We start from the raw sequence: 56681 nt of genomic DNA, 5'->3' as shown, positions 1-56681 counted from the left end.
TCAACCGCACTACTTCTGTCCGCCTCGCAGACGAGATCGACGAGCAAGAATTGCGCGATCAGCTGGATCACGTTCGCTCGCTCAGGCTGACCAAGAAGGAAATGATCTGGCTGGCCGGCAACACCTTCTATGGTCGCGCCCAGATCTTCGAGCCGGAATTCCTCGCATGGCTCGGCAATCTGCAACTGCCGGAATACGAGTTGCACAAACGCGATGGCCAGTACGAACTGACCTTTCACGGCTCCTGGATGGAGACGACGCTGTGGGAAATCCCGGCGCTTGCCATCATCAACGAATTGCGCAGTCGCGCCGCCATGCGCTCGCTCGGCTATTTTACCCTCGACGTGCTCTATGCGCGTGCCAAGGCCAAGATGTGGGCCAAGGTCGAGCGCCTTGGCGAACTTCCGGGTCTGCGTATTTCCGATTTCGGCACCCGCCGCCGCCACAGCTTCCTCTGGCAGCGCTGGTGTGTCGATGCCCTGAAGGAAGGCATCGGCCCGGCCTTTACCGGCACCAGCAACGTGCTGCTGGCGATGGATTCCGATCTCGAAGCCGTCGGTACCAATGCACATGAATTGCCGATGGTGGTGGCAGCCCTGGCCAACACCGATCAACAACTGGCCGCCGCCCCCTACCAGGTCCTGAAAGACTGGAACCGGCTCTATGGCGGCAATCTTCTGATTGTCCTGCCGGACGCCTTCGGTACGGCCTCCTTCCTGCACGACGCGCCGGAATGGGTGGCCGATTGGACCGGCTTCCGCCCGGACAGTGCGCCGCCGATTGAAGGCGGCGAAAAGATCATCGACTGGTGGAAGAAGATGGGCCGTGATCCGCGCAAGAAGTTGCTGATCTTCTCCGATGGCCTGGATGTCGATGCGATTATCGATACCTACCGTCATTTCGCCGGTCGCGTGCGCATGAGCTTCGGTTGGGGCACCAACCTCACCAATGACTTTGCCGGCTGCGCCCCGCACGAGATTGCCGGGTTGAAGCCGATTTCGATTGTCTGCAAGGTCGCGGAAGCCAATGGCCGCCCCGCCGTCAAGCTCTCCGACAATCCGCGCAAGGCAACAGGTGACCCCGACGAGGTCGAACGCTATCTGAAGTTTTTCGGTTCGCAGGATCGTGTCGAGCAGGCCGTCCTCGTCTAGAGCAATTCCAGCAAAAGTGGGTACCGGTTTTGCGTCCAAAATTGCGTGAAAACAAAGAGATATTGCATTGAAAGCGACTGCGTTTTCGCCGGAAATCCTCGAGCCGGGTCGGGCCGATCTCGATCAGAAGACTTGCATCCGCGCTGTCGCCCATGCAGTTTGAGCGGGCGGGAGGGAGCCCGCTCGAGTTTCATTGACCGGGGAGGATACCAGCCATGGACATGCAGAGCAGCGAACGCATCGAGGCGCCAGTGGAGGCTGTCTGGCGCGGGCTCAATGATCCGACCATCCTAGCGCAAGCCATCCCCGGCTGCGAGAGCCTGGAAAAGACATCCGATACAGCGATGAGCGCGCGGGTGGTTCTCAAGATCGGCCCGATCAAGGCGAAATTCGAGGGTTCGGTCGAATTGCAGAACCTCAACCCACCCCATTCCTATACCATCGCTGGCGAGGGCAAGGGCGGTCTCGCGGGTTTCGCCAAGGGCGCTGCCGATGTTTCGCTGGAATCCGATGGTCCGGATGCAACGATCCTGACCTATGTCGTCAAGGCAGAGGTGGGCGGCAAGATTGCCCAGCTTGGCAGTCGCCTGATCGATTCGACCGCTAAGAAGCTCGCGGGCGAATTTTTCTCCAGCTTTGGCGCAGCGGTGTCGGCGGCAAATGCGGCCACCGGATGATCTTTCTTCATTTATTAAAATTGTCGTGACTGAAAGCCCTGCGCAAGCCACCTTGTTGATGTTCATCATCAGCCGAGATGATTCGGTGATATGGGGACATGAACGATGATTGAGGGACCGGATCAATATTTCGAGCAGCAGGACATGGCGATCAAGCTGATGTTGCTGGAAAACAAGGCTGATGAGCTGACCAATATTCTGGTCGCTGCCCTGCAGGATGCTTTCAAGCTGCTCGAAGACGAGCAGGATACCGTTCACTGAGAGCAGTCTGACCGGCCCGCCGCGCGTGCGATGAAACGCGGCGAGCACGCTATACAGGTTTGTCAGCGAAATTTCGTAAAAACAAAGAGATAGCGCATTGAAGGCGATACTGTCTTCGCCGGATCTGCTTTAGAACCGGTCGGACACCTGAATGCCGGCCGGTCCGAGAATGACCGCGATCAGCACCGGCAGGAAGAACAGGATCATCGGCACGGTGAGTTTCGGCGGCAGCGCTGCGGCCTTTTTCTCCGCTTCGTTCATGCGTTCGTCGCGGCCTTCCTGGGCCAGCACGCGCAAGGCCTGGGCGATCGGCGTTCCGTAGCGTTCGGCCTGGATCAGCGCCTGCGTCACGTTCTTCACGCCATCGAGCTGCGTGCGGGTGCCCAGGTTTTCCAGCGCTTGCCGGCGATCCGGCAGGAAGGACAGTTCCGCGGTCGTCAGGACCATTTCCTCGGCCAGTTCCGGCGATTGTTCACCGATTTCGTCGGCTACGCGCCGCATCGCGGCCTCGATCGAAATGCCGGATTCGACGCAAATCAGCATCAGGTCGAGAGCGTCGGGCCAGGCGCGGCGGATCGAGTGCTGACGTTTGCCGATCCGATTTGAAACGTAGATATTCGGCAGATAGAAACCGATATAGCCGCCTACAATGGTGGCGAACAGCCGGATCGGCAAAGGCTTGTCGGCAAGATTGCCAAGCGCGAAGATCCAGATTGCCGTCACGACAAGTGTCGCGAACGGCAGCAGGAACCGGGCAAGCAGGAAGATGTTCAGCGCATTTTGCGAGCGAAGGCCGGCTGCCTTGAGCTTGTCCATGGTCGTGTCGTCGACCAGCGCCTTGCGCAGGTTGAACCGTTCGACAAGCTGGCGGACAGACTGGTTGTTGTTGGCGCGAAGGGTGGCCTTGCCCTGCGCGTCCGAATTGAGCCGCGCGCGTTCGCGGGCGCGGATCAGGTCGCGCTCGGTCGACACGGCCCGCATCCGCTTGTTCAGGTCGCCGCGCTCCAGCATCGGCATGACCAGTGTGTAGAACGTCGCAAAGACCGCAAGCGCCACCAGCACTGCGATGATCAGGGTAGGGTCGGTAACGCGGGCGGCCCAGTTTTCGGTCATGCCTTGCCGCTCCTAGATATCGAAGTTGATCATGTTGCGCATTACCAGCAGGCCGATGCTCATCCACACCGCGGATGCGCCGAGGATCAGGTGTCCGCGCGAGTCGGTGAAAAGGATCATGATATAGGCGGGTGACGTCATGTAGACGAGGAAGGCGACGATGAACGGCAGGGCGCCGATAATCGCTGCGGACGCCTTGGCTTCCATAGACAGCGCACTGACCTTCGCCCGCATTTTCTTGCGGTCGCGCAGCACGCGCGACAGGTTCGCGAGTGCTTCGGAAAGATTGCCGCCCGCTTGTCCCTGGATGGCGATGACAATGGCAAAGAAGCTGATCTCGGACAGTTGCATCGTCTGGTACATGCGCGCGCAGGCTTCCGGCACGCTGAGACCCATCTGCTGTGAATCGACGACCCGGCGAAACTCGGTCTTCACCGGTTCCTGGCCGTCAGCCGCGATCATCCGGATTGCATCGTTGAGCGGCAGGCCGGAGCGGATGGAGCGGGTCATCACGTCGAGCGAATTGGGGAACTCGTTGATGAACTGCTTCTGACGGCGCTTGATCAGGAAGCCGAGGATCCAGCGCGGCAGGCCGAGCATGGCGACGAAGCCCAATCCGCCGGTAACCAGCGGCGGCAGGCCGACCAGGAAGGTGCCGACAAACACCACCAGCCCGAACACCGCGCTCAGCATGTAGAAATGCGCCGGCGTAAGCGGCAGGTTGGCTTGGGTGAGCCGGCCCTTCAGGCTGGTTTGCTTGGCCTTCTTCGATTTTTCCTGCTTCTTTTCCAGTTCCTTCAGCGAATCCTGGACGGATTTTCGCCGCTTGGAGATTTCCTGCACCCGGTCGCGGGCCGCCTTGACCTGGTTGAGGTCTGTTTCGGCAGCCTTCACCCGGCTGATCCTGGTCGCCGTCTTCTTCTCGGTCTCGATGCGGGTATACAGCACGCCATAGGCCACCGCACCGGTCGAGATCGCGGCGAGCATGACGATGGCCAGTATGGTCGGATCGATACCGAACATTGCGATCAAATCCCCTTGGATTTCTGTTCCATGGCGTCGAGAGACGCAGCAAGTCTGCGATCTTCGTTGTAGTAGCGGGCGCGGTCCCAGAAATGCGGCTTGCCGATGCCGGTCGACATGTGCCGGCCGATGATCTTGCCGTGCGCGTCCTCGCCTTCGATTTCGTAGCGCATCAGGTCCTGGGTGATGATCACGTCCCCTTCCATGCCGATGACCTCGGTAATGTGGGTGATGCGGCGCGAACCGTCGCGCAGGCGGGCGGCCTGGATGATCACGTCGATCGAACCCGAGATGATTTCGCGAACCGTCTTGGCTGGCAGTGTGAAGCCGCCCATGGCGATCATCGATTCCATGCGGGAGAGGCATTCGCGCGGCGTATTGGCATGGATCGTGCCCATCGAACCGTCGTGACCGGTGTTCATCGCCTGCAGCAGGTCGAACACCTCGGGTCCGCGCACTTCGCCGACGATGATCCGTTCGGGGCGCATACGCAGGCAGTTCTTGACGAGATCGCGCATGGTGATCTCGCCTTCGCCTTCGATGTTCGGCGGCCGTGTTTCCAGGCGCACGACATGTGGCTGCTGCAACTGAAGTTCGGCCGTGTCTTCGCAGGTGATGATGCGCTCGTCTGTGTCGATAAAGCCGGTCAGGCAGTTCAGCAGCGTCGTCTTCCCCGAGCCGGTACCGCCGGAAATGACGACGTTACAGCGCACGCGCCCGATGATCTGCAGCACCTCGGCGCCTTCCGGCGTGATCGCGCCGAATTTCACCAGCTGGGAAAGATTGAGCTTGTCCTTCTTGAACTTACGAATGGTCAGCGCCGGGCCGTCGATGGCCAGCGGTGGTGCAATGACGTTGACACGCGAGCCGTCGGGCAAGCGCGCGTCGCAGATCGGGCTCGATTCATCGACGCGACGTCCGACCTGGCTGACGATGCGCTGGCAGATCGACAGGAGCTGGGAATTGTCGCGGAAGCGGATCTCCGACTCGATGGTCTTGCCGGCGACTTCGATGAAGGTCTGGCCGGCGCCGTTGACCATGATATCCGAGATGTCGTCACGCGCCAGAAGCGGTTCCAGCGGACCATAGCCCAGCACGTCGTTGCAGATGTCTTCCAGCAGCTCTTCCTGCTCGGAGATCGACATCGCGAAATTCTTGATCGTGATGATGTCGTTGACGATGTCGCGAATTTCCTCGCGCGCGCTTTCGCCGTCGAGCTTGGCCAGCTGTGACAGGTCGATCGTGTCGATCAGGGCCGAAAACACCTGGCTCTTGGTATCGTAGTAATCGTCCGCGCGAGGCGGGCGCTTGCGGCTGGGGGCCTGCAGTGGTGGCGGGGAAACCTGTTGGCGAGCGTCCGCGTTGCCAGGCTCCAGCAGGCTTGTTGCAGACCGTCCTGCCGAACTGGCAGCCGGGGGCTGCGCCGGTATCGTGCCAACGCCCGATCCGCCTTTGCCAAAACCCTCGCCGCCGCGTTTGCCAAACATGAGCTTTACCCGTTCCTGTCTTGCGGTTTACTTCTTGCGAAGTTTGCCGATCAGCGAGCCGAGGCCCGCCTTCTTCGGCTTCTTGATCGTTGCTCTGCCGGTCAACAGATGTGCTAGCTGCGAAAATGTCTCTGCAGTCGGCGACTTGGCGTCCATTTCCGAAATCATCCGGCCGCTATTGGTTGCCGTGCCGAACAGCATCGCATCGAAGGGGATGATCGCGACCGGCTCGATTTCGAGCGGTTCGAAGAAATCCTGCGGCGAGATTTCCGGACGTTTGGGCATCCCGACCTGGTTGAGCACCAGATGCGGAGCCTTGTCGTTCGGCCGCAGTTTCTTCAGCGCATCGACCATGTTCTTGGCATTGCGCAGATTGGCGAGATCCGGCGCGCAGGTAATGACGATCTCGTCGGCATCCGACAGCACGCTGCGGGTCCAGTCCAACCAGCTATGCGGCAGGTCGAGAACGGTGACAGGGGCGCTGCGCTGCAACAGTTCGAGGATCGGCTGGAAGGCGCCGCTCTCGTAGTCATAGCCGCGGTCCAGCATCGACGGCGCTGCCAGCAGTGACAGATTGCGCGAGCAATTGGCCAGCAGACGATCGAGGAAGACTTCGTCAAGGCGTTCGGGCGAAAACACGGCTTCCGCCATGCCCAGTGCCGGGTCCTGGTCGAAATCGATATTGGCGGTCCCGAAAGGCAGGTCGAGATCCGCAAGCACGGTCTCGGTTGAAAACAGCGTCGAGATGCCGAAGGCGCAGTTGTGGGCGATCGTCGAGGAGCCGACACCGCCCTTGGCGCCGATGAAGGCGATGCTTTTGCCAAGTGGTTCCGCTTCCGGATCGACGAAGATCCCGGCAATGGCGCTCATGATGTCGGCCATCGAGAAAGGCGCGACGATATATTCGGAAATGCCGCTGCGCATCAGTTCCCGGTAGAGCGAGATGTCGTTGTGCCGGCCGACAATGATGACGCGCGAGCTCGGGTCGCAGACCTCGGCCAGCGGCGCCAGCTCCGCCAGCAAATGCGCCGGCGCGGCCTCGGTTTCCAGAATGATCAGGTTCGGCGTCGGCGTCGAGGCGAACATGTTCGCCGCGGCCGTGATATTGCCATGCGTGATCCGCAGGCTGACGCGTGCTAGGCGCCGGTCATTGGCGCATTGTTCCATGACCCGCTGCACGCTGTCGCTGAGGCAGAAGGCGTGCACGGAAATGCGGGGCAGCGGCCGCAGGGCTTCGACATCGCCGGAAACGACCGGCTCCGCCGACCCGCGGCTGCCGCCGGGCCCTTCCTCGAATTCGTAATCGATCGCACTCATGCTATCTTCCTGTCATTGAGGGCATCAAGCCGCGTCATTCCGTGGAGGTGTCGCTGCCTTCGCGATAAAGGCCGATAACGGTCGAGCGCCGGGTCGCGTCGATCGGCGCCACGGCTCTTGGCGTGACAAGATCCATCGGGTTCGCGATCTGGGCAGCGATGTTGCTCTGCGAAGCACAACCAAAATTGTGATAGTTCGTGTTGCTGAACGTGTTGTTCTGTAGATCTTCCGGCCATTCGCCGCACTGGTTGGTCACGGCCGTGATCGCGACATAGCTCAGGCGCACCGGAGCGGCGTCGCCGGTGGCAGACGCCTGATACGAGGTCTCGATGATTCGGTTCGCTTGCACGCCCTTTGCGGTCAGCACCTTGCGGATCTGCGCCCGAACATTTGCCGCAGCGCCTGCATTGGCCGAGCCCTGCGGCAGCATGATCTGGATGCTGCCCGACGAGGTGGAGAGATAATCCGTAGCAAAGCCGCCGATCGAATCCTGCACTCCATTCGAAAGCCTGTGATCGCCGGATGCAATCGGAATGTCGAGCGTATGTTCGACCTCGTTCAGCGTGATCGGATGACGCGTGCGATAGTCATCGGGGATTGCCCCCGTCGACATGTTGTCCTTGTTCGTACCGCATCCGGCAAGCATGACGGAAGCGCCGATCATCATGGCGGTCATCACGATGCGGTGCAGGCGGCGGTTTCTACGATCTGGGGCCATGGCTGGCTGGCTTTCCTTGGCGTGCAGCGTGGTGTGTGTCATTGCGATCCTGAAACCTCCGCTCACTTGTAAATAAACCCGACGGCGCCGTGATACTGGCCGGCGGAACCTGCGGTTTCGCGGCGGCCATAGACCTTGTTCACCCGGTTGAGGAAGAAGGTCGCGCCATCGTTTTCAGGGTTGAAGTTGTCGTCGGGCCGCGACAGCGCACCGCGCGCAACCGGCCGCACCAGATAAGGCGTCGCGATGATCACCAGTTCGGTTTCACTGCGCTGGAAGTCCTTGCTGCGGAACAGCGTGCCGAGGATCGGAACCTTGGACAGGCCCGGCAGGCCCGACATGGCCTGGCGGATATTGTCCTGCACGAGCCCGGCAATCACGATCGAGCCACCGGAGGGAAGCTCGACGGTTGTCGACGCCTCGCGCTTGCGGATCGACAGATAGGTCGATCCCGGAATGGAATTTGAGGTATTGCCGGTGACAACCGAGCCTTCCCAGGTCGGCTCGGACACATTTGTCTCGATCTTCAGGCTGATCCGGCCGGGAGCCAGAACGACGGGGCGGAAATTGAGCTCGATACCGTAGTCGACGGTCTCGCTGGTCCGGCTCAACGTCGCCTGTCCCGTATCGCTGTCGACGTCGATTTCCTGCTCGGCCGCCATGCGATATTCGCCGCCGACATAAAATTTCGCCTGCTCGCCGGAGATCGCCGTCAGGCTCGGTTCGGCCAGCGTGCGCATCACCCCGGCCTGTTCCATGGCATTGATATAGGTGGTGATCCCCAGGCCGCCGATGCCGGCGGTGATCGTGGCCGTGCTGGTCGGGTCGATGGAATTGCCGAGATTGGACGGATTGGCATAGCTGATGCCGGTCGAACCGTCGGAAATGCTGCCGGAGAAGCCGAGCTGCTTCAGCACCTGCCGGCTGACTTCGGCAACCGTGACCTTCAGCGTCACCTGATCCTCGCCTTCGATCTGCAGCAGGTTGACGATCTGCGATTCCTGGCGATCTTCCGCATAGATCGCCACTGCGCCGTCACCGCTGCTTTCGCTTGTCGCGGTCGTGTTGCGGGTGGTCGCTTCACCGCCCTTGAGGAAGGCTTCGGCAAGGTTGGCTGCACGGGCCGCATCCTGCGGCGTGCGCACAGTGCCTGTCAGCACGATGTTATCCGATACGATCTCGACCTTGATGTCGGATTCGGGAATGAAACGGCGCAGATTGGTTTCAAGACCGGCAATATCGCGCTCGATTGCGATGTCGAGGCTGATGATCTCCTGGCCATTTTCGCCGAAGATGAAGATATTGGTCTGGCCCACCATCTTGCCGAACAGGTAGATGCGGCGCGAGGAGCGCGTCACGGCATCCGCCATCGTCGGATCTGCCACCAGGATGTCATGCGCATCGGCGGGCAGGTCGACGACAAGTGCCTTGTTCAGGCCAAGCTTGACCGTCTTGCGCCGGCCAGGACCCGCATCGGTGATCCGTAATACGCTTTCCTGGGCCGCTTCCGCAGCCGGAAGCGTGAAGGCATATTGGGCGAAATGGTTTGGAACGCTGGTAAAGGCCAGAGCGAATGCGACGCTGCCGGCCAGGGAAACACGAATTCTGTCGCGGATGTTTTTCATTGTGTGTCCCCCACTCACTTCATGGAATCGGCGGATGAGCTGGTGGCTTTCACCACCTCGCCCGACTTGATGACCTGGATTGTCGGCTGGCCGGAGCTTCCGCTCAGCAGATAATCGGCGGCGGTGGTATCTTCTTCCTGGGCGTCGGCAACCGAGCGCAGTGCCAGCGACAGGCGCTCGGCCATCTGCTGTGCAACCGCCATCACCTTCGTCTGGTCGGGCGTCAGTTCCAGTGTTGCCGTTGTGGCAAGAACGGATTTGGAGCCGTCCGGCTGTTCTTCGATCTGCTGGTCGACGGCGAGCACGCGCACATTCGACAGCACCGTTTCGGTGAGGAAATTGTCCGCATCGCCCTTGCGCACCATGATGACGTCGACCCGGTCATTCGGCAGGATGAAGCCGCCGGCGCCGGTGGCAACCGAGATTTCTGTCGAAACCGCGCGTTTGCCGGACGGCAGCAGCGACGACAGGATGCGAGAGGAGGAGTCGGCAATTTTTTCGCGCCGCAGCGGCTCACCTTCAAACAGCGGCAAGCGCACGACGACGCCGGTCAGTTCGGTAACCGCCTGTGGCCTGGCGCTTTCGGTAATGAATCCTTCGACGATGCTGCCTTCCGGCCAGGCCATCCAGCGCATCGCGCTTTCATCGAGCCTTGCGCCAACCGGAAGGTTCTTCGCCGACACGAGCACATTGACGGTCGGTTCCCGTTCGATCACCGCATCGGCCTGCTGGATGGTGACGGATGTCCGCCCGCTGAGACGCATGGCCAGCAGGCCGGCCATGCCGGCGGCCACGATGGCAACTGCGAGGATGATGATACGAGCGGGTTTCATGATCGATCCTTGGACGGCACGACAGATTCTGCCGACCAGATTGATCAGGAATTGGTGTACTTATAGTTAATAAGACGCTTACAATTGTGGTTAACGGGAAGTTTCTTCGCCGCGATCAGCCAAGGCCCTTGATGGCGGCAATCACCAGCGGCGACTGCGGATAGGTCATCAGGCCGGCTGCCCCGATGGCAATCGCGTAAGGCACCTTCTTCGCGGTCATCAAGGCCTGCGGCAGTTTCACGCCGATGATCGCCACCTTGTCCCAGTTGGCACGCAGCAGGATGATGATCACCGTCAATGCCCCGCCGAAATAGCCGGTGAAGGCGAGAAATTCGAACAGGGACGTATTGAAGCCGAACCAGATCGCAGCAGCCGTCAACAGCTTGGCGTCGCCGCCGCCCATGACGTTCAGCGCAAACAGTGAAAAACACACGGCAAACACCAGCGCGGCCGCGGCCAGATGCCAGCCGAATTCGACGAGAGAAAGGCCGCTGAAGGGAGCAATCAGCAGGAATGCGCCGAGAAGAATGGCCGGGATCCTGTTGGGGATTGTCATTTCAAGAAAATCGGTCAGCGCCGCCAAGATCAGGCAGATCGGGAAGATCAGGAAAATGATCGCATGATACATTTTAAGCGCTTCTCCGTGAGTAAGCTCGCATCATAGAACGAGCAAATTACGAAATCGGAAACAGGGAACGTGTCTCCCTTGGCAAAATCGCTGCATTCCAAACAGTAAAACCGCCTCATTGCTGAGGCGGCTTCTAAATGTTCAGCCGCAGTGCCTTCAGCAGGCCAGCAGCGCTCGCAGATTAGTTCGCGGCGTTGGCGGTGCCCATCTTCGTCGACAGGTCCTGGAATTGCGTGTTCAGGGCGTTGCCGAGGGTGGTGGCGCCAGTGATCAGGGCGACGGAAATCAGAGCGGCGATCAGGCCGTACTCGATTGCGGTTGCGCCAGACTCGTCCTTCATGAAACGTGCAAAAATCTTGGTCATGTTACTCTCCTGCTCCGCAAGGGTTGATCAGCACTGCCGGCAACTGTTTTCCGCTGCTCGGATGACTGCAAATTAGCGCCAGCCTCTTGCCATCGACTTAAGAAAGACGGTTACCGCTTCATGAAATCCCGGTTGCACGAACTGTAGTAAACAAATCAGAACGGCACTGCCTAAAATGCAAGCCAATTGTCTCGCGTCCGAAATAATGCATGTGATAACAGTTGCTTAGTTTTCTATCCTTTGCCGGGCAATGCGTCTGCCAGGCTCCATTTCCAGCGCGCGCGGCCACATCGGGGCCAGTCAGCCGGCCGATCTGTCTAGTTTTGGCACCAGCGCACCCGGAACCATATCGCTTTTGAGCCGCAAGATTTGAAAGTGTGCGAGCGAGGCGCTGCAAATACGAGGAAAGCCCGCAAATACGAGGATAATCCACTTAACCCTTCATTCACCAAAACCGGCCATGCTGGGCAAAGAGCTCCCATCACGCGTGCAACGCAAGGCAGGCCCATGTTCAATCGTTGTCTTTCTGTCGCCGCCGCTGGCCTGTTTGCTACAGGTTTCGCGCTTGCGCCGATCGGCTTGTCTGCCGAGGCCGCCGAGGAGTTCTTGCGTGTCTATATGAATAGCGCCCGGATCCTGAAGCTGGATCGCCCTGTGAGTAAGGTGATTGTCGGAAATTCGGAAGTCGCCGATGCGACGGTGGCCGACTCCCAGACCATCGTCCTGACCGGCCGCTCTTTCGGCACCACCAACCTGGTTTTGCTCGATGCTGACGGCAATGCCATTGTCGATGAACGCATTCTCGTGTCGATCGATGAATCGAGCACCGTTCGCGTCTTCCGCTCGACCGCGCGCACGGTCCTGTCGTGCACGCCCAATTGCGAAGAACATGCGAAAACCGGTGCGGCTGCTGCAAACTGAGCGGCACGGATTTCGCCGATCTGATCGCCATTGCGCCAAATGTAAAGATTTCGGAAACGGAAAATCAATACTTGACCCGTAGTTTTCGGGGAAATTCCGAATTCGGATGAGGGCGATGATCGCGCAAGACCAAGACCTGCGAGCCAATGGCAAGAACCACAGGACGCGCTGGCGTCTGTGGAAGAAGCTGGCACGCTCGCGCGATGGTGCCGCCGCCATCGAGTTCGCCATCCTGTCCATTCCCTATTTCCTGATCGTCTTTGCGATCATCGAGACGTTTGTGGCCTTCACCGCCGAACAGCTGGTCACCAATGCGGTCAACACTTTGGGTCGCCAATTGCGCACCGGCGAGATCACCTACAATCTTGATCGCGACAGCGACAAGGATCGCTCGGAATTCCGTGCTGCCTTCTGCGACGAGGTCAGCATCCTGATCAGTTGTTCGGCCGAGGAAATCGCCACGCCGAGCAAGCTCTATATCGACGCGCGCACCTTTGCGACATTCGCTGCCATCCCGAACTTCATCCCGCGCATCTCCTCGGATGCCCATGCCGACATCGATCCGACCACGTTTGCCTTCACGCCGGGCGGGCCGACAACGATCAACATGCTTCGCGCCTACTATCGCTGGCAGGTGATCACCGATCTCATCCGTCCCTACATCACCAACATCCGTCCTGCGGATGGCTCGATGCCGAGCGACTTTCTGATTGTCGCAACGACTGCCTTCCAGAACGAGAATTATCCGTGAGCCAGTTGCCAACCACCGCGATCAGATTGTTGTCCGCCGCAACGGTGTTGCGGCGCCGTCTTGGCGAGCTGTGCCATGACAGGGCCGGTGTCGGCGGCGTCGAATTTGCCCTGATCGCGCCGATGCTGCTGGTTCTCTATCTCGGCGCCTTCGAGCTGACGATGGGCCTCAGCGTCGCGAAGAAGACTTCCCTTGCCAGCAGCACCGTCGCCGATCTTGTCGCGCGCCAGGAAAAGGTCACCAAGGCCGACCTTACGGCCATGAGCCACGTCGCCGAGGCAATCTTTGTCCCCTATGCATCGGACAACTTGCTGATCAAGGTCTCCGCCATCCGGATCGACGACAGCATGGCGGCTAAGGTGGCCTGGTCCTGGTCGACTGCGGGTGACACGCCCTATCCGGCCAATTCGGTGGCAACCGTGCCCGCTGGCATGCTGGTTGCCAACACCTTCCTCATTCGCAGCGAACTCAGCGTGTCGCACAAGCTGCTGATGTATCTGCCGAACTTCTCCGGCACTGAAGTCAGGGACCTGACACTGGCGCGCGAGTTCTATTTCCGCCAGCGTGTCGGTGACGGGATCGTCTGCACAGATTGCTGATAGAAGGCGCCATTTGCCAAGCCTTGGCCCAGTCGCTAATGGTTGTCCGGAAATGCTGGCAGCCATGAGGACAACCCTGCCGGCGACGGATGAGGCATGGCACGCGCATTTCTTTTTGTTCTCGATTCCTTCGGCATCGGCGGCGCGCCGGATGCGCTCAGCTATGGCGATGACGGGTCCGATACCCTTGGCCATATCGCCGAATTTTGTGCCGCCGGCGCCGGCGATCGCAAGGGCCTGCGCCATGGTCCCTTGAACCTTCCCAACATGTCGGCGCTTGGTCTTGTCACCATCGCCAAGATGGCGTCCGGCACGGCCCCGGCCGGCATGCCGATGCCCGAGCGGGTCTTCGGCCTGCATGGTGCCGCAAGCGAGGTGTCCAAGGGCAAGGACACGCCGTCTGGTCATTGGGAAATTGCCGGCACGCCTGTCATGTTCGACTGGGGTTATTTCCCCCCGGGCGACGAGGCTTTCCCCGCCGATCTCGTCGAGGCGATCTGCCGTGAGGCAAGTCTCCCCGGCATTCTCGGCAATTGCCACGCCTCCGGCACCGATGTCCTTTTCCGCTTCGGCGAGGAGCATATCCGCACCGGCAAGCCGATCTGCTACACCTCGTCCGACTCGGTCTTCCAGATTGCGGCGCATGAGACACATTTCGGTCTCGAGCGCCTGCTTGAGCTTTGCCAGATCGTGCGCAAGCTGCTCGATCCGCTCAACATCGGTCGCGTCATAGCCCGTCCCTTCGTCGGCGAAACCGCCTCGACCTTCGAACGCACCGGCAATCGCCGGGACTATTCGGTGCCGCCGCCGGAAAAGACGCTGCTCGATCGTCTCGTTTCAGCCGACCGCAAGGTGCATGCCGTCGGCAAGATTGCCGATATCTTTGCCCATCAGGGCATCAGCAGGCTGATCAAGGCCAACGGCAATGCAGCGCTGATGGATGCCACGCTGAAAGCCATGGACGAAGCTGAAGACGGCGATCTGGTCTTCACCAATTTTGTCGATTTCGACATGCTCTACGGTCATCGCCGCGATGTGCCGGGTTATGCGGCAGCGCTTGAAGCCTTCGATCGCCGCCTGCCGGAGGTACATCGCAAGCTGAAGCCCGGCGACCTTGTCCTGCTGACCGCCGACCATGGTTGCGATCCGACCTGGCGCGGCACCGACCATACCCGCGAACGCGTACCGATCATGGCCTTTGGGCCGGGCATCAAGTCGCGCAATGTCGGCATCCGCAATACCTATGCCGATATCGGCGAAACCATTGCCGCGCATCTGGGCTTGGCCCCGGGGCGCCACGGACGGAGTTTTCTGTGACCACACATCTGATCAAGGCCGAAGTGCACTGCCATATCGAGGGTGCTGCACCGCCGGCGCTGGCATTGGCCCAGGCACGCAAATATGGCGTCGATCCGGCCACCTTCATGGACGGCGACACCTATGCCTGGACCGATTTCGCCGAATTCATTCAGGCCTATGACAAGGTCGCAGCGCTTTTCCGCACCGAAGACGACTATGCCGTTCTGACCGAAAGTTACCTGTTGGAACTCGCGGCGATCAACACGATCTACAGCGAGATCATCGTCTCTCCGGACCATGGTGACCGGATCGGCCTTGGCGCCGATGCCTATCTGGCGGGCATCACCAGAGGCATTCACGAGGCCAAGGCGAAGACCGGCATCGAGGCGCGCATCATCGTCACCGGCGAGCGCCATTTCGGGCCGGAAAGCGTGATTGCCGCTGCCGAATATGCAGCCCGCAGCCACAATCCGCTGGTCACCGGCTTCAATATGGCGGGCGAGGAGCGCATGGGCCGGGTTGCCGATTATGCGCGGGCCTTCGATATCGCCCGTGATGCTGGCCTTGGCCTGACCATCCATGCCGGTGAAGTCTGCGGCGCCTTCAGCGTCACCGACGCACTCGATCTGATAAAGCCGCAGCGCATCGGCCACGGCGTCCGGGCCGTCGAGGATCCGGCGCTGATGCAGCGTCTCGCAGACACCGGCGTGGTGCTCGAGGTCTGCCCCGGCTCGAACATCGCGCTGAATGTCTATCCCGATTTCGAAAGCCACCCGCTGCGTCGCCTGCGCGACGCCGGTGTACGCGTCTGCATCAATTCCGACGATCCGCCCTTCTTCCGCACCTCGCTGGCGCGTGAATACCAGATCGCCTCCGAGATCATGGGTTTCACCGACGACGAGATCAACACCATGACCCGCACCGCAATCGAGGCCGCCTTTGTCGATGAGCACACGCGCACGGCACTTCTCGCCCGTCTGTGAGGTCGCGGCTGGGGAAGACGGCGCAAAATGAAAGCCTGCTCTTGCGGGCATTCGCTGGAATGTGAAAATAGACGGACAATCGCACAAGAAGAAAAGAAGGCTCGATCATGGACGGCGTAACAGTCATCAATCACCCCCTCGTTCAGCACAAGCTGACGATCATGCGCCGCAAGGAAACCTCCACCTCGAGCTTCCGTCGACTGCTGCGCGAAATCTCGACGCTGCTCTGCTACGAGGTCACCCGTGATCTCGAGCTGACCATGGAGACCATCGAGACGCCGCTGACCGAAATGCAGTCGCCGATCCTCGAGGGCAAGAAGCTGGTCTTCGCCTCGATCCTGCGCGCCGGCAACGGTCTTCTCGAAGGCATGCTGGAACTGGTTCCCGCCGCCCGTGTCGCTCATGTCGGCGTCTACCGCGATCACGAGACGCTGCAGGCCGTTGAATACTACTTCAAGGCCCCGGACGCTTTGTCGGAACGCCTGGTCATCGTCGTTGATCCGATGCTTGCCACTGGCAATTCCTCGATTGCCGCGATCGAAAAGCTGAAGGAGCGCGGTGCGAAGAACCTTCGTTTCCTCTGCCTACTGGCAGCGCCTGAAGGCATCAAGAACTTCCAGGAAGCGCATCCGGACGTGCCGATCTTCACCGCCTCCATCGACAGCCACCTCAATGAGAAGGGCTATATCATGCCAGGCCTCGGCGATGCCGGCGACCGCATGTACGGCACGAAGTAAAGTCTTAACCACATCTTCGAAATTGACGGCCCGTTGCCTCGCTTCGGGCCGTTTTTGCCTCTGCGCTTATTTTCCGTGAGTAAGGCGATGCTAGGATCATCCGGTTGCAATTCTGGAGCGCCGATGTTCGTCCGCACCCTGATCACCGTGTCCTTTATCGCCTTGGCTGCCAGCCAGGTGCCGGCGGTTTGGAAAATGTTCGACCAGAGCCGGATAGTGGCAGCAGACAAGGATACGGGTACGGATCGTCCAGCGGCAACACCGGCCAGCGCGTCGCCGGGCCAAACGGTGCTCAAAGCCGGGCAGGGTGGTCACTATGCCGGCAGTTTCCGGATGAACGGCAAGCAGGTCGATGGCATGATCGATACGGGCGCCTCAGCGGTCGCGATCAACGAAAGCACGGCGCGCCGGCTCGGCTTCAGCCCCGCATCGCTGGACTACAAATATCCGGTCGGCACCGCCAATGGAACGACCCAGGCTGCACATGTCGTTCTCAACCGCATCGAGATCGGCAGTATCCGTGTGCGGGATGTCGATGCGTTCGTGCTCAAGGACAAGGCTTTGTCATCGACCCTGATCGGCATGAGCTTCCTGAAGAAACTCAAGTCCTACACCGCCGATGGCGGCACCCTGCGCCTCGTCCAGTAGTCCGCGTCTATTCTGCCGAAATCCGCATGCCGATCACGGGCGAGGCGGCTGGCTTGCCGTCGCCGATCTTGTAGCAGTCTGCCACTGTCCTGGCCGCCTGTTCGGCACTCGCCTGATCATTGGCCTGCACGAAGGCGATCGGCTCGCCCTTGGAAACCATGGTTCCAAGCGGTTTGAAGCCGGAGATCCCGACGCCGTGGTCGATCGCATCGCTCGGCCGCTGGCGCCCGCCACCGAGCGTGACGACGGCAAGTCCGAGGCCCCGCGTGTCGCAGGAAGACAGATAGCCATCCCGATCGGCAAGAACCGGCACTTCCACCTTGCCGCGCGGCAGATAGTCTGTCGCCTTGTCCATGAAGTCCACCGGTCCACCGAGTTCGCTGACCATGTGGCCGAAGATCTCGGCTGCCGCGCCCGATGCCAGGACCTTACGGCAGCGCGACAGCGCCACGGCGATATCGCTCTCGACACCAGCATTGATCAGCATCTCGGCGCCGAAAGCCAGCGTGACCTCTTCCAGCCGGGTGCCGGCCTTTTGGCCTTTGAGGAATTCGACCGCGTTCAGAACCTCGATCGCATTGCCGGCGCAATCGGCCAAGGGCTCGTTCATGTCGGTGAGCAGCGCCGTAGTCTTCACGCCTGCGCCATTCGCCACCCTGACCAGTGAGCGCGCCAGCGCTTCGGCATCCTCGGGCCTCGCCATGAAGGCGCCATTGCCGAATTTTACGTCCAGCACCAGGCTTTCGAGCCCCGCTGCCAACTTCTTCGACAGGATCGAGGCGGTGATCAGCGGGATGGATTCGACCGTCGCCGTCACATCGCGGATCGCATAGAGACGCTTGTCTGCCGGTGCCAGGTCGCCGGTCTGGCCGATGATCGCGCAGCCCGCCGTGTCGACCGTGCGTCGGAAGGTTGCCGGTGAGGGCATCACGTCATAGCCCGGTATCGACTGCAGCTTGTCCAGCGTGCCGCCGGTATGGCCAAGCCCGCGGCCGGAAATCATCGGTACCGCCAGCCCGCAGGCCGCCGCGATCGGTGCCAGCATCAACGAGACATTGTCGCCCACGCCGCCGGTCGAGTGTTTGTCGGCGATTGGCTTGCCGACGCCGGCCCAAGATAGCACCTCGCCGGAATCGCGCATCGCCAGTGTCAGCGCCACGATCTCCTCCGGCGTCATGCCCTGGAAAAACACCGCCATGGCAAAGGCCGCCACCTGACCCTCCGAAATCGTCTCGTTGGAGAGGCCTTCGATGAAGCCGGTGATTTCATCCGATGTCAGTGTGCCGCCATCGCGTTTGCGGCGAATGATTTCCTGCGGCAACATTGTCTCAATACCCCGATGTGTTGGTGGCCGAACGCTCGCCGGAAAGAACGGCGATGATGTCGTCCAGCAGGCCGGATGCACCGAAACGGAAGGTCGAGGGGATCGCCCAGTCCTCGCCCAGGATCGTATCGGCCAGCCGCAGATAGAGGCTCGCATCCATCACATTGGCAATGCCGCCGGCTGGCTTGAAGCCGACCTTCTTGCGGCTGTCGCGGATCGCCTGCAGCATGATGTCTGCCGCTTCCAGGGTGGCATTGACGCCAACCTTGCCGGTCGAGGTCTTGATGAAGTCGGCGCCGGCCGCGATCGACAGGTCGGACGCCTTGCGGATGAGGTTCTTGTCCTTCAATTCCCCGGTTTCCAGGATGGTCTTCAGGATCGCCGATCCGCACGCGGCCTTCACCGCCGTCACCATGTCGGTCACCGCGTGTTCATTGCCGGCCATCAGCGCGCGGTAGGGAATGACCAGATCGATGTCGTCGGCGCCGTCGGCCACTGCGTCGCGGGTCTCGGCCAGTACATCCTCGATCTTGGCATCGCCGGCCGGGAAATTGACCACGGTGGCGATCCGGACCGGGCTGTTGGGGCCGAGCAGCGTGCGGGCCTGCATGACGAAGCGCGGCCAGATGCAGATTGCAGCTGTCGGGCCGAACGCCGTCTGTGCCCTGGCGCAGAGGCTGACGATCTGTTCCGGCGTGCAATCGTCCTTCAGGTTGGTCAGGTCGAGCAGCGACAGGGCCCGTGTCGCGACGGCGCGCAATTCGTGATTATCCAAGGTCTGTTCCTCCGCCGGCGATCATCCGCTTCAGGATGGTGGCCAGCCGTTTGCCGCCGATCGGCGCCATGTCTTTTGTCTCTTCGTGGCTCAGTTCGCCGCCGGTCATGCCGGCGCCGAAATTGGTGATCACCGATGCCGCCGCCACGCGCAGTCCGTAAAATCGCGCCAGGATCACTTCCGGAACGGTCGACATGCCCACCGCATCCGCCCCCAGAACCCGCGCCATGCGGATTTCCGCCGGCGTTTCGAAGCTTGGGCCAGAAAACCACATATAGACGCCCTGCGATAGCGGCACGCCTTCGGCCGCTGCCGCATCGCGGATCGCCTGGGCGAGGGCCGCATCATAGGCCGAGGTCATGCCGACGAAACGGTTGTCGCTCGGCTCGCCGATCAGTGGGTTGCGGCCGGAAAAATTGATATGGTCGGTGATCTGCATCACCGAACCGGGCGGCATGTCTTCGCGCAGCGAGCCAGCCGCATTGGTCAGGATCAGCGATCTGACCCCCAAACCCATCAGCGTCTCGATCGGCACCCGCATGGCACTGGCATCGCCATGTTCATAATAATGCACGCGCCCGGCCAGCATGATCACCGGTTCTTGCCCGAGGTAACCCGCAACCAGCGTTCCGGCATGGCCGGACACGGCGCTCACCGGAAAGCCGGGAAGCTCGCTATAGGGAATGCGGATCGCCTCGGTGACTTCCTCGACCAGCGAGCCGAGGCCCGAGCCGAGCACGATGGCGATACGCGGCATCAGCCCGTTCAGCCGCTCGACCAGCAGATCGACGGCGGCCTTCATCCGAGCAACTCGGTCTTGAAGCTGAACGGCAGCAACTCGTCCATGGTGATGGTCTTCTGCACGCCGACCTCGTCGCACAGATAGATCTTGGTGCCGGCGCTGGCGAATTCCGAGATCTTTTGCCGGCAGCCGCCGCAGGGCGGGCAAAGTGCCAGCTTCTCGGCGATGACCGCCATTTCGACGATCTTTTTAGCCCCGCCCATGATCATGCAGCCGATCGCCGTCGGTTCGGCACACCAGCCCTGCGGGAACGACAGGTTCTCGATATTGGCGCCGGTATAGATCCGGCCGTCATCGGCGCGGATTGCCGCGCCGACCGGGAATTTCGAATAGGGCGCATGCGCGAATTTCATCGCATCGCGTGCGGCCTCGAACAGGTCGTGAGCCATTCTAGCGCTCCTTCGTATAGGGCACGCCACCGGCCTTGGGCGGGTTGGCTGCGCCGATAAAGCCTGCAAGCAGGATGCAGGTCAGGATATAGGGCAGGGACTGGAAGATCTGTACCGGCACTTCGCCGATCAGCGGAACCTGCTTGCCCTGCATGAAGTTGGCCAGCGCATCGAGAAAGCCGAACAAAAGGCAGGCGAACATCACCGGCACCGGCTTCCACTTGGCAAAGATCAGCGCAGCGAGCGCGATAAAGCCCTTGCCGGCCGACATGTCCTTGATGAAGGCCGCCGATTGCGCGATCGCCAGATAGGTGCCGGCAAAGCCGCAGAGCAGGCCGGCGACGATGACCGCGCGGTAGCGCAGCCATGTCACCGAAATGCCGGCGGTATCGACCGCACCCGGATTTTCACCCACGGCCCGCAGTCGCAAGCCAAAACGGGTGCGGTAGAGCACCCACCACGACAGCGGCACGGCAACGAAGGCGAGATAGGTCAGGATATTGTTGCCGGAAATGACATTGGCGTAGAGCGGCCCTATGAACGGCACATCGCGAACCGCATCCGCGCCCGGCAGCTTGATCGGACCGAACCGGCCTTCAGCCGGCAGCTGCGGCGTGCGTCCACCCTGGCTGAACCAGGCCTGGCCGAGCACGACGGTCAGGCCGGCGGCGACGAAGTTGATCGCCACGCCCGAGACGATCTGGTTGCCGCGATTGGTGATCGAGGCAAAGCCGTGGATCAGCGAGAAGCCGATCGAGACGCCGACGCCCGACGCAAGGCCGATCCATGGCGAGCCGGTGACATAGGCAGCCGAGGCCGCGGCAAAGGCCGCCGCCAGCATCTTGCCTTCCAGGCCGATGTCGAAAATGCCGGAGCGTTCGGAAAACAGCCCGGCAAGGGCGGTGAAGATCAGCGGGATCGACAGGCGGATGGTCGAGCCGAGAATGCTGACGACGATATCGAAGAAATCCATCGGACGGCCCTCAACCCTTGGTGAACTGCTGATAGACCCGCACGAGCGCCGGCCTGAACATGTATTCGAGCGCGCCGGCAAACAGGACCACGAGGCCCTGGATCACGACGATCATTTCGCGGGTGATGTTTGGCATGTCGAACGACAGTTCGGCGCCGCCCTGATAGAGAACCCCGAACAGGATGGCGGCAATGATGATGCCGATCGGATGGTTACGGCCCATCAGCGAGACGGCGATACCGACAAAGCCGGCGCCACCGACAAATTCCACCTGCAGGCGTGCCGATGCGCCGAGCACCGGGTTCAGTGCCATCATCCCGGCCAGACCGCCGGAAATCAGCATCGTGATGATGACGATCTTTGTATAGGGAATGCCGGCATAGGCGGCGGCCGAACGGCTGAGGCCGAGCGTGCGCATCTCGAAGCCGAGCTTGGTCCGCCAGATCAGCACCCAGACCAGGAAACACATCACCAGCGCGATCAGGAACGACACGTTGAACGGCGCCGGTCCAAGCTTCAAGCCAAACATCGCCATCAGCCAATCGAGCTTGGGCAATTGCCCGCCTTCAAGGAAGGTCCGGCTTTCCGGTGCCATCTTGCCCGGAACGATCATGACATTGACCAGCAGATAGACCATCAACGCTGCGCCGATGAAGTTGAACATGATCGTGGTGATGACGATATGGCTACCGCGCTTGGCCTGCAGCCAGGCCGGGATCAGCGCCCAGAGACCGCCGAATGCGGCCGCACCCAGGATCGCGAACGGCATGGTGACATACCACGGCACGTAGTGGTCGAGCGCCAGCGCGACCAGAGCTGCACCCAGGCCGCCGAGATAGGCCTGGCCTTCCGAGCCGATATTGAAGAGGCCTGCGTGATAGGCGACCGCCACCGAAAGGCCGGTGAAGATGAAGTTGGTCGCATAGAACAGCGTAAAGCCGATGCCTTCGCCGCGGCCCAGCGCCCCGTTCAGCATCAGTTTCAGTGCCTCGATCGGATTTTCACCGATGATCCAGACGACAAGGCCGGAAACCAGGAATGCCAGCATCAGGTTGAGCAGCGGCAAGACGGCATAGTCGATCCATCTTGGAAGGGGAAAGGAAGCGGTACTCATGAATTCCTCACGCGGCGATGCCGGCCATCATCAGGCCGAGGGTCTGTTCTCCGGTATCCGGGGTCTTTTCCCCGACCACCTTGCCGGCAAACATCACCAGGATGCGGTCCGATAGCGAGCGTATTTCGTCAAGTTCGACCGAGACCAGCAACACGGCCTTGCCCGCGTCGCGCGTTTCGACAATGCGCTTGTGGATGAATTCGATCGCGCCGATATCGACGCCGCGCGTCGGCTGGCCGACGATCAGAAGCTTCGGATCGCGCTCGATCTCGCGCGCCACCACGATCTTCTGCTGATTGCCGCCGGAGAAATTGGCGGTCTTCAGCCGTGGGTTCGGCGGGCGAATATCGTATTTCTCGATATCGACCGTTGCCGCCTGGCGGATCAGGTCCGGCGCCAGGAAAGGCCCCTTGCCGTATTTGTCGTCGCGGTGATAGCCGAGAATGGCGTTCTGGCTTTCCTCGAAACTGAGCACCAGACCCATGTGATGGCGATCCTCCGGAATATGGGCGACGCCGATCGAGCGAAGCTTGGCCGGATCGTAGCCGGCAACCGGTTCGCCACAGATGAAGATCTCGCCCGATGTCGGCTTGCGGATGCCGGTGATCGCTTCGAGAAGCTCGCTCTGGCCATTGCCGGCGACGCCTGCAATGCCGACGATCTCACCGGCGCGCACGTCGAACGAGACATTGTCGACCATGGTCACGCCACGACCGTCCTTGACCGTCAGGTTGCGCACCGAGAGATAGACCTCGCCCGGATTGGCGGCACCCTTGTCGACCTGCAGAAGAACACGGCGGCCGACCATCAGCTCGGCCAGCTCTTCGACCGTGGTTTCGGACGTCTTGCGCGTTGCCACGATCTCGCCGCGCCGCATGACCGACACCGTATCGGTGATCGCCATGATTTCGCGCAGCTTGTGGGTGATCAAAAGCACGGTCTTGCCCTGGTCGCGCAGCACGCCGAGGATCTTGAACAGGTGATCGGCCTCGGCCGGTGTCAGGACGCCGGTCGGCTCGTCGAGGATCAGGATTTCCGCGCCACGATACATGGCCTTGAGGATTTCCACCCGCTGCTGCAGGCCAACAGGCAGTTCTTCCACGATCGCGTCGGGATCGACCTCCAGTTCGTAGTCCTCTTCCAGCTTCTTCAGCGCCGCCCGCGCGGCATCCGTTCCCTTGGCGAGCAGCGCGCCGCCTTCGGCACCCAGCATCAGGTTTTCCAGAACGGTAAAATTCTCGACCAGCATGAAATGCTGGTGCACCATCCCGATGCCGGCAGCGATTGCCGCCTGGCTGTCCTTGATGGTCGTGGTTTCGCCGGCGATCCGGATTGTGCCCTGATCGGCCTGGTAGAAACCGTAGAGGATCGACATCAAGGTCGATTTCCCCGCACCGTTTTCGCCGATAATGCCGTGGATCGAGCCCTTGGCAACCGTAAGGTTGATATTCTTGTTGGCATGCACCGCACCGAACTTCTTGTCGATGCCGACCAGTTCGATCGCTGGTGCCTGGCTCTTCTCGTTCATTGCCTGTCCCCCAGACATGGAAAGGGCGCAAGGCGACTTTAAGCCACCTTGCGCCCGGTTCAAATCACTTCGGGCAGGAATTGTCCGACATGTAGTCGTGCACCTTGACGGTGCCGGCGATGATGTCGGCCTTCGCCTTTTCGACGGCAGCCTTCATGTCGTCGGTGATCAGCTTGGCATTGTTGTCGTCGAGAGCGTAGGCAACGCCATCTTCGGCAACGCCGAGCGACAGCAGGCCAGGCGTGAACTTGTCACCCTTGGTATCGGCAAAGGCGTTGTAGACCGCGAGGTCGACGCGCTTGACCATCGAGGTCAGGACCGAACCCGGATGCAGGTGGTTCTGGTTGGAATCGACGCCGATCGACAGCTTGCCGTTGTCGGCAGCCGTCTGCAGGACGCCGAGGCCGGTGGCGCCGGCCGCTGCGTAGACAACGTCCGCGCCCTGGTCGATCTGGTTCTTGGTCAGTTCGCCGCCGCGGACCGGGTCGTTCCAGGCAGCGCCGGTCGTGCCGGTCATGTTCTGGAACACTTCGATGTCGGCCTTGGCAGCGCGTGCGCCCTGCTCATAGCCGCATTCGAACTTGCGGATCAACGGGATGTCCATGCCGCCGACGAAGCCGACCTTGCCGGTCTTCGATGCGAGGCCTGCCAGCAGGCCGACGAGGTAGGAGCCTTCATGTTCCTTGTAGACGACCGAGCGCACGTTCGGCAGTTCGACGACGCTGTCGACGATGACGAATTTGGTGTCTGGGAATTCAGCGGCAACCTTCTCGACAGCAGAGGTCCAGGCGAAGGAAACGGCAACCACCGGGTTGAAGCCCTTGGAGGCAAAATTGCGGATCGCCTGCTCGCCCTGGGTATCGCCAGTCGGCTCGAAATCGCGATAGTCGACGCCGGTTTCGGCCTTGAACTTTTCGGCGCCGGCAAAGGCAGCTTCATTGAACGACTTGTCGAATTTGCCGCCCGTACCATAGACGAGCGCCGGCTTGATGTCGGCCGCAAGCGCGGTCGCCGACATCGCGGCCAAGGCAAAGAGACTCAAGAGGGTTTTTTTCATTGTGCAGCCCTGTTGTTGCTATTGATCTTGTTGGGTCCTCCCGCAAGCCTCCTGAAAAGAAGACATGTCTGCGGAACCGCCACCCCCTTTTCCAGAGGCTCTGGCTGGCGCGCATCCTTGCATGGCTCTGACAAAAATTCACCAGATTTTTTTCATCTGGTAAAGATTCACAGAGTTGCTGAATTTTCAGCGTCTGGCGCTGAAAATTCAGTCAGATCAATGGGGTTTGTGCTGCCGCTTTGGGCAATTCACGTCAGGCGGCGGGTGTGATCGGGCAGGACACGCCTGTGCCGCGCAGAGCGCAATAGCCGTTCGGATTCTTCGCCAGATACTGCTGGTGATAATCCTCGGCATAGTAGAACGGACCGGCCACCGCGATTTCGGTGGTGACCCGGCTGCTGTGCCCGGCTTTCGTCAGCGCCTCCTGGAAGCGGTCGCGCACCTTTAGCGCCAGCGCCATGTCCGCCTCGTCTTCAACATAGACCGCCGAGCGGTAAGTGCTGCCGATATCGTTGCCCTGGCGCATGCCCTGGGTCGGATCATGCGCTTCAAAGAAGATCTTCAAAAGCGCTTCCAGCGTGATTTGCGCCGGATCGAAGACCACTTTCACCACTTCCGTGTGGCCGGTCAGCCCTGTGACGGTTTCCTGATAGGTCGGATTGGGCGTGATCCCACCCTGGTAGCCGGCGGCCGTGACCTGCACGCCCGGTGTCTGCCAGAGCAGCCGCTCGGCGCCCCAGAAACAGCCCATGCCGAGATAGACGGTTTTGCTGCCTTCGGGGTAAGGCCCCTTCAGCGCTGCGCCGGAGATGAAATGTGTCGCGGCCGTCGGGATTGCCTCAGCGCGTCCCGGCAGGGCCGTCTCCGTGGTGGGCATGACCGTCTTCTTGTTGAACATGTCGATCAGAAACATCGTGGCCTCCAATGGCCGGCGTTTCCGGCCTCTCTATATGTAACGCGATTCAGGCAGCGAAGCGTCCGGCCGGCGACGGTTTCTTGTAACCGATCATCCAGAACAGAAGCGATAGCGCCAGCAGGGCGGCAAACGCCGGTTGCGGCAGAACCAGACCGGCAAATGCCGTCGATGCGGCCGAGCCGAGCTGGCTTTCGATCAAGCCCTGCAAGGCTGAAAGGCTGGAGGGACTGAGATCCATCCACGCCGCCTCCACCGGGGTCAGGGAAATCTGCGAGGCCGAAACCGAAGCAATGGAATCAACGCTGCCGGCGATCACGCCGAGGCACAGCGCCAGGAAACTCAACACTCTGAAGATAAGCCGCACCACGAACTCCCCGGCCTTGGCAGAAGGTCGGGCTCTGCGCCCGCCGCCCTTCGGACCCTATAGATAGGTATTTGATCGCAGAAGTCAAAAAACTGTCAGATTTAGGTTGATCCGCTGAAATTCATCGGTATATATCGCGCCGTTCCAACGATTTGCGTCTGACGATGCAGGCCGACAAAGGACAGGTGGCCGAGTGGTTTAAGGCGCACGCCTGGAACGCGTGTGTGCGTGAAAGCGTACCGTGGGTTCGAATCCCACCCTGTCCGCCATCATTGGCCTAGCCAATTGTTCCCACTAGCATAATTTCCACAACGCAACTTGGTTGGCGACCAAATTCGGTGCAATGACGATTATCCGGCGGAAAGCCGTTTGATGGCGTGCCGGAAGGACAGCTTGGATTTGGCGTTCGGTCCGTCGCATGTATAGCGGCCCTTTTCATCATTGTAGGCGTAGCGGATCTTCGAACCGTTGCACTCGACCAGCAGAACGCGGTGGTTGGCCTCGACGTCGTTCAGCACTTCGAGCTCCTGTCCCCAGAGCCAGCCGGCATAGGAAGTGCCTGTGTTCGACCGCAGGACGACTTCGAAGAAATGCCCGCCACCGGCTTCGCGCATCTGGAAGATCAGGTCGAGATTGTCCTCGTCGCCTTCATCGAAGGCGCCGGCCGACAGTCGCAGTGCGGCAATCCTGGCGTCTGCCAAAGCCCCGATCGGATAGAATGGCTTTCCATCGAACCACATGAATTCAGTCACCGCGTAGCCAACGTCGTCGGCGCGCTGATAGGGTTCAGAATGCAATGTAAATGTCATATAAGTACGATTAAATATTAAATTGTTTGTCATTTCCTCTTTTACCGAACTGCTCCGCTGTTCCGGCTCCTTTGCTCTCCTTCTTTGCAAAAACGTTATTGCAGATGGTGTCACATCAACGTCAAAGGGAAGGCGAAAACACTTTCAATTTCTCATTGGTCATTGTTAGATACGCAAATCATTGTGGGGTGACACGTGTTTGGGGACACAGAACACATAGCGATTCGGCTTTTCGGCGTGCCACGGTTCGAGGTGGGGAAACAGGCGTTTTTCCCGGCCAAGGGTTTTGTTCTGATCGCCGCGATCCTGCTCTCTCCGGGACAGATTCTGACGCGCCAGGCCGCGGCCTCCCTGCTGTGGGAGGATGTCGAGCAGAAGCGCGCAATGGGCAATCTGCGCCAGCTGCTGTCCCGGCTGCAGTCGTTCGCCTCCGAAGAAGATCCCCTGATCGTCATGTCTGCCACGGCCTTGACCGCAGGCCCGATGGCCAGCCGCTCCGATCTGGCGCTTTTCCTGTCCGCGGTTCAGTCCGACGATATTGCTGTCCGCACCCGAGGCCTCCTCGCGGTCGAAGGTGAATTGCTGCACGGCGCAGACACCGGCCAGGAGCAGTTCCATCTGTGGCTGCTGAGCGAGCGCAATCGGATGAAGGATCTGTTCTTCGGTTCGCTCGGCCAGTTGCTGGAGGATACGACGCGCTTCGGCGGCCGGACGGCGGCGCAGATCCCGGCGCTTGCCGATTGCGCCTTGCGACTTGAGGAAGATCGGGAGGAAACCTACCGGATGGTGATTGCCGCCTACGCTCGGGCCGGTGATCTCGCGGCCGGAGAACGGATCTACGACAGGCTTGTCCGCCAGTTGCGCATCGAGGGCAGGGGACCGGAGCCGGCAACGCTGGCGCTGCGCCGCCGCGTCCAGGGTTATGCCGCAAGCCATGGCGAAAAGGACAGTCCCGCGCCGATCCGTGCAACGGGCAAGCGGCCGCGCGTCGCCTTCATCCGGCCCGCGAGGATCGATGGCGCCTCGGCCGGCTCGATCGTCCAGGCCTTTGTCGAGGACATTGCCAACAGTCTGGTACGGTTTCGCACCTTTGCCGTTCTGTCGCCCCACAGCAGCTTTGCCGCCGGCAGTCGGTCGGATGACAGCTACGGCGCCCTGCGCGCGGACTACCGCGTCGAGGCCACCGTTTTCGACCAGATGCGCGTGTCGTTCGCCCTGATTGAGGAGGAAACCGGCGAGATCAAATGGGCGCTGGAAGTGGTGCTCAACGACAGGCAGCTCCATGCCGCCTTCCGCCTCTTGTCGAAGCAGGTTGCCGCTGCCCTTGCCGAACAGATCGAACGCCTGCAGATGGAGCCGACGCGGCTGCATGACGCCGGCGCTTATCACCACCTTTTATCCGGCCAGCAGATGCTCAGTGGCAAATGCGATCTGCCGCTCCTTCGCCGTTCCCGCGCCGAATTCCGCAAGGCCGCCGATCTCGACCCGGGCATGTCGGTTGCCCGTGCCCGCATTGCCCAGACCCTGCAGCTCGAGTGGCTGATGCTGGGCGGCAACGATCCGCATCTGCTGCACCGTGCCAAGGCCGAGGCCGAAGCCTCGGTCGAGAGTGATCCTGCCTTGGGGATCGGGCACTGGATGTCCGCCGTCGTGGCACTCTACCAGCGCGATTTCGAGACGTCGGCGCAAAAGTTCTTCGAAGCGGAGGCTCTGGCGCCCAATTCGGCCGATCTGCTTCTGCAGCATGCCGATGCGCTGGCGCATTTCGGCGAGCTCAGCCTTGCCTGGGAGCGCTTCCAGCAGGCGATCGATCTCAACCCGTTTGCACCGGACATCTATTGGTGGGCCGGGGCGAGCATCGCGCTCAAGCGCGAGGAATATCAGACGGCCTTGCAGCTGTGTGGCAACATGGAAGACGACGAGCCGGCGCTGAGGGTGCTCACGGCAAGCCACGCCCTGAGCGGAAATCTGCTCGCGGCCAGGGAAACAGCGCGTCGTCTTCAGGAAAATTATCCGGGCATGACCGCCCGGGAAATCAGTGGTTTGTCGCCGGATCGCAATCCGGCGGCGAATGAGAAGCTTTTTCAGGCATTTCGATTGGCGGGTATCAAATAGGGGATAATGACTATGGCTGGTTCTCAGTTTTACGTGATTGGAAAGAAGGGTTTTGGTGTGCTGTTCCTGCGGACGGCGCCCTTGCGGGTTGCTTCGGTGGCGCATGACGTCATCGTCGCCTATGAGGCAAGCCATCCCGGCGTTGACGGCTATGCGCGCATTGCCGCCGCGGCGAAAGCGATGATGGCCGGCCAGGACGGCCAGTCGGATACGGCGCTCGACCAGATCCAGATCCAGGGCATCGAGGCCCTGATCGCCGGAGGAGCGTCTGTCTCCGAAGCCGATTTCGCCCTTGTCGGCGAGGTGGTCGATACCAGCTGGGATTTCAACCGCGTCATCCAGATGCCGATCGAAAGCCCGCTGCACGCCGTCGGCCCGAGCGGCTCGGTTACCGGCACGCTGTTCGAAGCGATCCTTTCGGATAAGCCGAACTCCGCTCCCTGAGCGCTCGTCCCTGAGCACTCGCGCAGATACGCCGCCGATGGGCGCACTATCCGCAGATCGCGGCCGGCAGGATACTGCCGGCTTCGCGGCACTCGATCCCGTTGCCCTGCGGCGTTTCGGCATCACCCGCCTCGGGGATCTCACGGATCTCGATATCATCGGCGTGCCTGTCTGGTTTGCCGCAAGGCCGAACTCTCGCGGCCTTGCCGTATCGCAGGGAAAAGGTCTCAACCAGGAGCAGGCGCAGATCTCGGCGGTCATGGAGGCCATAGAGGGGGGCGTCGCCGAGGACACGCAGAGACATGTCCGCGAATACGGATCAGTACGGTCTCTGGCCAGCCGAGGTCTTTCCGTCGTGCCGCTCGACGATCTGGCCCGGGTTGATTGGCAAAACCTTGATCCGGACCGCGAACGGGCCTGGGTGCAGGGATATTCCGTCCGCGATCAGCACACGGTGTTTGCCCCTTACGAACTGGTCGGCATGGACTACCGCATGGATTTCCCCTGGGATCGCCAGGCCTTCCACATGAGTTCTCAAGGCCTGGCGGCGGGTTTCGACTTTGACCGGACAGTCCTGCATGGCCTACTGGAACTGGTAGAAAACGACGCCTGCTTCCTCGTCGATGCCCTTGCCACACGGTCGCTTGGCCTTCGTCCGGTGGCGTTTCCATCCGGCCTGTGTCCCGCCCTCGACCAGTTGGTCGCCAGGGTCGAGGCGGCAGGTCTTTCGGCGCGGTTCTTCGATCTGACCAGTTCGAACGGCATACCGGTGATCATGGCCAGCCTGCCGCGTTCCGTCGCCGGGCAGGAAGGGCCGGGCATGCGCGTTGTCGCGGGCGTTGCCTGCCGCCTCGACCGCGGCGAGGCCGCCATTGCCGCCCTGCTGGAAGCGGTCCAGTCCCGCCTGACGGATATCAGCGGTGCACGCGATGACCTGACCCCGCAGCGTTATGTCGGAGATCGGAACGTGCCCGAGAAACGCCTGGCAAGCGACCTTTCAGGCACGGAGTTACTTCCGCTTGACCTTTCTAGCCACGATCAGGCTGGTGCCGTATGGCAAAGGCTCGCCCATCATCTGTTTGCCAGGGGTGTCGAGGACATCTACATCTTCCCGCTCGATACAGCCGCTCCCGAGATCCGGGTCGTGCGCGTGCTGGCCAGGGGGCTTTCCGCCGCCGGTGCCAGTTTGAACCGGCTTTCCGCCGGTGCCCTAGATGGTTTTCTCGGATGAAGGGGCAGGCGAAACAGACCGTCGTGTTCGCGGGTCCCTCAATCCACGGGCTGGATCGCGCGCCGTTTTCCGCGATGACGTTCAAACCGCCGGCCGCAGCCGGCGATGTGCTGGCTGCTGTCAGATCCGGTGCCCGCATCATCGGCCTCATCGATGGTCTCTATGGCGATTGTGCCGCCGTCTGGCACAAGGAACTTCTGTATGCCCTGTCGCGTGGGATAATCGTGATCGGGGCCGCAAGCATGGGTGCCTTGAGAGCGGTGGAATGCGAAATGTTCGGCATGCTCGGCCTCGGGCAGGTCTTCGAACAATACCGTCTCGGCACTCGCGTTTCCGACGCGGATGTTGCTCTGAGCCATGGTCCGGCCGAACTGGATTTCTGCCCGCTGACGGTTTCGCTCGTCGATGCCGAAGCGACCATTGAGGGGCTGCGTGACACGCTTGACCAGACGCAGTGCCAACGCTTGATCGCCGCTGCCCGGTCCGTGCATTTTTCCCGGCGAACCTGGAAGGCGGTGGTCGCCCTTGCAGGCTATGATGCGGATATCGCCTCGACATGCGCCCGCAATATGGTTTCGGTCAAGAAGGCCGATGCGCTGCTGCTTCTGCAGATGGTGCAAGACGGCGGCATGCCCGGCGCCGCACCGCCCGAATGGACGTTTCAGGAGACTGTCTTTTTCCGCAACCTGCTGGCCTGCCAGGAGCCGGGAGATGAGACCGCATGACGGCCCCGATCCCCCCTGCGGTCGCCACGCACATCCCGGTCGCGGCCCCGGCGCTTGTTGCCGATTGCGGCGGCCTCATCGGCCAGATCGCACTGGCTGTCCCGACCGCCTTCTTCCAGTCGGCCGATGTCTTCGGCGGATGCCGCCCCCTTGTTCCCATCGGCAACCTGATCAGGGCCTTTCCGGCAGAGCTCGAGGTTTGCCTGCTGGTCGACGACACGGCTGTGCGGTTGGCGAACAACTGGATCGCGAGTCTCGATTCGCTTTGTTCGCTGCGGCTCGCCGTGCTCGACAGCAGCGCCGGCGTTGTGCCCGGTCCGTGGATCCAGGATATGTTTCATGTGCGTACTGCTTCCGCCCGACACACTGGCTTTGACCATGCATGCGATATGCAGTTCGTCCTTGTGCCGGGAAACCCGGTGGGCCGCTGCCTTGCGGACTTCCTCGCCGTTGCCGTTGCCGAACTATCCCTGGACTTGCCTGGCGGCAATCAGCTTGTAGGGGGGGATTTCCGGCTGATCGGCCATTCAGACCTGCAGCGGGCAAGTCCAGTGGATACTTCGTCTTGCAATCCGCTTCGCATGCTCGACCCGCGTCCCGTCTCGGTGTTCGGCTATCGGTTGCACAGCGGACCCGCATCGGCCGATACCGCTTTCAGCCGGCTGCACCAATACGGCTTTCATGTCGATCAGTTCGTTTCCCTGACCGGGCTGCACCAGGAGGGACGTCCGCTGCTGCTGGTCGGCGAACCGCATCTTGCCGAGCAAGGCAGCATTCTCGTCGACAATGCGCGCATGCTGCTGGATGCTTCGGTGGCCCTGCTGGTCGAACAGGGCTTCGCCGTGATCCGCAATCCGGTGCCCTTCGTCGTCGCGCCGGACAGCGGCAAGCGCCTGCCGCGGCTCTACAACAACGTCATCGTTGAAAATGCCGTTCGCGAAGGCCGGTCGAAGCCGATGGTCTGGCTGCCGCAGTTCGCCGATGCCGAGCCTCTGGCCAATGATGATGCGCGGAATTGTATGCTCTGGGAAGAGCTTGGCTTCGACGTCGTTCCCGTGCCGGGCTGGAGCCATCTTGCCAGCCGAAACGGCGCCCTTCGCTGCGCTTCGAAGGTTCTGAAGCGCATCATGGATCAAGATCCGTGCAAGCTTAATTTTCACGGATAGAAATAAATTAGCATCGGCTTCTTCATCGACAGATTGTGCTTTCTTCGGAGGCGCGACGAATATATGCTATTGCCAATGTGTTCGACTGAGCCGCCTCTGGGGAAAATAAATGTCAATCAAAAGCGCCAATCCAATCGACATTCAAGTCGGCTTGCAAATCAAACTTCGCCGCAAAACCATCGGTGTCAGTCAGTCTTTGCTGGCAGACAAGCTGGGGATCACCTTCCAGCAGGTGCAGAAGTATGAGAAGGGCGTCAACCGTGTGGGTGCGTCCCGGCTGCAGGCGATTGCCGGCGTTCTGGGCGTCTCGGTGGAGCATTTTTTCCATTCTGTCGATAGTTCCGATTCCGCGTTGAAATCGCGACCCAGCGACGAAGCACAGGCCCTGCAGTCGTTCATGGCGTCGAGCGATGGCTTTGCCTTGAACCGTGCCTTCTTCAAGATCAAGGACGAAACGGTACGCCGCCGCGTCGTAGCGCTGGTGAAGGCGCTCGCCGATGGTGCCGAAGTCACCGATCCGTCGCTTCGCGATTGAGATGGCCGGCCCTTCCTGGGTTCCCTGAATAGCGCGTGACGATGACGTGACGCTCTCTGTGGTTTCTTTCTACCTGGGCAGCGATGCTGCGTTTCGGGGAAGTAACTTGGGGGCGGACATGCAAAGATCTATGGTCACACAACAGGATGTTGAACCAGAGGAAGAAATGGCGGAGATCCTGGCCATTAGCCGGATGCTGTCGTTCGCCTGCCAGCGCGCGCGATCGATGGATCTGGGCGTCTCGACATATTTTCTCGAAATGGCGCTTATGTCGCTGATGCAGGACATGTTGAACACCGGCATGGAAGGATCGGCGAAGGAACCGTTCAGCCTTGCCAACGCCGGCGCCGGCTTTCACTGACAGCCAGTCGAAGATTGTCGACAAGCGTCTATGAATGACATCCCCATCGGCTTCAACCTCCAGTGCTGCCGGCGGGGACAGTCAGGCAAGCGGTGATGCACAAATGCGCCGCCACTTGCACTCAAATTGCAATGAAGCGGCAGGCAGCGGATCGTGCCATCGTTGCCGATCAGCAAGTCTGGCACCGTTACTGTCGGCCCTGAAAATGTGATCGAGCCCGATCGACATGATCGAAGTGCCATTGCACTTGCCAGGTCACCCGCCCACTTTTCTCAGAAACTCCCATCTTTTCCGCAGCCGCGCTTGCCGAAGCCGGATCCCTGCTGATTCCGCACCGGCTGAGTCAGAGGCTCGGCTACGGCCACGCCAGCAGGGGCCAGTCGCTGTTCGCCGCGACGATCTTCTCCCGGACACAGCCTCAAGCTGCCCCATCATCCCGCCAGACGCTGTCGCAGCATGACGGCCTGCGGATTACCCGCGGGTGGACTGCAACCTGCCTTGGGCTGTCGGACCAAGCTAAACATCACATGCCGTCTATCGCGCCAATCCGCCTGCTGCCCGTAAGCAGATCAGCTTCGGGCAAGCCCATGCCCTCATAGATTGTTCCATGTGGTGGGCTGAAGTCTTTCCATGCCTGCCGTTGCGCGCCCGGTGAAAGCCTGGTGCCGGGTTTTTGTCATGCCGTGGTGGACAGCAGGACTGACGGCGGCGGTGGCGTTGGTGGATTTTAGTTTGGATAGAATCAAAGGGATTTGTTTATGAGCACGACCATTCCTTCGCTGAGCGTCAGCCAGATCAGATCCCTCTCGACGTCGGCCATCGCAGCCTGGACAACGGAAGACGCTGCGGCCCTGTCGACCACGCAGATCAAGGCGCTCTCCTCCGCGCAGGTCGGCGCTCTGGAGACGGAAGATCTTGCCGTCTTCTCGGCAACCCAGATCAGCGCGATTGCCACGTCTGCCATTGTCAGCCTGAACCTCGATCAGTTGTCGGTTTTGACCACCGACAAGATCGCAGGTCTCGCCACTGGCCAGATCGCAGCATTGGGCACAGCGCAGATCGACGGTCTGGGCTCGCAGCAGATCGAAGCGCTGTCCTCTGCCCAGATCGCGGCACTCAAATCGAGCCAGCTCGCGGTTCTGACGCCGGAAGACATCTCGACATTCACCACCGCGGAAATTGCAGCGATCAGCACAGCGGCTCTGTCGGGTCTGCCCACGTCCACGATCGCCGCCCTGAGTTCCGACCATACGGCAGCCCTGACCACCGCGCAGCTCGCGGCTTTGAGGACGACGCAGATCGCGGCCTTGAGCTCCACCCAGATCGATGCCCTGTCGACCGCGCAGATTGCTGCGCTGAGTTCGGCCCAGATCAAGGCCCTGAGCAACGATTCCATCGCCGAGCTCACCACGGCGCAGATTGCGGCGCTGAGCACCAAGGCGATCAGCGGCCTGACCACGGCTCAGATCTCTGCCATGTCCAGCGCCCAGGTCGAAGCGCTGTCGTCGGCCCAGATTGCGGTCCTGAACTCGAGCCAGATATCGGCACTCGCCGCCGAGGACATCGCGACATTCACGCCGTCTGAGATCGCGGCCATCAGCTCGGCCGGCATCGGCGGCTTGAACACCGCAGCTCTCGCTGCGCTGACGTCAGCCCAGGTCGCGGCACTCAAGACGACCCAGATCACCGCGTTGAAGACGACCCAGGTGGCGGCACTGGGATCGGCCCAGATCGACGCCCTGTCGAGCACCCAGATTGCTGCCCTGAGTTCAACCCAGATCAAGGCCCTGTCGAGCGCGATGGTGGCCGATCTGACCACGGCACAGATTGCCGCACTGAGCAGCAAGGCGATTGCCGGCCTGTCTTCGACGCAGATCGCGGCCCTGAGCACGACCCAGGTCGAAGCACTGTCTGCGGCCCAGATCGCCGCGCTGACCTCGAGCCAGGTCACGGCACTGGGTGCTGAGGATATCGCCACTTTCACCACCGAAGAAATTGCAGCCCTCAGCTCGATGGCTATAACAGGCCTGAACTCGGCCGCGATTGCAGGTCTGACCTCGGCCCAGACCGCAGCCCTGAAGACCACCCAGATTGCTGCCCTGAAGACCAACCAGATTTCCGCCTTGCAGATCGACGATCTGACGACGGCACAGTTCGCCGCCCTGAATTCCGCCCAGATCAAGGCCCTGTCGAGTGACAGCGTGGCCGGCCTGACGACCGCGCAGATCGCCGCGCTTAGCAGCAAGGCCATCGCCGGTCTGACATCGGCGCAGGTCGCGGCCTTGTCGGCCGAGCAGGTCGAGGTTCTGTCGTCGGCACAGATCGTTGCGATGAACTCGGGGCAGATTGCAGCCCTGAGCGCCGAAGGCCTGGCGACCTTCACCACCGCGGAAATTGCTGCGATCTCAACGGCAGCCATTGCCGGTCTCTCCACCACGAACATCGCGGCACTGACCTCGGATCAGGCGGCTGCGCTGAAGACCAACCAGATTGCAGCCCTGAAGAGCAATCAGATCGCTTCCCTCAGCACCGGCCAGATCGCCGCCCTGACCACGGCGCAGTTCTCCGCTTTGAGCGCGACGCAGATCAAGGCTTTAAGCAGCGACGGGATTGCCGCTTTGACCCCGGCCCAGATCGCCGCCCTCAGTACCAAGGCCGTCAGCGGCCTGAGCACGACCCAGATCGCCGCCTTCAGCACCGAACAGGCGGAAGCGCTGACATCGACGCTGATTGCGGCCATGTCGTCGAGCCAGATCGCAGCGCTTGAAGCCGAAGACATTGCGACATTCACCCCCGCGGAGATCGCCGCCATCAGCGCGTCTGCGATCACGGGCCTGTCGTCGGATGGTATCGCGGCACTCACCACCGCACAGGCGGCGGCGCTGAAGACCGCGCAGATTGCCGCGCTGAAAACCGCCCAGGTCGCAGCGCTGAGCGACAGCCAGATCGCCGCCCTCACCACGGCGCAGGTTGGTGCGCTGACCTCGCTCCAGATTGGAGCCCTGTCGAGCACCACCGTCAGCTCGCTGACGACGGCCCAGATCGCCGCCTTGAGCACCAAGGCCATTGCGGGCCTGACATCGTCGCAGGTGGACGCTCTCAGCGCGGCCCAGATCGATGCCCTGTCCTCGACCCAGATCGCAGCCTTTGGATCGGCGCAGATCGCTGCCCTCAGCACCGAGGATCTGGCGACCTTCTCCGCCGAGGAGATAGCCGCTCTGAGCACGGCGGCTGTCAGCGGCCTGTCGTCCGATCAGATCGCTGCCCTGACAACCAGTCAGACCTCGGCGCTGAAGACGAGCCAGATTGCCGCCTTCAAGACGACGCAGATCGAAGCGCTGACCTCCGCGCAGATCGCTGCTTTGTCTGCCGCCCAGTTCAGCGCGCTCAGCTCGGCCCAGCTGAAGTCTCTGTCCAGCGAAAGCATCGCAGCGCTGACGATTGACCAGGTTGCGGCGCTGAGCACGAAAGCCGTGTCCGGCCTTTCCTCCGCCCAGATCGATGCCCTGTCGACCGCGCAGATCGAAGCCCTGTCAACGTCGCAGATCGCCGCTCTCGGGTCCGACCAGTTGGCCGCCCTCGAACCGGAGGATTTGGCAACGTTCACACCGGAAGAAATCGCCGCGATCCGCACTGCGGCCATTCCGGGTCTGTCCACCGCCAATGTCGCCGCTCTCAAGCCGGATCAGCTGGCGGCCCTGACCACAAGCCAGGTTGCAGCGCTCTCATCCGCCCAGCTCGAGGCTATGGGCACATCTCAGCTAGCGTCCCTGACCCCAGAGCAGATTGGCGCCCTGTCCGCAGCCGCCATTGCCGGTCTGGCCACAGGCAACATTTCGGCTCTGACGACCGAGCAGATTGCTGCCCTCAGCACCAAGGCCTTCGCAAGCCTGTCCACGGCCCAGATCGAGGCCCTGTCGGTCGAACAGGCCGAGGCGCTGACGTCCGTTCTTGTGGGTGCAATGAGCTCGGCCCAGATCGCCGCCCTGAGTGCTGCCGAACTGGCCACTTTCTCGACGGCCGACATCGCGGCCATCAGCGCCGCGGCCATGGCAGGCCTCTCGACAAGCAATGTTGCGATCCTCAGCTCTGACCAGATGGAAGCGCTGACGACTGCCCAGGTCGCTGCCCTGTCGTCGAACCAGGTCGAAGCATTGACCTCCCAGCAGGTCGCAGCGCTGAGCACCGCGCAAATCGGTGCCTTGTCGTCCGCAGGTGTCTCCGGTCTGGCCACCGGCACGATCGCCGCACTGACCGATGATCAGATCGCGGCTCTGAACCCCAAGGCAATCCCTGGACTGACGGCAGCACAGATCGAGGCCCTGAGCACCCTTCAGGTCGAGGCGCTGACGCCATCGCAGGTGGCCGCCCTGAGTTCGGCGCAGCTTTCCGCCCTCGGCACGGCCGATATTGCCACATTCTCCACCGCCGATCTGGCTGCCATAACCGCCGCCGCCATGCCCGGCCTGTCCACCGCCAATGTCGCGGCGCTGACATCCGATCAGATCGCCGCATTGACGACGGCTCAGCTCGTTGCCCTGTCGTCAAGCCAGGTAGAAGTGCTGAGCTCTGCGCAGCTGGCTGCGCTCAGCGCTGCGCAGCTGGCAGCCGTCACCTCGTCGCAGGTCAATGCGTTGCCGAGCCAGTCGATTGCAGCTCTGACCGCCGAGCAGATTGCCGCGCTGAGCACGGCAGCCGTGGCTGGCCTGACCACGGCCCAGCTCGAAGCACTGACGACCGCCCAGATTGATGCGCTCACGACCCAGCAGATTGCGGCGCTGGGATCGGCACAGCTGGCAGCCCTGGGCACGGCGGATCTGGCGACCTTCTCGTCCGCCGACATCGCGGCGATCTCGGCAGCCGCGATCTCCGGTCTGTCGACGGCCAACATCGCCGCCCTTTCGGCGGAGCAGATTGCCGCGCTGACGACAGCGCAAATCGCATCGTTGAATTCGACCCAGGTCGAGGCGCTGAAATCCGGCCAGATCAGCAGCTTCACACCGACGCAGATCTCCGCTCTCAGTTCGACGGCTCTGCCGGGTCTGTCCACGGGCAATATCGCAGCCCTTTCGACGGATCAGATCGCGGCGCTGAACGCGACCGCGATCCGCGGCCTGAGCGCCGCCCAGATTGATGCGCTGTCGACCAGCCAGGTCGATGCCTTGTCCGCGACGCAGATCGCTGCCCTCAGCGCCACCCAGATCGGTGCTTTCAGCCAGGAGGATCTTGCAACCTTCTCGTCGGCTGATATGGCGGCAATCAGTGCCTCGGCCATTGCCGGACTGTCGGCGGCCACGGTTTCGGCTCTTACGACAACGCAGATCGCCGCCTTGAGCGCAGACCAGTTGAACGGTCTGACGTCGGTTCAGGTTGGTGCGCTGAACGCGACCCAGGTCAGCAACCTCACGACGACGCAGATCGCGGCACTCAGCGCGGCGGGTATCTCGGGCCTCTCCGTCTCGAATCTAGCGTCGCTGACGACAGCCCAGGTTGCCGCGCTGGGATCCAGTGCCATTCCGGGCCTGACGACGGCGCAGATCGACGCGCTGTCGACAGCCCAGATTGATGCTCTGTCGTCCGCTCAACTCGGCGCCCTGACCTCGACACAGCTGGGCGCTCTGACGACGGAGGATCTGGCGACCTTCTCGACGGGCGATCTTGCGGCCATCAGCGCCTCTGCGATCGGCGGCCTGTCGACGGCAAATATCGCCGCCCTGTCGACCGCCCATATCGCCGCCTTGAGCACGGCTCAGTTCGGCTCGCTGATCTTCAGTCAGATCCGGGCCCTGACCTCCGCCCAGGTTTCGGTCTTGAGCACCGCGCAAATCGGCGCGCTGAATGCCATCCAGGTCGCAGCACTGGGCACCAGCCATATTGCCAGCCTGACCACCGAACAGATGGTGGCAATCTCGCCGAGCGCGATTGTCGGCATGACCACGGCCCAGATCGGTTCCCTGTCGACCGAGCAGGTCGAGGTCCTGACGCCGACACAGGTTGCAGGCCTGAGCTCGCTGCAGATTGCAGCGCTCGAAGCCGAAGATCTGGCGACCTTCTCGACAGCGGATATCTCGTCTATCAATTCCGCGGCCCTCGCCGGCCTGTCGACGGAGGATATCGGCAATCTGTCGAGCGCGCAGCTGCAAGCCATCACCACGGCCCAGGTCGCAGCGCTCACCCCGGACCAGATCGCAGCGGTGGTTTCCGCCTATCAGTCCTACTGACGTCAGCGTCAACGATCATAATGATATGCTCACTTCGGCGGCGTGCTCAGCACGCCGCCGAAGTGTTTTTGGGGCGAGGTCGCTTGTCGGTGGTCGCCGGAATTTGGGGCGGGCCTGTCCGGCCGTTTCACCGCTCGCGCCCATGCGCGGCGTAGCTGCGTCTGTCAATCGATGCCGATCGACCGCAGAAACATAAGTGAAAGCGCCGATGGATCATTCTTTCGCCATATGCGTTAATCACACCTAGCCCACCCGCTCGGATGCATGGTCATCGGAGGGCAGGTTCAAGTTTGAAGGAGTACACCATGAAGAATTCTCTCGCCGTTGCGCTTGCTGCACTGCCGCTTTTGGCCAGCGCAGGCACAGCCTTCTCGGCTGATATGTCCCGCCAGGATCCCGTTCCCACCTATGAGGAAGCTGACCAGCGCGGCGGCGTTCGTATCGGTTATCTCCAGTGCAATGTCGGTGGCGGTGTCGGTTTTGTCGTCGGTTCTGCCAAGGAGGTCGATTGCGTCTTCACCTCGACCATCGGCAGCGAGCCGCTTGACCGCTACACGGGCGCCCTGCGCAAGATGGGCGTTGATCTCGGCTTCACCACCAAGGGCAGCCTGATCTGGGCGGTTTTTGCCCCGACAGCCGGATATCATCGCGGCTCCTTGGGCGGTCTCTACCAGGGCATCACGGCGGAAGCCACGGTCGGCGCCGGCGTCGGTGCCAATATCCTGGTCGGCGGCACCTCCGGTTCCATCCACCTGCAGACCATCAGTGTGACCGGCCAGCTCGGCCTCAACTTGGCCGCCACCGGCACCTCGATGACGCTCACGCCAGATAGCTGATTTTGACAGCTGATCCGGCATGTTCCGGAACATGAAAAACGGCGCCTTCCGCTTTGGGAGGCGCCGTTTTCTTTGGATTATGGCCAGTGGAAACCAGACTTCGCCATTCTTCTGTTGCGGTCGGCATCTCACGCCAAGATAGCGCGTTCAGCCTTCGATGTCGCTGTCCGGCAGCGGGCTGATCTCCCGACCACCGGCAATGATCGAGCGTTTGCCGACATGGTTGGCCGGGCCGACCAGGCCTTCCTGCTCCATGCGCTCGACCAGCGAGGCAGCCTTGTTATAGCCGATCGAAAGCCGGCGCTGGATATAGGACGTCGAGCATTTCTTGTCGCGCAGCACGACCTTCACTGCCTTGTCGTAGAGGTCGCTGGCGTCCTCTTCGCCCATGGCCGACTTATCGAACACGGCGCTGTCTTCCTCAGCCGTCTCGTCCATCTCGTCGGCGTCTTCGGTCACCGTGCCGAGATATTCCGGCCGGCCTTGCGTTTTCAGATGTGCGACGACCTTTTCGACTTCTTCGTCCGATACGAATGGACCATGCACACGGGCAATGCGCCCGCCGCCGACCATGTGCAGCATGTCGCCCTGGCCGAGCAGGTGTTCTGCACCCGGCTCGCCGAGAATGGTACGGCTGTCGATCTTCGACGTCACCTGGAACGAGACGCGGGTCGGGAAGTTCGCCTTGATCGTGCCGGTGATGACATCGACCGATGGGCGCTGTGTTGCCATGATAAGGTGGATGCCGGCCGCACGCGCCATCTGCGCCAGCCGCTGGATCGCGCCTTCGATCTCCTTGCCCGCGACCATCATCAGGTCGGCCATCTCGTCGACGATGACGACGATATAAGGCATCGCCGCGAGGTCCATCTCTTCCTGTTCGTAGATCGGCTCTCCGGTCGAACGGTCGAACCCGGTCTGCACGCTGCACAGGATTGTCTCGCCCTTGGCGCGGGCTGCGGCTGCGCGTGAATTGTAGCCGTCGATATTGCGCACGCCGAGCCGGCTCATTTTCCGGTAGCGATCTTCCATCTCGCGCACGGCCCATTTCAGCGCCATCACCGCCTTCTTCGGGTCGGTCACGACCGGCGTCAGCAGATGCGGAATGCCGTCATAGACCGAAAGCTCGAGCATTTTCGGATCGACCATGATCAGCCGGCATTCTTCCGGTCGCAGCCGGTAGAGCAGCGACAGGATCATCGTGTTGATCGCCACCGATTTGCCGGACCCGGTTGTCCCGGCGACCAGCAGATGTGGCATCTTGGCCAGTTCGGCAATTACCGGCTCGCCACCGATGGTCTTGCCCAGGCAGACCGGCAACTTGAACCGCGTCTCGGCATAGTCCGCCGTTTCGATCAGTTCGCGCAGATAGACCGTTTCGCGCACCGGGTTCGGCAGTTCGATGCCGATGACATTACGGCCGGGCACGACGGCGACACGCGCCGACAGCGCCGACATCGAACGGGCGATATCGTCGGAGAGGCCGATGACACGCGAGGATTTGACCCCCGGTGCCGGCTCGAATTCATAGAGCGTGACGACCGGACCCGGCCGCACATCGATCACTTCGCCCTTGATGCCGAAATCTTCCAGCACGTTTTCCAACAGGCCTGCGCTTTGCTCAAGCGCCTCCGGGCTCATCGCCGGCGCATCCAGCACCTGCGCTTCCTGCAGGAGATCGATCGGCGGCAGTTCGTATTCGCCCTCGGCCAGCGCCGGCTGTTCGCGGAAAAGCGGCTGGCGTGCCTTCAACGCCTGGGCGATCGGCAGGGAGCTGGTGAACGGCTGCGGTGCCGGGGAAGCCTGCGATTGCAGGGGGGAGGCTGCCTCGCTGAGGGCCGGCACGGCCTCGACCATGGCCTGTGCGTCGCCGAAAACGATCGGCATGCGTGCTTCAACCTGACGGTAGAGTGCAATCACCGAGCCATCCGGTGCGTCGAACACGGGCTTGATCAGCGACGCAGTTGGCGGCTCAACGGCCATATCCGGGCGATAGCGCACCACCTCGGCACGCGCCGCGATCCGCGAGCGCACCGGTTGCTGCGTCGGGATGACCGTGGGAAGCGTCGTCCGTGAGGCATGGGGAGCAGCATGGCGGAGAGGAGCAAGCAAAGCGGCAGCGGCTCTTGCAGCAGGACCGACCGGTAGGTTCGCCACCGCCTCGGCCGGTGCATCACCAACGTCTATCATCGCTTCGAAGAAGATATGGTCCGACAGCAATGCGCTCAGGTCCAGCGGTGCCCGACCCGGGGCCACGGCCGGCTGTGCCTGCGCCGGAATGGCCGGAACCTGTGCCGCCGAAGCCAGGCTCGCCGACCCATGCGATGCCTGCACCGCATTCGCGGTCACAGCTTTTGCCTGCGCCGCAGGGACGGGGCCAGAAGCAGGCGCAGGGGGTGGTGCGGCCACTGTTTGCTGCGGCTGTTGCTGTTGTTGCTGTGCCTGGATCGGACCGCGCAGAAAGGCGTTGCGCACCATCGTCGGCTGCTGCACGCGCGGTTCGTTCGGTGCCGAAGCGGTAATCCTTGTGGGCATCATCGCACGCGGTGCCGGGGCGACGGTTGCCTGCATGGCCTGCAGTGTCTGGTTCACCTGCATTGCAGGCGTGGGCGCTGCGACGGGTGCAAGGCTCTGGGCCGGCGTTGCGATCATCGGCATTTCCTGCCCATGCGCGGCCGCCCAGGCAGCCTGTTCCGCCTGCTGGCGCGCCAGTTCGCGGCGCAGTTTGTAGGTCAGAGCCCGTGCCCCGACCGCATCCGGCGGCTGCGGCAGGGTAACCGAGGCCGGCGCACGCGGCATGTCGACGGTCGGTTTTGCCGCTGGCGGGGTCACGGAAGCCTGCGCCACCGGCGGTGCCACCACCGACTCCACGGTTTCGGGTTCCCCGCGCTGGCCCAACCCCTGATTTGGTGTCTTGTCCGGCGTGCGGGTGAAGCGCACGTTCGGCCCCAGCACGAAGGCGGTCTGCCAGGCCGGCATCTCGCTGCGGCCTTCGATCTGGCTGGCCGCCAGTTGATCGGTTCCCGTTCGTGGCTTGCCCGATGCAGGCAGACCCGGCGCAGCCGTCGCCTGCGTTGCAGCCGGAGCGGCCACAGGCGTCTGCGTCGTCGTCGGCTTTTCCCCTAAGGCATTGGTGGAAAACACGGAATTTTGGCGGGGAGGATGCATTGAAAACCTGATCGCTGACGAGAAACGGGAGAGCTGGCAAGCACTCCATCAGTAGAAAATAAAGGTTAATGACTGCTTGCGCTGCAGCTGATTTTCCTAATATTCCAGCACTCCGGACCGGCATCCCCCGGGCAGGATCTGCCTGTTGTCGCTGGAGAATTCGGCCCTTCGTCAAAGTCTCCCATCGACAATGATTTTTTCTCGCGCTCCGCCGCCGGGCGGGGTAAGGACCGGGGATCGAAGAGAAAGCCGGTCATGTCGAAAAAGCCCAAGCGCAATCATCTGAAGAAGCTGATCAAGGCCTGGGCCCAGGCCACAACGGAAGACCGCGACGCCTTCCTCGACTTCGTCGCAGCCGAAACCCGGGCCAACGGCATCGCGCCGTCCCTTGTTCTCCTGCATGACAGGGCGTCGATGGTTGCCAGTGGCGCGACCCCCATGACCGCAGACGTGCGCCCGACTGCAACCACTACCATTCCGGTCGAGCCGCTGATTGCCAATGGCCGCTACCTGCTTCCCGCCACAATAGAGCGGATCGAAGCGGTCATGCGCGCAAGGCGCCTGTCGCCGCGCGCCGTGATGGCCGAAATGGGCTTTCCCGCCGACGACCATGCGCTCGCCCGCGCGCTGGCGATGAGGGCGAGCCTCAGGCTCTCGGTCATCGCCGCCCTGCGCCAATGGCTGGAGAGCAATCGCGCCCATATCCGCTGACGCCGGTTTCCGCTGGAACCGGGGCAGGCGCCCCTGTACCGTCGAGCGACGTTTCATTCGGCCCCATCAAAGTCTGATCATCGCCATGCGTTTTTCTCTGCTTCAGCCCGTCGAATTTTCCCAGGACGTGAAGAAGAGCCGCTTTGTCGCGCTTGCCGCTCCGATCGCCAGCGAGGGCGAGGCCAAGGCCTTCCTCGCCGCCCATCGCGATGACACGGCAAACCACAATTGCTGGGCTTGGCGCCTCGGACAGGCCTACCGGTTTTCCGATGACGGCGAACCGTCCGGCACCGCCGGCAAGCCGATCCTGCAGGCGATCGATGGACAGGATCTCGATGGCGTCGCCGTTGTCGTCACCCGCTGGTTCGGCGGCATTCTGCTCGGCAGTGGCGGATTGATGCGCGCCTATGGCGGCTCGGCGGCGGCCGCCCTGCGCCTCGGCGAAAAGGTCGAGATCATCCCGATGCTGACAGGTGTGGTGGTTGTCGGCTTTGCCGATCTGGCGCTGGTCAAGGCAAGGCTGCTCGCCCTGCCGCATGTGTCGCTGGTCGAGACGTTCGAAGCGCAAGGTGCAACGCTCGCCGTCACCCTGCGTTTGGGCGATGAGGATCAGGTGGCGCGGCTGGTGCAGGATCTGACCAGCGGCCGTTCGCGCCTCGTCCTGCCGGATGAAGACGGTTCCCCGGATTAACCAGGCGATGACCCTGTCGCGTTATCGCGGATCAGGCCTTAGCCGCTTTTCTTCGGCTTGCCGTCGGCGGCAAGCTGCTTCCAGGAGTTCTGCTGCGCCAGCATGCCGCGCAGATATTCGAGATTGGCAGTCGCCTGCTGTGGATCGAGTTCGCGCGCGGCGATCTGTTCGGCTTCCTGGAACCGCCCCTGCAGGCCGACCACCAGAGCCAGGTTCTGCCGCACGCGGCTGTCGGCCGTCGGTTGCTGCGATGCCTGGTTGAGATAGGTCTCGGCCGTCTTCAGGTCACCAGACAGCACATAGGACATACCGAGATTGGACAGCACGCTCGGTTCGCCGGGTTGCATGTCGAGCGCCATCCGGTAGCGCCCGCGGGCATCGGCCGAGCGACCGAGCTGGTCGAGCACGGCGCCTTCGGCCGAATAGAGCCTCCAGTCGGGACGGTCAGGCGTCTGGGCACGGGCGATCGTGCCGAGCGCCTTTTCCAGCTGCCCGGCCGCAGCCTGGGCCTTGCCCAGCGACGCCAGCACTGCCCGGTCATTGGCATGGGCGATCGCAACCTGCTGCATGACGGCCAGCGCCTGCGCGTTGCGGCCCGACATCATCAGCACATTGGCATAGCTGAGCCCGGTATTGCGGTCCTTCGGATTGGCCTCATAGGCCTTGCCGATCGTCTCGGATGCCCGCGCCAGTTCCGGCCCGGTCATCGAATCGACGGGCTTCGACAGTTTCGGAATAGAGCCGGTGATCAGCGGTTTTTCCCGGCCCGCACAGCCGCTCAGTGTCAGCGCCGCGAGGACAAGGCCTATTCCGCCGAGGGTCTGCATGCGGCGGCGCGAGGAAATATGCCGGTTGGCCATGATTGCTATCCCGAAAGTCTGGTTTTCTGCGCCAACTGCCTCAACAGCGTGACGTAACCTCCACTCAAGCAATAATCTGTTAACCCTAACGGAGTGTTAATTCGCTCGACGCCGATTCTCTTGAAAGCAGCAGCCATGGCCCCCTTCCAGTACATAGAACGCCCGACTCATTTCAGCACCAAGGGCGGCAAGACCCTGCCGATCTTCGCGGTCACGCCGGCCCATGTCGAGACCGGCACGCTCGAGCCGCTCGCCCTCGACTGGGCGAAGAAGGCAGGCTTCAAGGCCGAGGCCGGCGCCCTTTTGCTGATCCCGACCGAAGACGGCCATCTTGGCGGCGCGCTTCTGGGTCTTGGCTCCAATCCGTCCGAAAGCCCCTTCCTCACAGGCAAGCTCGCCCGCACGCTGCCTGCCGGCGACTGGCATGTCGAAACCGCGCCGCTGACGGCCAACCGCCTGCTGCTCGGCTATGGCCTCGGCGCCTACAGTTTCGATCGCTATCGCTCGGAACGCCCGACTGAACCGAAGCTGCTCATCCCCCAGGATGCCGATGCGGCCGACATCAAGCGTCAGCTCGCCGGTGTCTATCTCGCCCGCGACCTGATCAACACGCCCGCCAATGACATGAGCCCGGCCGATATCGAGGCCGCCGTCCGCCGTCTCGCCGAGCATTACAAGGCCGAGGTCACCGTCACCACCGGCGACGAACTGCTGGAGAAGAACTTCCCGCTCATCCATGCGGTTGGTCGCGCATCGACGGTCGCGCCGCGCCTGATCGAAATGCGCTGGGGCAAGAAGGGTCATCGCAAGCTCACCCTGGTCGGCAAGGGTGTCAGCTTCGACACTGGCGGTCTCGATATCAAGCCGTCCTCCTCCATGCTGCTGATGAAGAAGGACATGGGCGGTGCCGCCAATGTCCTCGGCCTCGCCCTGATGATCATGGACGCCAAGCTGAAGATCGACCTGACGGTGATCATTCCGGCGGTCGAGAATTCCATCGCCGGCAATGCTTTCCGTCCGGGTGACGTCTATAAGAGCCGCAAGGGCTTGACCGTCCAGATCGACAATACCGATGCCGAAGGCCGGCTGATTCTTGCCGACGCCCTGGCCTATGCCGATGCCGAAAATCCTGATCTGCTCATCGACATGGCAACGCTCACAGGTGCCGCGCGCGTCGCGCTCGGCCCGGACCTGCCGCCCTTCTTCACCGATGACGAAGACTTGGCCGATGATCTCGCCGATGCCAGCCTCGAGGTCGATGATCCCCTGTGGCGGCTGCCGCTGCATAAGGGTTACGAGCGCATGCTCAAGGCTCAGATTGCCGACCTGACCAATGCACCGGCCGGCGGCATGGCCGGCGCGATCACCGCGGCCCTCTTTCTCAAGCGCTTCGTTTCGAAGGAGCGCACCTGGCTGCATCTCGATATCTTCGGCTGGTCGCAGAGCGAGCGCCCGCATTCGCCGGTCGGTGGCGAAGCACAGGGCATCCGCGCCTTGTACCGGTATCTCCAGACCGGCTGGAAATAACCAGGCCTTGCGGGCCTCTTGCATCGGCAGCCCGTTTGCCGGAAAGATGCCCGCAATGACCATCTCGGGACCCGGCCATGAGCCTTGAACTGACCGCAACCCAGGCGCTTGGCCTCTGGCACCGGGTAACGCTGCAGCAGGTCCGCGCGGACGGGCCGGATCTGACCATGCGTCAGCTCGCCATCCTGCTGGAGATCTATCTCGTGCCGCCGCCGCATACCGTGCGCGGACTTGCGGCAACCCTTGAGGTGACCAAGCCGGTCGTCACCCGGGCGCTGGACACACTGGGCGAAATGGGCCTGGTCGATCGCGTCCGCGACGAGCTTGATCGGCGCAGCGTGGTGGTCAGGCGCACGGTCGGCGGCGCGCTGTTTCTGGAAAAATTCGGCGATCGGGTCATTGCCCAGGCCCGCTCGCTTGGCTCCCGTGCGCCCGATTGATGAACCGCGATTGATGCTCGATGAACGTATTGATGGACAACTGACATGATGCTCGACCGCAGGCTCAACGCCTACCGACCCGATCTCGCCGAAGCCGCCTTGCAGGGCAAGGTGGAGGCCGCACGGTTCACCGATGGCGATCCCGCCATGGTAGGCCAGCCGGTCATCGACTTGCGCCCACGGCCGGATCAGGGCTCCGGTATCGACACCCAGCTCCTGCTCGGAGAAACGGTTCGCGTCCTGGATCGCGCCGACGGTTGGGCCTGGATCAAGGCCGATGCCGATGGTTATGTCGGCTATCTGCAAGAGAGCAACCTTTGCCCTGTCGCGGCCTCGACCCATGTTGTTCTCGCACCACGCACCTTCGTCTATTCCGGCCCGGATCTGCGGTTTCCGGTCAAGGCTGCGCTGTCCATGGGCAGCGCCGTCACCGCAATCGGTGAAGCCGAGACGCGCGGCACCCGTTATCTGCTGCTCGCCGATGGCGGTGCCCTTGTCGCCAACCATTGCGGCCCGGTCGGCATGCCCGTCGAAAGCGACTACGTCGCCGTTGTCGCCCGCTTCGTCGAAACGCCCTATCTCTGGGGCGGCAAATCCGGCTTCGGCATCGATTGCTCCGGCCTCGTGCAACTGGCTTTGCGTATGACCGGCCGTTCCGCCCCACGTGACAGCGACATGCAGGCATCCAGCCTCGGCGAGCCGATTGATCGCGAACAGCTCCGGCGCGGCGATCTCGTCTTCTGGAAGGGCCATGTGGCTGTCATGGAGGATGGGCAGATGATGATCCATGCCAATGGCCATACCATGACGGTGGCGCGCGAGAGGCTCGATGACGCCATCGAGCGCATCGGCTGGTTGTATGACGCCCCGACAGGTTATCGCCGTCCCATCGCTGAAATGTGATGAGCGCTCTCTTGGTGCTGGAGCGTCGATTTCTTATATCGGGATCATGAACCCCGCATCGGAAGCCTTCCCCATGATCCAGTTGAATTCAGCCCTCCCGGTCCCGCACGGCATCGCGGCGACGAGAATGGCAAGGATTGCGAGCGTGCTGGGGCTGGTTCTGCTGACGCTTTCGCCGGCCGCATCCTTCGCCGCCGGCAGCGGCGTCGAGTGGCAGAAGGCGGGAAAGGATACGTTCACCGATCTGCCGGGCGTCAAGCCGCAGGACCCGCAACTGTTTGGTGATGGATACAGATGCGAGACCTTCACCGCTGCGCCAAGGCGCATCGATGCGCGCGAGCTTCGAAACAGCCTGCCGCGAACCATCTATCGCTGCGAAAAGAACGGTATCGTCTATCAGGGCACCCAGCCGCCGACCTCTGGCCGCGGCTGGTATCCGGGGGTCAATCCGCGCAATCTGGATTGACTGCAACCGCCCGCTTATTCGTCCTCGCCGATCAGGCCGTCGAACACTTCGAGCAGCGCTTCGCTGATCGCCGCACCGAGCGCATGGCCCGCGTCGCGGATCGCCTCTTCGTTCATGTCGCGGGAGGCAAGCGCCAACGCCGAGCCTTCCTGACTGACGATTTCTTTCGCCCGCTCGATCGCCCAGAGGGCAAAATCGCTGCGCGATTCGATGGCGACAGTCTCATCCATTGCGGGTTTCCTCTCGGGATTGGCAAGCCCTGTCGGGCTGCACGATCATGCTTTTGCGCGGCGGTTGCCGCTACGGCTTAAGGCTAGAAATAAAGCCAAATAAAAAAGCCGCGACGGCTTTTTTAGGTTCATATCCAAGGCCAAAGCCTTGGTATGAATAGGAATTTGGTGCCCAGAAGAGGACTCGAACCTCCACACCCTTTCGAGTACCAGCACCTGAAGCTGGCGCGTCTACCAATTCCGCCATCTGGGCGACGAGGAGCCATGTAAAGCGACAGACTCCCCCTGTCAATCGGCTTTTTGAAGTTTTCATGTCGAAGCCGCATATACATTCTTCACCGGGCCGGTCGCATCACGCTTCAAGCCCGGTTTTGCTGACCTTTCAGGCACATGCTCGCGGCGAACCTGTTAACAACGCCGTGAAAAAGCCGTGATCGAAACGCTGATTATTCGTCAGGCTGCGGTTCGTTTCGTCGGGCAGCGCAGCAATTCGATGTCGAAGACAGGAAAATCGTCGATGAAAAAAACAACAGCAATTCTGGCGCTGGCGATGATCGCGGTCGAGAGCCTGGCCGCGGTGGCCCAGGCCGCCACGATCATGCCCGCTTCGCCCGTTTCGCGCGCCCAGCCTGCGGCTGTCGGGACGTCAACTGATGTCCAGACGGTGGACATGGTCTGCGACTTCAACGGATGTTATGAGACCTGGGATCGCCCGCCGCCGGGCTATCGTCGCCCGCCACCGCCGCCGCCGGGTTATGGTCGACCCCCGGTCTATGTCGACCCGGACTATGGCCGCCCTCCGGTCTACGGTCGCCCGCCGGTCTATGTTCAGCCAGGCTATCGCCGCCCGCCACCGCCGCCGGTTTATGCGAGACCCAGCCGCAGCTGGGACCGCCATATAGACTGGTGCCTCGACCGGTATCGCTCCTACAATCCAAGGACGAATCAGTTCCTGTCGTCCTCGGGTTACTTCAAGACCTGCCGTTCACCCTTCGGCTGAGCGACGGCCACAACAGCAGAACCGGAAAGGCGGCTTTCACCAGCCGCCTTTTTTGATTGCCGATCAAGTATCGAGGCCGCTGTCGCGCTCCGCATGGATCCGATCGACATGGCCAAGGTCACGATCCGGGTCGATCGCGTCGCGCACCCGCTGTTTCAGCTCCTTCGGTCCCGGAAAGCCGCCATCGCGCTTGCGCTCCCAGAGCAGGTCGTCATTCAGCCGGATCTCGAAAATGCCGCCGGTGCCGGGGATCAGCGCCACCTCGCCGAGATCGGCCGCGAACGTGTGCAGCAGTTCCTGCGCCATCCAGCCGCTGCGCAGCAGCCAGTTGCACTGGGTGCAGTAGGTGATCGAGATCCGCGGTCTGTCCTTCGTCTCTGGTGTCATCTCATGTCCCCGACATCACGGATAAGTTAACTTCGGCGCTCTTCTTTTGATCTGCGGCCAATTGCCACTCTGGCATTGTTACGCCAAGAGGCAATCGATCATTTTTTCCAAGGAGTTCATCGATGTCTGCCACCGAAACCAACCGCCTCATCATCCCGGCGGTCGCGCCGCTTTATCGCTCGACACACGAGATCGTCGAAACCGTTCTGCGCGTCGTCGCCGGCGTCTGCCTCGTCATCCATGGCAGCGGCAAGATCGCCGACCCCTTCGGCGCGGTCCAGATGGTTGAAGGCCTCGGCTTCTATCCGGGTGTCTTTTGGTCGCCGCTGCTGGCCGTGGCGGAATTCTTCGGCGGCATCCTGCTGACGATCGGCCTCTTCACCCGTGTGGCTGCCGTCGCAACCACCATCATTCTGCTGGTCACGGTCTATTTCCACTGGGTCGTCATGAGCCAGGGTTTCTCCGGCGCTGAAAAGTCGATCATCTGGGCGGCCGTCACGCTCTTCTTCGTCAGCCGCGGCGGCAATGCCCATTCCGTCGACGCCCGCCTGAAAAAGACATTCTGAGCGCTGAAGCGCATCGATCGACAAAGCGGGGCGCGGCATGGGTCGCGCCCTTGCGGCAAAACATCTGCCATGCTTTCGTGGCCGCTCCTGATGATTCACAGTAACGGATCCCATGCGCGTCGCCATCGTTGAAAACATGAAGGTCTCCTATCCCGGTCAGGTCGGTCAGGCGCTGGCCGAAGCCGGCGCCGAGGTCACTGTCATCCCCGCCTATGCCGGCGCTCCATTGCCGACGCTCGATGAATACGAGGCGCTGGTGGTGCTTGGTGGCGAGCAGAACGCCCGCGACGACGAAAAGCACCCCTATATGGCGGATCTGTCCACCCTGATGCGTGCCTATGGTGACGCCGGTAAGGCGGTGCTCGGAATCTGTCTCGGCAGCCAGTTGCTCGCCCGCGCCTATGGCGGCGACAACCTGATCGGGGCGGCTCCGGAATTCGGCTGGCGCGTGATTGAAAAGACCGATCATGGCAAGGCCGATCCGGTCTTTGCCGCAGTCTCCGACAGTTTCCTGTCGTTCCAGTGGCACGACGATACCTTCACCTTGCCGCAACAGGCGGTGCATCTCGCCGAAAACGCCACCGCCCGTCACCAGGCCTTTCGCCTCGGTCGCGCGGCCTATGGCTTCCAGTTCCATTTCGAGGCCGACCGTCAGGTCGTGTCCGACTGGAAAGCAGCCTTTCCAGAAGTCATCGAGCGCAAGGAGCCGGGCTGGCTGGAGCGCCATCCCGCCCTTGCCGAAACCCATGGCATCGCCTCGGATGAGGCCGGTCTCGCCATCGCCCGCGCCTGGGTCGCGCAGATCTGATCGGGATCCCCGGACCTGTGGCCTCGGTCATCATCCGGCTTGTTTGACCGAAGTCAAACTGCGCCAAGGGATCACCTGCTAAGGCATCAGGCGATCTTGATGAAGGAGGCCGATTTGGCCCTGGCCGCTTTTGTTTTCGCCGTACTTCTTTTGCTGCTCACGCCCGGCCCGACCAATACGCTTCTGGCGGTGTCCGGCGCGTCTTCCGGCTTTCGCCGTTCCCTGTCTCTCATTGGCGCCGAGCTTGCCGGCTATCTCACCACCATCATCCCCCTCTCGACCTTCGCTGGCCCATGGCTGTCCGGCCGGCCGCAGGCAGCGCTTGCCGTAAAGCTTGCCGCCGCGATCTGGGTGCTGATGCTTGCCGCCCGCCTGTGGCGTCACCCGCCCCGGCTCGATGGCGAAAGCCCCGTCACCTTCGCGGGCGTCTATGCCACCACCGTCCTCAACCCGAAGGGCTTGATCATCGGCCTTGCCCTGATCCCGCCGGCCGTGACGTCCGTCCTGGAGCCCATGCCCTATCTCGCAGTCTTTGCCGCGTTGACCGTTGCCATTGCCGTCATCTGGGTCGCGTTCGGCGCCACCGTGCTTCGCCGCGCCGCCGGCACCCGCCCGATTGTCTTCGGCCGTGTCGCGGCCAGCTTTCTCCTCGTCTTTGCCGCAAGCCTTGCCGGTCGGGCCATCGGCCTGATCTGACGTCATCCGTATCCGCCACGATCCAAGCGTGCGGACGTCTCTTGCAGCTTGGCCGGGGCCATGCTTTATCCTCTCTGAACAAGACCTTGGGACCCCGGTATCGGGAGGGTCGGCATTCAAGACCTCGGGGAGGGGGCAATGAACGCGATCTGGCGGCGCATCGGCGCAATCGGCTTGATTATCTTTTCCGTCTGGTCTGCGCCGCTGGCTGCCGCCGAGCGACCCGGTGCCGACGCGGTGATCCATGACTGGTATCGGCTGGTGCTCGAACTGGTGCGCCACACCGCAACCTATTCGCCACCGGTCGCCAGCCGCGCCTTCGCCTATCTCGGCGTGATTGCCCATGAAGCAACCGCATCGGGCGATCCCGCCCTGCGCTCGCTCGCCGGCCAGTTGAACGGGTTTTCGCCGCTGGCCAGCCGTGATCCCGCCAAGACCTATGACCAGACGGTGGTGATCAACGCGGCTCTGGCAGAGGCCGTCGGCCAGCTGTTTTCCAACACCGGCCCGACCGGCCAGCGGGTGCTGGCACGCATGCGGGCGAAGATGGCGGCAAGGGTTGCTGACGGCCTCGATCAGCAGGTTGCGGCGCTGAGCGAGGACTATGGCCGCGCGGTCGTCGCCCATGTCCTGGACTGGTCGAAGGACGACGGCGGCGCGACCGTGGAGAACATGGGTTTCCCGGTCGAGTTCGCGCTCAACAAGGGGCCGGGCAACTGGGTGCCGACCAGCCTGGTCAACCAGCAGCAGAAGCCGCTTCTGCCCAAATGGGGCGACAACCGGCCGTTCGCCATGCCGCAAGGCAAGAGCTGCAGCCTGCCGCCGCCGCCCGCCTATAGCGAGGACAAGGGCTCCGTCTTCTACACAGAAGCCCTCGAAGTGCATGATGTGGTCAAGGCGATCACGCCGGAGCAGCGGGCGATTGCCCGCTTCTGGTCCGATGATCCGATGCTCTCGCCGACCCCGCCCGGTCACTGGATCTCGATCGCTCTCTCCATCCTCGACGAGCGCAAGGCACCCGCCGCCGACCGCGCCGACCTGCTCGCCCGCCTCGGCGTGACGCTTGCAGATGCCTTCGTCGGCTGCTGGAACAGCAAGTTCGAATACGACCTGCTGCGGCCGATCACCTATATCAAGCGCGTCATCGACCCGAAATGGGAGGCGCTGCTGATCACGCCGCCGTTTCCGGAATATCCAAGCGGCCACTCCACCCAGTCGGGTGCGGCTGCCGCGGTGCTGACCGCCTTCTTCGGCGACGATGTCGCCTTTGTCGATTCGACTCATGAAAAGGACGGCCTGCCAAACCGCAGTTTCCCGAATTTCTGGGCGGCTGCCGAAGAGGCCGGCATTTCGCGCCTCTACGGCGGTATTCATTTCCGCGCCGCGATCGAGCGCGGCCTCGATCAGGGCCGCTGCATCGGCGACCATGCCGTCGCCCTCGTCACCCGAAATTGACCCGAGAGCAAGAGGCACGCAAAAAGTGACCATGGCCCGTTTTCCGTTGTCGGCGACCCTCGCAATCCTGCTCCTGTCGGCTTGCGCGGCAAGCGCCGAAGGCAAGCAACCGCTCGCCCCGCGTTTTGTCGATGAAACCGCGACCGCCGGCATCGACAGCACCTATCGCGGCGACTGGGAGTTCATGGTCGGCGGCGGCGTCGCGAGCTTCGATTGCAATGCCGACGGCTTTGCCGACCTGCTGCTGGCCGGCGGCGAGGCACCGGCCAGGTTCTACCGGAACCGCAGCACTGTCGCTGGCCCGCTGTCGTTTGTCGAAGCCAGGTCCGGCCTCGAATTCGACAAGGTCCTCGGCGCCTATCCGCTGGATGTCGATGCCGACGGCGTCCAGGACCTCGTGCTGCTGCGCTCCGGCGAGAATGTCGCGATGCGCGGTCTCGGCGAATGCCGCTTCGAGCGCGCCAACGAGGCCTGGGGTTTTGACGGTGGCGACGCCTGGTCGACCGCCTTTTCCGCAACCTTCGAGCGCGGCGAAAATTGGCCGACCCTGGCCGTCGGCAATTATATCGACCGCTTCGAGGACATCGAGCCCTGGGGCTCGTGTACCGACAACTGGCTGCAGCGACCGGCCGCAGAGGGCGGGCGCCGCTTTGCGCCGCCTGTGGCATTGAAGCCGTCCTTCTGCCCCCTGTCGATCCTGTTCACCGACTGGAACCGCTCCGGCACGCCGTCGCTGCGCGTCTCCAACGACCGCGAATATTACAAGGGTGGCCAGGAGCAGATGTGGCGCATCGAACCGGGCAAGGCGCCGGTGCTCTACAGCCAGCAGGACGGTTGGCGCTACCTGCGCATCTGGGGCATGGGCATTGCCAGCTACGACGTCAATTTTGACAGCTATCCCGATTATTTCCTGACCAGCATGGCCGACAACAAGCTGCAGGTTCTGGCAGAAGTACCGACGGCTGGCCAGCCGAAGCCGGGTTATGCCGACATCGCCTTTGCCAGGGGCGTGACCGCGCACCGACCCTATACCGGCGGTGAAATCCGCCCCTCGACCGCCTGGCATACCGATTTCGAGGACGTCAACAATGACGGGCTCGTCGACCTGTTCATCGCCAAGGGCAATGTCGCCAAGATGCCGGACTTTGCCGAAAAAGACCCGAACAACCTGCTGGTCCAGGGCAGCGACGGAAAATTCGTCGAGATGGGCGATACGGCCGGCATTGCCAGCACGGCAAGCGGGCGGGGGGCAGCACTCAGCGATTTCAATCTCGATGGCCGCATCGATCTTGTCGTCGTCAACCAGGGTTCGCCGGTCGAGATCTGGCGCAACGACACGAAAGATGCCGGGCATTTCCTGCAGCTGGCACTTCGCCAGGACGGCGCCAACCGCGACGCGATCGGCGCCTGGATCGAGGTCCGGCACGGCGATCGGGTGCTGACACGCGAAGTCACCGTCGGCGGCGGCCATGCCAGCGGCAAGATCGGCTGGCACCATTTCGGCATAGGTGACCATGCCGGGACGGAGATAAGAGTGCTGTGGCCGGACGGCACGGCGGGGGACTGGCAGGCGGTGACGGCTGACGGGTTTTATGTCGTGCAACGGGATCGTCCGGTGCGGGTCTGGACGCCGGGCGAGGGGTTGTAGGGGGGCTGTCGGGCGGCCGGGGCTGGTTGTGCCTTTTGGGGTTTGTTGCCGGCGATACCCCCCTCTGCCCTGCCGGGCATCTCCCCCACAAGGAGGGAGATCGGCAAGGGGCTGGCCGCTCGGCCAACCGGATAGCTTGTGCAAATGAGGGCGGTGCGACGAGGTATTTCTGACTGTCCGTGTTTTGTCGCCCTTGCACCAAGGTCACTATCCTCTCCCTTGCGCCGAGGTCTCGGTGATCTCCCCCGTGTGGGGGAGATGTCGGCGGAGCCGACAGAGGGGGCGAACTGGCGCTGACGGCTGCG

The 56681-nt window shown here is 62.1% G+C and carries 55 protein-coding genes and 2 tRNA genes (1 of these 57 running past the window's edge); 32 read left to right on the top strand and 25 right to left on the bottom strand.

Annotation, left to right across the window (positions count from 1 at the left end; translation table 11 throughout):
• The 3 genes from pncB to PDO_RS28565 form a co-directional block, all read left to right on the top strand.
• Positions 1–1151, top strand: the 3' portion of a protein-coding gene (pncB, locus tag PDO_RS08490) for a nicotinate phosphoribosyltransferase (RefSeq protein ID WP_007600390.1). Its footprint begins 154 nt before the window's first position; the window shows 1151 of its 1305 coding nt (coding positions 155–1305); the start codon falls outside the window, past its left edge; the stop codon is at positions 1149–1151.
• Between the two features lie 215 nt (positions 1152–1366).
• Positions 1367–1828, top strand: a complete 462-nt coding sequence (locus tag PDO_RS08485) for a CoxG family protein (RefSeq protein ID WP_007600389.1) — start codon at positions 1367–1369, stop codon at positions 1826–1828.
• A gap of 105 nt (positions 1829–1933) precedes the next feature.
• Positions 1934–2089: a hypothetical protein gene (locus PDO_RS28565; RefSeq protein ID WP_007600388.1), complete on the top strand. Its 156-nt coding sequence runs from the start codon at positions 1934–1936 to the stop codon at positions 2087–2089.
• 129 nt (positions 2090–2218) lie between these two features.
• Here PDO_RS28565 and PDO_RS08480 read toward each other — a convergent pair whose 3' ends face one another.
• The 9 genes from PDO_RS08480 to PDO_RS08440 form a co-directional block, all read right to left on the bottom strand.
• Positions 2219–3202 (bottom strand): type II secretion system F family protein, encoded by a 984-nt coding sequence (locus PDO_RS08480; RefSeq protein ID WP_007600387.1) that lies wholly within the window; start codon positions 3200–3202, stop codon positions 2219–2221.
• A 12-nt stretch (positions 3203–3214) separates the two neighbouring features.
• On the bottom strand, positions 3215–4225 hold the full coding sequence (locus tag PDO_RS08475; protein WP_007600380.1) for a type II secretion system F family protein: 1011 nt from the start codon (positions 4223–4225) through the stop codon (positions 3215–3217).
• A gap of 5 nt (positions 4226–4230) precedes the next feature.
• Positions 4231–5712, bottom strand: coding sequence for a CpaF family protein (locus PDO_RS08470; RefSeq protein ID WP_007600379.1), 1482 nt, complete (start codon positions 5710–5712; stop codon positions 4231–4233).
• A 27-nt stretch (positions 5713–5739) separates the two neighbouring features.
• Positions 5740–7029 (bottom strand): AAA family ATPase, encoded by a 1290-nt coding sequence (locus tag PDO_RS08465; RefSeq protein ID WP_007600378.1) that lies wholly within the window; start codon positions 7027–7029, stop codon positions 5740–5742.
• Positions 7030–7063: 34 nt separating this feature from the next.
• On the bottom strand, positions 7064–7789 hold the full coding sequence (locus PDO_RS08460; RefSeq protein ID WP_007600377.1) for a CpaD family pilus assembly protein: 726 nt from the start codon (positions 7787–7789) through the stop codon (positions 7064–7066).
• A 20-nt stretch (positions 7790–7809) separates the two neighbouring features.
• Positions 7810–9372 carry a type II and III secretion system protein family protein gene (locus PDO_RS08455; protein WP_007600376.1) on the bottom strand — a complete coding sequence of 521 codons (1563 nt, stop codon included), beginning with the start codon at positions 9370–9372 and terminating at the stop codon, positions 7810–7812.
• Positions 9373–9386: 14 nt separating this feature from the next.
• The gene (gene cpaB, locus PDO_RS08450) at positions 9387–10205 is read right to left on the bottom strand and encodes a Flp pilus assembly protein CpaB (protein WP_007600374.1); all 819 of its coding nucleotides are present in this window, start codon (positions 10203–10205) and stop codon (positions 9387–9389) included.
• Between the two features lie 115 nt (positions 10206–10320).
• Positions 10321–10833 (bottom strand): A24 family peptidase, encoded by a 513-nt coding sequence (locus tag PDO_RS08445; RefSeq protein WP_007600373.1) that lies wholly within the window; start codon positions 10831–10833, stop codon positions 10321–10323.
• A gap of 181 nt (positions 10834–11014) precedes the next feature.
• Entirely contained in the window at positions 11015–11197 is a 183-nt protein-coding gene (locus PDO_RS08440; protein WP_007600372.1) for a Flp family type IVb pilin, read from the bottom strand.
• A 507-nt stretch (positions 11198–11704) separates the two neighbouring features.
• Here PDO_RS08440 and PDO_RS08435 point away from each other — a divergent pair.
• From PDO_RS08435 to PDO_RS08405, 7 genes are all read left to right on the top strand, one after another.
• On the top strand, positions 11705–12118 hold the full coding sequence (locus PDO_RS08435) for a pilus assembly protein N-terminal domain-containing protein (protein WP_007600370.1): 414 nt from the start codon (positions 11705–11707) through the stop codon (positions 12116–12118).
• Between the two features lie 115 nt (positions 12119–12233).
• Positions 12234–12869, top strand: a complete 636-nt coding sequence (locus tag PDO_RS08430; protein WP_007600368.1) for a TadE/TadG family type IV pilus assembly protein — start codon at positions 12234–12236, stop codon at positions 12867–12869.
• Positions 12866–13468, top strand: coding sequence for a TadE/TadG family type IV pilus assembly protein (locus PDO_RS08425; protein WP_007600365.1), 603 nt, complete (start codon positions 12866–12868; stop codon positions 13466–13468). The genes PDO_RS08430 and PDO_RS08425 overlap by 4 nt, the downstream gene beginning before the upstream one ends.
• 96 nt (positions 13469–13564) lie before the next feature.
• A complete protein-coding gene (locus PDO_RS08420; protein WP_007600363.1) occupies positions 13565–14785 on the top strand; it encodes a phosphopentomutase in 1221 nt (406 codons plus the stop codon).
• Complete coding sequence (locus tag PDO_RS08415) at positions 14782–15750, top strand: adenosine deaminase (RefSeq protein WP_007600361.1); 969 nt, start codon at positions 14782–14784, stop codon at positions 15748–15750. The genes PDO_RS08420 and PDO_RS08415 overlap by 4 nt, the downstream gene beginning before the upstream one ends.
• A 107-nt stretch (positions 15751–15857) precedes the next feature.
• Complete coding sequence (upp, locus tag PDO_RS08410) at positions 15858–16487, top strand: uracil phosphoribosyltransferase (protein WP_007600359.1); 630 nt, start codon at positions 15858–15860, stop codon at positions 16485–16487.
• Between the two features lie 123 nt (positions 16488–16610).
• Positions 16611–17135: a TIGR02281 family clan AA aspartic protease gene (locus tag PDO_RS08405; protein WP_007600356.1), complete on the top strand. Its 525-nt coding sequence runs from the start codon at positions 16611–16613 to the stop codon at positions 17133–17135.
• Positions 17136–17142: 7 nt separating this feature from the next.
• On the opposite strand, the gene deoA is transcribed toward PDO_RS08405, so the two are convergent.
• The 10 genes from deoA to PDO_RS08355 form a co-directional block, all read right to left on the bottom strand.
• A complete protein-coding gene (gene deoA / locus PDO_RS08400; RefSeq protein ID WP_007600354.1) occupies positions 17143–18459 on the bottom strand; it encodes a thymidine phosphorylase in 1317 nt (438 codons plus the stop codon).
• A gap of 4 nt (positions 18460–18463) precedes the next feature.
• Positions 18464–19234: a deoxyribose-phosphate aldolase gene (deoC, locus tag PDO_RS08395; RefSeq protein WP_007600352.1), complete on the bottom strand. Its 771-nt coding sequence runs from the start codon at positions 19232–19234 to the stop codon at positions 18464–18466.
• A complete protein-coding gene (locus PDO_RS08390; protein WP_007600350.1) occupies positions 19227–20036 on the bottom strand; it encodes a purine-nucleoside phosphorylase in 810 nt (269 codons plus the stop codon). The genes deoC and PDO_RS08390 overlap by 8 nt, the downstream gene beginning before the upstream one ends.
• Entirely contained in the window at positions 20033–20425 is a 393-nt protein-coding gene (locus PDO_RS08385; protein WP_007600348.1) for a cytidine deaminase, read from the bottom strand. Before PDO_RS08385 ends, PDO_RS08390 begins: the two co-directional genes overlap by 4 nt.
• 1 nt (position 20426) lies before the next feature.
• Positions 20427–21398: an ABC transporter permease gene (locus PDO_RS08380; RefSeq protein ID WP_007600347.1), complete on the bottom strand. Its 972-nt coding sequence runs from the start codon at positions 21396–21398 to the stop codon at positions 20427–20429.
• 10 nt (positions 21399–21408) lie between these two features.
• Entirely contained in the window at positions 21409–22512 is a 1104-nt protein-coding gene (locus PDO_RS08375) for an ABC transporter permease (protein ID WP_007600346.1), read from the bottom strand.
• Between the two features lie 7 nt (positions 22513–22519).
• On the bottom strand, positions 22520–24040 hold the full coding sequence (locus PDO_RS08370; protein ID WP_007600340.1) for an ABC transporter ATP-binding protein: 1521 nt from the start codon (positions 24038–24040) through the stop codon (positions 22520–22522).
• 64 nt (positions 24041–24104) lie between these two features.
• Entirely contained in the window at positions 24105–25097 is a 993-nt protein-coding gene (locus tag PDO_RS08365; protein ID WP_007600335.1) for a BMP family lipoprotein, read from the bottom strand.
• A gap of 253 nt (positions 25098–25350) precedes the next feature.
• A complete protein-coding gene (gene msrA / locus PDO_RS08360) occupies positions 25351–26010 on the bottom strand; it encodes a peptide-methionine (S)-S-oxide reductase MsrA (protein WP_007600333.1) in 660 nt (219 codons plus the stop codon).
• Between the two features lie 49 nt (positions 26011–26059).
• Complete coding sequence (locus PDO_RS08355; protein WP_007600331.1) at positions 26060–26377, bottom strand: hypothetical protein; 318 nt, start codon at positions 26375–26377, stop codon at positions 26060–26062.
• A 179-nt stretch (positions 26378–26556) separates the two neighbouring features.
• Here PDO_RS08355 and PDO_RS08350 point away from each other — a divergent pair.
• Positions 26557–26646, top strand: a tRNA-Ser gene (locus tag PDO_RS08350).
• 81 nt (positions 26647–26727) lie between these two features.
• On the opposite strand, the gene PDO_RS08345 is transcribed toward PDO_RS08350, so the two are convergent.
• Positions 26728–27174, bottom strand: coding sequence for a hypothetical protein (locus tag PDO_RS08345; RefSeq protein WP_192814359.1), 447 nt, complete (start codon positions 27172–27174; stop codon positions 26728–26730).
• A 207-nt stretch (positions 27175–27381) separates the two neighbouring features.
• Between PDO_RS08345 and PDO_RS08340 the strand changes: the two genes are divergently transcribed.
• The 9 genes from PDO_RS08340 (at position 27382) to PDO_RS08300 (ending at position 40820) form a co-directional block, all read left to right on the top strand.
• Positions 27382–29301 (top strand): BTAD domain-containing putative transcriptional regulator, encoded by a 1920-nt coding sequence (locus PDO_RS08340; protein WP_007600326.1) that lies wholly within the window; start codon positions 27382–27384, stop codon positions 29299–29301.
• Positions 29302–29313: 12 nt separating this feature from the next.
• Positions 29314–29745, top strand: a complete 432-nt coding sequence (locus tag PDO_RS08335) for a hypothetical protein (protein WP_007600324.1) — start codon at positions 29314–29316, stop codon at positions 29743–29745.
• 37 nt (positions 29746–29782) lie between these two features.
• Positions 29783–30976 (top strand): YcaO-like family protein, encoded by a 1194-nt coding sequence (locus tag PDO_RS08330; protein WP_007600322.1) that lies wholly within the window; start codon positions 29783–29785, stop codon positions 30974–30976.
• On the top strand, positions 30973–31701 hold the full coding sequence (locus tag PDO_RS08325; protein ID WP_007600320.1) for a TfuA-like protein: 729 nt from the start codon (positions 30973–30975) through the stop codon (positions 31699–31701). The genes PDO_RS08330 and PDO_RS08325 overlap by 4 nt, the downstream gene beginning before the upstream one ends.
• Positions 31698–32867, top strand: coding sequence for a hypothetical protein (locus PDO_RS08320; RefSeq protein WP_007600318.1), 1170 nt, complete (start codon positions 31698–31700; stop codon positions 32865–32867). Before PDO_RS08325 ends, PDO_RS08320 begins: the two co-directional genes overlap by 4 nt.
• Positions 32868–32976: 109 nt before the next feature.
• Positions 32977–33402, top strand: coding sequence for a helix-turn-helix domain-containing protein (locus tag PDO_RS08315; protein WP_007600316.1), 426 nt, complete (start codon positions 32977–32979; stop codon positions 33400–33402).
• Positions 33403–33448: 46 nt separating this feature from the next.
• Complete coding sequence (locus PDO_RS08310; protein ID WP_141649855.1) at positions 33449–33763, top strand: hypothetical protein; 315 nt, start codon at positions 33449–33451, stop codon at positions 33761–33763.
• 758 nt (positions 33764–34521) lie between these two features.
• Positions 34522–39984, top strand: a complete 5463-nt coding sequence (locus PDO_RS08305) for a beta strand repeat-containing protein (RefSeq protein ID WP_007600312.1) — start codon at positions 34522–34524, stop codon at positions 39982–39984.
• A 305-nt stretch (positions 39985–40289) separates the two neighbouring features.
• Entirely contained in the window at positions 40290–40820 is a 531-nt protein-coding gene (locus PDO_RS08300) for a DUF992 domain-containing protein (RefSeq protein ID WP_007600310.1), read from the top strand.
• Between the two features lie 147 nt (positions 40821–40967).
• Here PDO_RS08300 and PDO_RS08295 read toward each other — a convergent pair whose 3' ends face one another.
• Entirely contained in the window at positions 40968–43988 is a 3021-nt protein-coding gene (locus tag PDO_RS08295; protein ID WP_007600308.1) for a DNA translocase FtsK, read from the bottom strand.
• Positions 43989–44243: 255 nt separating this feature from the next.
• Between PDO_RS08295 and PDO_RS08290 the strand changes: the two genes are divergently transcribed.
• Complete coding sequence (locus PDO_RS08290) at positions 44244–44699, top strand: hypothetical protein (protein WP_007600306.1); 456 nt, start codon at positions 44244–44246, stop codon at positions 44697–44699.
• 85 nt (positions 44700–44784) lie between these two features.
• Entirely contained in the window at positions 44785–45390 is a 606-nt protein-coding gene (locus PDO_RS08285; RefSeq protein ID WP_007600303.1) for an IMPACT family protein, read from the top strand.
• Positions 45391–45428: 38 nt separating this feature from the next.
• Here PDO_RS08285 and PDO_RS08280 read toward each other — a convergent pair whose 3' ends face one another.
• Positions 45429–46250 (bottom strand): tetratricopeptide repeat protein, encoded by an 822-nt coding sequence (locus PDO_RS08280; protein WP_007600301.1) that lies wholly within the window; start codon positions 46248–46250, stop codon positions 45429–45431.
• A gap of 135 nt (positions 46251–46385) precedes the next feature.
• Here PDO_RS08280 and PDO_RS08275 point away from each other — a divergent pair, with 135 nt between their 5' ends.
• The 4 genes from PDO_RS08275 to PDO_RS08260 all read left to right on the top strand — a co-directional run bounded on the left by PDO_RS08275 (position 46386) and on the right by PDO_RS08260 (position 49586).
• Positions 46386–47777, top strand: coding sequence for a leucyl aminopeptidase (locus PDO_RS08275; protein WP_007600296.1), 1392 nt, complete (start codon positions 46386–46388; stop codon positions 47775–47777).
• A gap of 77 nt (positions 47778–47854) precedes the next feature.
• Entirely contained in the window at positions 47855–48217 is a 363-nt protein-coding gene (locus PDO_RS08270) for a MarR family transcriptional regulator (protein WP_007600295.1), read from the top strand.
• 45 nt (positions 48218–48262) lie between these two features.
• Positions 48263–49120, top strand: coding sequence for a C40 family peptidase (locus PDO_RS08265; RefSeq protein ID WP_007600294.1), 858 nt, complete (start codon positions 48263–48265; stop codon positions 49118–49120).
• A 73-nt stretch (positions 49121–49193) separates the two neighbouring features.
• On the top strand, positions 49194–49586 hold the full coding sequence (locus PDO_RS08260; protein ID WP_007600293.1) for a hypothetical protein: 393 nt from the start codon (positions 49194–49196) through the stop codon (positions 49584–49586).
• Positions 49587–49600: 14 nt separating this feature from the next.
• Here PDO_RS08260 and PDO_RS08255 read toward each other — a convergent pair whose 3' ends face one another.
• A complete protein-coding gene (locus PDO_RS08255; protein WP_007600292.1) occupies positions 49601–49816 on the bottom strand; it encodes a hypothetical protein in 216 nt (71 codons plus the stop codon).
• Positions 49817–49982: 166 nt separating this feature from the next.
• A tRNA-Leu gene (locus tag PDO_RS08250) sits at positions 49983–50069 on the bottom strand.
• Between the two features lie 264 nt (positions 50070–50333).
• Here PDO_RS08250 and PDO_RS08245 point away from each other — a divergent pair.
• A complete protein-coding gene (locus tag PDO_RS08245) occupies positions 50334–50816 on the top strand; it encodes a BA14K family protein (RefSeq protein WP_007600291.1) in 483 nt (160 codons plus the stop codon).
• Between the two features lie 63 nt (positions 50817–50879).
• On the opposite strand, the gene PDO_RS08240 is transcribed toward PDO_RS08245, so the two are convergent.
• Entirely contained in the window at positions 50880–51203 is a 324-nt protein-coding gene (locus PDO_RS08240; RefSeq protein WP_007600290.1) for an Rdx family protein, read from the bottom strand.
• Positions 51204–51325: 122 nt separating this feature from the next.
• Between PDO_RS08240 and PDO_RS08235 the strand changes: the two genes are divergently transcribed.
• The 5 genes from PDO_RS08235 (at position 51326) to PDO_RS08215 (ending at position 56376) form a co-directional block, all read left to right on the top strand.
• Positions 51326–51769 (top strand): DoxX family protein, encoded by a 444-nt coding sequence (locus PDO_RS08235; protein WP_007600289.1) that lies wholly within the window; start codon positions 51326–51328, stop codon positions 51767–51769.
• Between the two features lie 112 nt (positions 51770–51881).
• On the top strand, positions 51882–52577 hold the full coding sequence (locus tag PDO_RS08230) for a type 1 glutamine amidotransferase (protein WP_007600279.1): 696 nt from the start codon (positions 51882–51884) through the stop codon (positions 52575–52577).
• 99 nt (positions 52578–52676) lie between these two features.
• Positions 52677–53273 (top strand): LysE family translocator, encoded by a 597-nt coding sequence (locus PDO_RS08225; RefSeq protein WP_007600278.1) that lies wholly within the window; start codon positions 52677–52679, stop codon positions 53271–53273.
• A gap of 138 nt (positions 53274–53411) precedes the next feature.
• A complete protein-coding gene (locus PDO_RS08220) occupies positions 53412–54728 on the top strand; it encodes a vanadium-dependent haloperoxidase (protein WP_007600277.1) in 1317 nt (438 codons plus the stop codon).
• Between the two features lie 31 nt (positions 54729–54759).
• Complete coding sequence (locus tag PDO_RS08215) at positions 54760–56376, top strand: CRTAC1 family protein (RefSeq protein WP_037073005.1); 1617 nt, start codon at positions 54760–54762, stop codon at positions 56374–56376.
• Positions 56377–56681 lie beyond the last annotated feature (305 nt).

Origin of the sequence: Rhizobium sp. PDO1-076 (assembly GCF_000247475.1) — a bacterium.
GTDB lineage: Bacteria > Pseudomonadota > Alphaproteobacteria > Rhizobiales > Rhizobiaceae > Allorhizobium.
The sequence above is the reverse complement of the archived record's forward strand: the minus strand, read 5'-3'. Positions and strand labels throughout refer to the sequence as shown.

Coding starts and splice junctions, on each gene's coding strand:
- PDO_RS08365 (WP_007600335.1), bottom strand. CDS start 25,097: ATGAAAAAAACCCTCTTGAGTCTCTTTGCCTTGGCCGCGATGTCGGCG.
- PDO_RS08480 (WP_007600387.1), bottom strand. CDS start 3,202: ATGACCGAAAACTGGGCCGCCCGCGTTACCGACCCTACCCTGATCATC.
- PDO_RS08435 (WP_007600370.1), top strand. CDS start 11,705: ATGTTCAATCGTTGTCTTTCTGTCGCCGCCGCTGGCCTGTTTGCTACA.
- PDO_RS08330 (WP_007600322.1), top strand. CDS start 29,783: ATGGGCGCACTATCCGCAGATCGCGGCCGGCAGGATACTGCCGGCTTC.
- PDO_RS08295 (WP_007600308.1), bottom strand. CDS start 43,988: ATGCATCCTCCCCGCCAAAATTCCGTGTTTTCCACCAATGCCTTAGGG.
- PDO_RS08240 (WP_007600290.1), bottom strand. CDS start 51,203: ATGACACCAGAGACGAAGGACAGACCGCGGATCTCGATCACCTACTGC.
- deoA (WP_007600354.1), bottom strand. CDS start 18,459: ATGTTGCCGCAGGAAATCATTCGCCGCAAACGCGATGGCGGCACACTG.
- PDO_RS08280 (WP_007600301.1), bottom strand. CDS start 46,250: ATGGCCAACCGGCATATTTCCTCGCGCCGCCGCATGCAGACCCTCGGC.
- PDO_RS08385 (WP_007600348.1), bottom strand. CDS start 20,425: ATGGCTCACGACCTGTTCGAGGCCGCACGCGATGCGATGAAATTCGCG.
- PDO_RS08320 (WP_007600318.1), top strand. CDS start 31,698: ATGACGGCCCCGATCCCCCCTGCGGTCGCCACGCACATCCCGGTCGCG.
- PDO_RS08220 (WP_007600277.1), top strand. CDS start 53,412: ATGAACGCGATCTGGCGGCGCATCGGCGCAATCGGCTTGATTATCTTT.
- PDO_RS08380 (WP_007600347.1), bottom strand. CDS start 21,398: ATGGATTTCTTCGATATCGTCGTCAGCATTCTCGGCTCGACCATCCGC.
- cpaB (WP_007600374.1), bottom strand. CDS start 10,205: ATGAAACCCGCTCGTATCATCATCCTCGCAGTTGCCATCGTGGCCGCC.
- PDO_RS08335 (WP_007600324.1), top strand. CDS start 29,314: ATGGCTGGTTCTCAGTTTTACGTGATTGGAAAGAAGGGTTTTGGTGTG.
- PDO_RS08390 (WP_007600350.1), bottom strand. CDS start 20,036: ATGAAGGCCGCCGTCGATCTGCTGGTCGAGCGGCTGAACGGGCTGATG.
- PDO_RS08430 (WP_007600368.1), top strand. CDS start 12,234: ATGATCGCGCAAGACCAAGACCTGCGAGCCAATGGCAAGAACCACAGG.
- PDO_RS08440 (WP_007600372.1), bottom strand. CDS start 11,197: ATGACCAAGATTTTTGCACGTTTCATGAAGGACGAGTCTGGCGCAACC.
- PDO_RS08420 (WP_007600363.1), top strand. CDS start 13,565: ATGGCACGCGCATTTCTTTTTGTTCTCGATTCCTTCGGCATCGGCGGC.
- PDO_RS08485 (WP_007600389.1), top strand. CDS start 1,367: ATGGACATGCAGAGCAGCGAACGCATCGAGGCGCCAGTGGAGGCTGTC.
- PDO_RS08405 (WP_007600356.1), top strand. CDS start 16,611: ATGTTCGTCCGCACCCTGATCACCGTGTCCTTTATCGCCTTGGCTGCC.
- PDO_RS08445 (WP_007600373.1), bottom strand. CDS start 10,833: ATGTATCATGCGATCATTTTCCTGATCTTCCCGATCTGCCTGATCTTG.
- PDO_RS08460 (WP_007600377.1), bottom strand. CDS start 7,789: ATGACACACACCACGCTGCACGCCAAGGAAAGCCAGCCAGCCATGGCC.
- PDO_RS08260 (WP_007600293.1), top strand. CDS start 49,194: ATGATCCAGTTGAATTCAGCCCTCCCGGTCCCGCACGGCATCGCGGCG.
- PDO_RS08270 (WP_007600295.1), top strand. CDS start 47,855: ATGAGCCTTGAACTGACCGCAACCCAGGCGCTTGGCCTCTGGCACCGG.
- PDO_RS08215 (WP_037073005.1), top strand. CDS start 54,760: ATGGCCCGTTTTCCGTTGTCGGCGACCCTCGCAATCCTGCTCCTGTCG.
- PDO_RS08455 (WP_007600376.1), bottom strand. CDS start 9,372: ATGAAAAACATCCGCGACAGAATTCGTGTTTCCCTGGCCGGCAGCGTC.
- PDO_RS28565 (WP_007600388.1), top strand. CDS start 1,934: ATGATTGAGGGACCGGATCAATATTTCGAGCAGCAGGACATGGCGATC.
- PDO_RS08465 (WP_007600378.1), bottom strand. CDS start 7,029: ATGAGTGCGATCGATTACGAATTCGAGGAAGGGCCCGGCGGCAGCCGC.
- PDO_RS08370 (WP_007600340.1), bottom strand. CDS start 24,040: ATGAACGAGAAGAGCCAGGCACCAGCGATCGAACTGGTCGGCATCGAC.
- PDO_RS08315 (WP_007600316.1), top strand. CDS start 32,977: ATGTCAATCAAAAGCGCCAATCCAATCGACATTCAAGTCGGCTTGCAA.
- PDO_RS08275 (WP_007600296.1), top strand. CDS start 46,386: ATGGCCCCCTTCCAGTACATAGAACGCCCGACTCATTTCAGCACCAAG.
- PDO_RS08305 (WP_007600312.1), top strand. CDS start 34,522: ATGAGCACGACCATTCCTTCGCTGAGCGTCAGCCAGATCAGATCCCTC.
- PDO_RS08230 (WP_007600279.1), top strand. CDS start 51,882: ATGCGCGTCGCCATCGTTGAAAACATGAAGGTCTCCTATCCCGGTCAG.
- PDO_RS08225 (WP_007600278.1), top strand. CDS start 52,677: ATGAAGGAGGCCGATTTGGCCCTGGCCGCTTTTGTTTTCGCCGTACTT.
- PDO_RS08475 (WP_007600380.1), bottom strand. CDS start 4,225: ATGTTCGGTATCGATCCGACCATACTGGCCATCGTCATGCTCGCCGCG.
- msrA (WP_007600333.1), bottom strand. CDS start 26,010: ATGTTTCTGATCGACATGTTCAACAAGAAGACGGTCATGCCCACCACG.
- PDO_RS08265 (WP_007600294.1), top strand. CDS start 48,263: ATGATGCTCGACCGCAGGCTCAACGCCTACCGACCCGATCTCGCCGAA.
- PDO_RS08255 (WP_007600292.1), bottom strand. CDS start 49,816: ATGGATGAGACTGTCGCCATCGAATCGCGCAGCGATTTTGCCCTCTGG.
- PDO_RS08290 (WP_007600306.1), top strand. CDS start 44,244: ATGTCGAAAAAGCCCAAGCGCAATCATCTGAAGAAGCTGATCAAGGCC.
- PDO_RS08325 (WP_007600320.1), top strand. CDS start 30,973: ATGAAGGGGCAGGCGAAACAGACCGTCGTGTTCGCGGGTCCCTCAATC.
- PDO_RS08245 (WP_007600291.1), top strand. CDS start 50,334: ATGAAAAAAACAACAGCAATTCTGGCGCTGGCGATGATCGCGGTCGAG.
- PDO_RS08285 (WP_007600303.1), top strand. CDS start 44,785: ATGCGTTTTTCTCTGCTTCAGCCCGTCGAATTTTCCCAGGACGTGAAG.
- PDO_RS08470 (WP_007600379.1), bottom strand. CDS start 5,712: ATGTTTGGCAAACGCGGCGGCGAGGGTTTTGGCAAAGGCGGATCGGGC.
- PDO_RS08235 (WP_007600289.1), top strand. CDS start 51,326: ATGTCTGCCACCGAAACCAACCGCCTCATCATCCCGGCGGTCGCGCCG.
- PDO_RS08300 (WP_007600310.1), top strand. CDS start 40,290: ATGAAGAATTCTCTCGCCGTTGCGCTTGCTGCACTGCCGCTTTTGGCC.
- upp (WP_007600359.1), top strand. CDS start 15,858: ATGGACGGCGTAACAGTCATCAATCACCCCCTCGTTCAGCACAAGCTG.
- PDO_RS08375 (WP_007600346.1), bottom strand. CDS start 22,512: ATGAGTACCGCTTCCTTTCCCCTTCCAAGATGGATCGACTATGCCGTC.